We start from the raw sequence: 57,671 nt of genomic DNA, 5'->3' as shown, positions 1-57,671 counted from the left end.
AACCGCCACTGGACCGACGCCCGAGTCCGCACCGACCTCCCCGACGGCATCCGCGCCCGCCTCGATCCGCGCCGCTTCGACCTCGTGGTCGCCAACCTCGTGGGCAACGCCCTGCGCCACGGCAGCGCGCCGGTCACGGTACGCCTGCGCACCGAGGCGAGCTCCGCGGGCGAGCCGGTGCTGATCACCGAGGTCATGGACAGCGGCCCCGGCATCCGCCCCGAAGCCCTCCCGCACATCTTCGACCGCTTCTACAAGGCCGACGCGGCCCGCACCCGCACGGCGGGCAGCGGCCTGGGCCTGGCGATCACCCTGGAGAACGTCAGACTGCACGACGGAACGATCCGTGCGGGGAACCTGCCGGGGGGCGGTGCTGTCTTCACCGTCGAGATACCGCTTCACGCGGAGGAGGCCGGGGGATGAGGCGTGCGCGCAAGCGCCGGAGAACGGCGGCCGTCGCCCTCGCCCTCGCCGTTGCTGCGACCGCGGTGCTGCTCGGCGGCTGCGGGATCCAGGAGACCGACGTCATCGAGGCGGGCGGCCCCGCCAGCTTCCAGGCCTTCCTCGACCGCGACCACGACATGCTGCTCTTCTTCCGCTCTCCCGACGGAGGACTGAGCACCGTGATCCGGTCGACGCAGCCCCCGGCCGAGTTCGCCACCGGAGGCATCGACTCCGGCTCCGGCTCCGGAGACCAGAACCTCGACGACACGGCCGGCCCGGTGCCGACGGAGAAGGTCGTCCTGGCGTTGCTCGCCGGTCCCCGGGAGGAGGACCGGGCCGCCGGCCTGACCACCGCCCTCCCCAGTCCCCGCCCCGGCGGAACCGTCAAGGTCGAACCCTCCTCGAACGGCCGGGTCACGACCCACCTGCCCCTCGCCCTGAAGGCCCTGGACAACACCGCTCTGCGCCAGCTGACCTGCACGGTCGCCTACAGCCAGGACGCCGACGGCCAGGTCGTCGTGGAACTGAGGGGACAGGACGGGACATCGAGATCCGGCACCTGCCAACTCGCCCCCGGCAGCACCTCACTGCCCGAAACGGGCGCCTGAGAACGGGGTCCCGCGCGGGTCTCTACTGATTCGGCGGTGTCTCGATCCACTCGCCGCCGCCCAGGGGATAGTCGTAGGCCTTGCCGCCGACCTTGGCGCTGGTGTGGAACGGGGTGCCGCCGTTGTCGATGCGGACAGTGCCGCTGCGGCTGCCGCTGGACCAGTCCAGAGCGAGGTCCCAGCGGACGTCGTACGCCGTCGTATGGACGGTGACGTAGTAGACCTCGGGGTCGGACTCGCTGACCGAGTACGGAAAGTCGCGCTGGCCGTTCGCGACGGTGAGGCTGGGGCTGCCCTTGTCCAGGTCGGCGTCGAACGACCTGGTCTGGACGTCACCGCCGCATCCGGAGCCCATCGCGTACTCGTTCCAGCCGGGCGGCGCGCCCTTCGAGATCACGCGTATGTGCAACGCCTTCAGGACGACGGTCTCCTCGCCGGTGCCCTGGACGGTGAGGGCGACCCGCTGCTCGTTCGAGGAGATCGCCCCGTACGCCTTGGACCAGCGCTGGGCGTCCTGCTCGCCGGCCGGCGGACCGACGTGTTCGGGTTCGCTGTCGACGAGGAAGTGCTGACTGCACGGGCTGTCGTAGACGTAGGGACGGACGTCGACCGTCAGCGGGACGGCGTCGCTGTCGCCGGTGGGCCCGGCCGAGTTCTGTCCGCCGCCGGCCGAGGTGCCGGACCCGGCGCTCGCGGACCCGGTGGGGGAGGCGGAGGCCGATGAGGACGGCGACGGCTTCCTCGTCTTTCCGCTCGGGGACGGAACAGGGGAGGACTTCCCGGTGCCGGCCGTGCCGACCGTCTCCTCCGTCGCGGTGGCCCCCTGCCCCACCGGCCGGTCGCCCCCGCCGTCGCCGAACGGTAGTCGCACGGCGAGCACCACGGCTCCCAGCACGGCGGCGGCCGCGACGGAGGCGATCAGTGCGGTACGGCGACGAAGGGGGCGGCGGGGCTGCGTGACCGCGCCCGAAGGCCCGAAGACGACCGGACCGCCGTTGTCGTCCTCGTCCTCGCCCTTGTCCTTGCCCTTGTCCTCGTTCTCGCCCTCGTCCCCGTCCCTGTCTGCGTCCTCGCTCGGTCCGTGGGGTACGGCCGACGCGGCGGGGGCCGCCGCTTGCGGCACGTCGGCTGAGGCGACCGCACCTTGAGCCGGGCCCGCCGCTGCCTGATCCGTCCCGCGTCCGCGTGCCGCGTCCGCCAGGATCCAGCGCCGGTGCAGCTCCACCAGCTCCTCCGGCGTCGCCCGGCAGACCCTCGCGAGGCGCTCGACCGGTGCGTAGGCGGTCGGCACGGCGGTGCCGTTGCAGTAGCGGTGCAGTGTCGACGTACTCATGTGCAGACGCTTGGCGAGCGCCCCGTAGCTGAGTCCCGAGCGGTCCTTGAGGTCACGCAACAGCCGTGCGAACGCCTCCGTCTCCCCCGCCCCCATTGCCCCTGACACCCGGTCCCCTTGTCCCCGCATCCCATTCACGCGTTCCAGAGCCCTTGCATTCTCCCTGGTCAGAGCGCGTTTCGGCGTTCCATCGTCCCTAACTCCCCGCCATCAGTGGCGGTTGGGACGGATCACCTCACAAGCTTCGGTCATCCAATCACCACCGCAACCCGAACACCGAAGGGGCGCAGCAAACATGTCCGATATCCGTACCTCCCGTACTCGCCGCAAGCGTGTCCTCGCCGCCGCCGCGACCGTCGCCATCGCCACGCTCTCGCTGACCGCGTGCAACGACGGAACGGGCGTCCGGAGCGAGGCAACCGCCACGGGCGCCGCTACGAACTCCTCCTCCGTGGCCCCTTCCACGAGTGCGAGTGCGAGTGCGGGTGCGAGCGGCGGCACCGACGCCGACTCGTCCTCGTCCTCGTCCACCTCCGGTGGCGATGCCGCCGCCGACGCGGGTTCCGGCGCCAAGACCCCCGCGGCGAACGCGCCCGCCTCCTCCAGCAAGGACGTCACGTGCGAGGGGTCCAACACCAAGACGGTCGCGGCCCCGCTGAACCGCCCCGTGAACCACATGCTGCTCACCGTGACCAACACCGGCAGCAAGACCTGCTTCCTCTACGGCTACCCCGCTGTCCGCTTCGGTGAGGCCCAGTCCGTGCCTCCGGTCATCGAGGAGTCGCAGCCGCAGGCGGTGGTCACCCTCGCACCGGGCGAGTCCGGGTACGCGTCCGTGAGCCTGTCCGCCACCGACGGCAGCGCCTCGGGCGGCCGGACCGAGAAGTCCCTGGCCGTCTCCTTCTTCGGCCGCTCCATGAGCGGGAGCGTCGGCACGTCCGCCCACCCGTCGCTGCCCGCGAAGGGCCTCTACGTCGACGACTCCCTCAAGGTCACCTACTGGCAGCAGGAGATGGACGCCGCCACCAACTGGTGACAGCAAGAGAGATGCGTGCTGTCCTGGAACCAGCCGCAGGAGTGCACCCCCATGTGCCACAGCCGGACCTCCGCCTTCGCGTCCGCCCGGTCGCCCGCGCCGACCGGAGCGGGTGGCGGCTTGCTGCCGGCTCGGGATCTCGCGGCCGCCTGGTTCCTGGTCGTACTGATCGCGGTGCCCGCCTGGGCACTGACGATCGGGCAGGCCCGGGACATGGGGGTCGAGCCGGGCACGATGGGGATGGCGCTGCCGCTGTTCCTGCTGCTGTGGGTGACGATGATGGCGGCCATGATGCTGCCGTCCATGGCGCCGGTGGCGATCACGTGGGTGCGGGGGATCGGCCGGCAGTCCTCCGGCTGGGCGCGGACCGTGCGTACCGGAGAGTTCGTGGGCGGGTATCTGCTGACGTGGACCGCCTTCGGGCTGCTCGCCTACGCGGCCCTGGCCCTCACCGGCGGTCTGATGGACGACCACCAGACCGCCGGACGCTGGATCGGCGCGGCGTCGTTCCTGCTCGCGGGCCTGTATCAGGTCGGCCCCCTCAAGTACGTCTGTCTGCGGCACTGCCGCGACCCCATGAGCCACCTGGTGCGCTACGCCGGGTTCCGGCAGCCGGCCCGCGACCTTCGGGTGGGCGTCCATCACGGCGCCTACTGTGTCGGCTGCTGCGCGGGACTGATGGTCGTCCTCATTCCGCTCGGAGTGATGAACGTGGCCGCGATGGCGGGACTGGCCGTGGTGATCTTCGTGGAGAAGCTGTGGTCCCGTGGCCCGTTGCTCGCCCGGGGCGTGGGCGTCGCGTTTGTCGTGCTCGCCGTACTCGCGCCGTTCCAGGACTGGCTGCTGCCGGGGTTGCAGGGGTCGATGCCGTCGATGGGCGGCATGTGACTCACCTGACCGGCACCGGGGGGGCACGCCCTTCGGGGCAACGGGGTCCTCTCTAGTCGGGACCGCTCCAGTCGAACGGGAAGTATTTGCTCGACTTCCCCGAGCGTTCCCAGGAGAAGCCGAACGCCTCGGCGCGGTCGGCGGTTGCCCGCCCCCAGGTGGCGACCTGGCCGGGGCCGACCTCGGCGCCCGGGGCGTTGTGGACCTGGACGCGTGCGCCGTCCGGCGTCGTCGGGCCGGTGAGCGCCTCGGCGGTGGCCGTGACCTTGCCGGGAATCTCGGCCCGCCAGGTGGCGAGGTCCTCGTCGATCTCGACGTGGACGGGGGCGAAGTCCATGCCGCGCATCTCGGGGTGGAACATCTCCCCGAACTGCGCCGGCCATCCGCCCGCCTCACCGCCGAAGATGGCCCCGAGTGCACGGCGCTGCCGCTCGTCGGCGCGCTCGTCCAGGAACACCGCGGCGTACGCGTCGGTGTGCTCGCCGGCCCAGACGTTGCCGACGAAGGAGCCGAGCATCAGGACGTTGAGATCGTCGAGCCGCACGTCGCCGTAGCCGCCTTCCCGGATGTGCCAGACGAGCACGCCTTCGCAGTCGCCGTAGGTCGGGGGCTGGGCGAACGTGCAGGGGCACGGTATGGCGCACTTGCACACGTCGAACCAGTCACCGGCCAGGTGCCAGCGTGTACTGGTGCTGACTTGATCTGTCATCTCGCTTCCCTCCTGCCGAGCCCGAGGGAGCTCACTCGGAGTGGCGAGACCGCGTGCGTGTCCCGAGCGCGCGCCGGGGATGACCAGGCGGTCTCCCTTCCAGCTTGCACCCAACGATGAGATGACTCACAGAAGAAGTGCGGCCTCCGCAGGCAACTGTCCCCGTACATGCCATTTATTCGTACGCCGTGGAGACCTTTCCGGCAGGGGTGCGAGAAACCCCCTGTGGCCTTGAGCAGGCAGGTCATACGATCGCCGGGGCGTCGCACCGCGTGAGCACTCCGCGAGCGCGACGCCCATCGCGCTTTCCCGCCACTCGACCAGGGGTCCTTTGTGAAGATTCGCTGTGTTCTCGCAACTGCCGTCGCCGCCGCCGTGACCGCCCCGGTCGTCCTCCTCTCGGCCGCGCCGGCCTTCGCCGACGAGAAGCCGGCCGCGCAGACGCAGCAGGCCAAGCCGACGATCGAAGAGCTCGAGCGGGCCGTCGACCTCGCGCAGAAGGAATACGACGCCGCTGTCATCGCGGTGGACGACGCCATCAAGTTCTTCAAGGAGGGCTTGGAGGCGGAGACCTACCCGACCAAGGCCGCGGTCATCGAGACCAAGAAGGCCGCCGAGGCCGCCGCGAAGACCAAGACCGAGGCCGACCAGGCCGTCGTGGACGCCCGGGCCGAGCTGGACGCCGCCACCACCGACGAGGAGAAGGCCGCGGCGCAGACGGCGCTGGACGAGGCCGAGAAGGCCGCTCAGGAGGCCGCGGAGGCCAAGACCGCCGCCGACACCAAGGCCACCGAGGCGAGGACCGCCCACGACGACGCCCGTGTCGCCCAGGCCCGGAAGATCGACCTTCTCCAGAAGACGCGGGACGCGGCCAAGAAGAAGCTGGACGACGCGAAGAAGGCCCTGGCGGATGCCGAGGCCGAAGAGGGGGAGGAGCCGGGTGGCGAGTGCGTCCCCGAGCCCAGGCTCACCGCTGTCGTCAGCGGGCTGCCGGACAAGGTCGTCGGCGGCACCACGGCGAACTTCACGCTGCGCGTCACCAACGGCACCGACAAGACGATGGACGAGGTGTACCCGTACGCCGCCGTCCACGCCTTCGACGACAAGGGCCTCGAGGAGCTCGACTCCTACCTCGACCTGGAGTTCTCCACGGCCGCGAACCCGACCTGGCGCGACATGGACCTGCTGGGCGGATGGTCCGTCGGCTCCCTCGAGGCGAAGACCTCGGTCGACGTCAAGCTGCGGCTGAAGGTCGACGCAGACATCCCGGCCGGACAGGGCGCCGCCTTCGCCACGGCCGAATACGTCAACGAGGACGAGTCCTGCGGCGGTTACCCGGACCTCGACCACTACGAGTTCCAGATCCTGGCCAAGGGCAGCGACCCGGGCAAGGTCGAGGACGCCGAGGGCAAGCCCGGCAAGACCGACAACACCACCGGGCAGGGCGGCACCTCCACCACCCCGGTGAACGGAACCGGCGGTAGCGGCAACGGCTCGCTCGCCGAGACCGGTTCGAGCGATGTTCTGCCGAAGGTCGCCCTGGCGGGCGGCGCGGCACTCGTGCTCGGTGCCGGCGCGGTGGTCGTCGCCCGTCGCCGCAAGGCGGGCGCCGACGCCTGACCGCCACGGTGAGACGCGACCGGGCCCGTTCCCCCGTGGGGAGGCGGGCCCGGCCCGTCTGTCAGGGCCGGTCAGGCACGGGCGAGTTCGGCAGCGCCGAAGGAGACGTCGAACCGGTCGCACCAGATGCTGAGGCTGCTGAACCGGGCCGGATCGACGTCTTCGGGCACGACGTAGTTCTGGCTGCCCTTGTTGCCCTTCAACTTGCCCAGGCTGACGTACTCGCCGTCGTCGAAGACCCCCCAGCCGGCCCGGCCGGCCTTCACCGGCGCGTCCGTCAGCCACACGCGCAGATCCGGCCCATTGCTGGTGTCGAGGTCCTCCAGCCGCACGACATGGGAGCCGTCGGCCAGCCGCACGAGCCTGACCGTGCCCGTCGTCGCATGCTCATGACTGATGAGCTCACCGCTCGCCAGCGTCACGGGCCCGGCCGGGGCCGGTGCGGAAGGCTCGTCGGAAGGCGCCTGAGCAGGTTCCTTCGAGGCGTTCACGGTTTCGGGCAGTGCCTCCTGGACCGTTTCGTCCTGCCACAGCTTCCAGGGCTGGAACCAGTACAGCCCGAAGCCGGCCCCCGCGACAGCCAGCACCAGCACCCCGATCACCCACGGCTTGACCAGCACCGTCCGCACCCGCCCCATCCTGTCCCTCCTCCTGAGAGCCATCCGTCGTCACCCATTGAACGGAACGAACGGCCCTCCCGACGCCGGCAGCCGATTACAGAACACTTACGTCCCCGCGGGCCGTGGCGCCCCCTCCGTATTTCCGTGTGACGGGGATCACGCCGAGGGGAAAACCTGGCGTCCGGGCCCGCCGTCTAGAGGGTGTGAGATCAGCGAGGAAGGCACCGGGCGAGCTGGACGAGGAGCGTCTCGTCCGGCTGGTGGCCAAGGGCGACCGTGCCGCGTTCGAGGAGCTGTACCGGCGTACGTCGCCGTGGCTGGCGGTGCGGTTGCGCCGGCGCTGTGCGGACGAGCAGATCGTCGCCGAGGTGATGCAGGAGACGTATCTGGCGGTGTGGCGTGCGGCGGGTGCGTTCGCCGGGACCGCGGCCGGAGGGACCGCCGTCGGCTGGCTGTGGACGATCGCGGCGCGCCGCCTCGTCGACGCCTTCCGGCGCAGGGCCCACCACGCGGAGCCGCCGCCCGCGGCAGCCCCGCGGGCCGTGGCGCCCCCCGCGGAGGAGGAGGCGCTCGCGGCCACCGTCGGCGGTGACGTCGGGGACGCGCTGCGGCGCCTCGCGCCGGAGCTCAGACAGGTACTACAGGCCATGGTGCTCGACGGGATGTCCGTCCGGGAGACCGCCGTCCTGCTCAAGCTGCCCGAGGGCACGGTGAAGACCCGGGCCCGCCGGGCCAGGATCGCGATGCGGAAGGCGCTGGCATGAGCGTGGAACACGCGTCGATGCGGATCATCGACGGTTACGCGCGCGGCGACACGGACATCGCCGCCGACGAGGTGTGGGCGCTGGAGGCCCACCTGGAGGCGTGCGGGGTCTGCCGTGACCGGCTGTCGGCCGCCGTCGGGGCCGAGGTCCCCGCCGTGGCGGCGTTGGTCGACACCGTGTGGTCCGGCCTCGAACCCCAGTTGGCCATGGCCGTCCCCATGCCGCGCCGACGGCGCTGGTCGCCGCGGCTGTCGGGGTGGATGACGCCGGCGATGGTGCCGTGGCTGGCCATGACCGTGGGCGTGACGCTGCTCGCGCTCCTGCTGGACCTGGTCGGCCCCGGCCCCGGAGAGGTGTCGCTGGTGCTCCTGCTCGCCCCGGTGCTGCCCGTGCTCGGCGTCGCGGCATCGTGGTCGCGCGGACTTGATCCGGCGTACGAGCTGACGGCCTCTGTGCCGAGGGCCGGGCTGCATCTGGTGCTGCGGCGCACCACGTCCGTGCTCGCCGTGGTCGTCCCCGCGCTGCTGGTGGGCGGATGGGTGACGGGAGTGATGGTGGCTCAGTGGCTGCTGCCCTGTCTGGCCTTCACCTCCGCGACCCTGGCGCTCGGCGGTGTCGTCGGCGTGACCCGCGCCGCCGCTTCGCTGGTGGCCGTGTGGGCTGCCGTGGTCGTGGCACCGACCCTGGCCACGAGCCGTACGACCTTCGTTTTGCAGACCGGCGGCCTGCCCGCGTGGGGGCTGGTCCTCGCGCTCGGCATCGGTGTCGTGATCGCCCGCAGGGGCGCGTACGCCGTGCTGGGAGCCCGTCAATGACCATCGGACCATCGCGAAAGGAACACCACATGATGCCCGCGGTGAGCGCGGCCGATATCGCGCCGACGCCCTACGCCTGGGAGATCAGGGCCACCGGGCTGAAGGTCAGGGTCGGCAGGAACCACATGGCGGTCGACGGGCTCGACCTGTCGCTCGGCCGTGGCGTCCACGGCCTGCTGGGCCCCAACGGGGCGGGCAAGACCACCCTCATCCGGGCGCTGGCCACCGTGCTGCGCCCCGCCGAGGGCACCCTGGAGCTGCTCGGCGAGTCCGCGGGCGGCAGGGGCGAGCACCGTGCGCTGCGCCGCCGGATCGGCTATCTGCCGCAGGAGTTCGGCTACTACAAGCGCTTCACGGTGCGCGAGTTCGTCGAGTACATGGCGTGGCTGAAGGAGGTGCCCAAGGCGGACATCCCCGCGGCGGTGCAACGCGCCGTGGAGCGGGTGGGCCTCGCCGACCGCGCCGACCAGCGGATGAAGACCCTGTCCGGCGGCATGGTGCGGCGGGTGGGCATCGCCCAGGCCATCGTCAACGACCCCTCGATCCTCCTGCTGGACGAGCCGACGGTGGGCCTGGACCCGGCGCAGCGACTGCGCTTCCGCGAGCTGCTTCAGCAACTCGGCACGGACACCTGCGTGGTGGTCTCCACCCATCTGGTCGAGGACGTCGCCGCCGCCTGCACCGACGTGGTCCTCTTCGCCGAGGGCCGGCTGGTCTTCCAGGGCCCTCCGGACGAGCTGGCCTCGGTGGGCGGCCCTGAACACGAGGGTGACAGCCCGCTGGAGCGTGGCTATTCGGCCATGCTGCTCAACCCCGGGCAGGGAAGGGGGACCTGGTGAACGTGCGTGTCCTGCGCATCGAGTTGAAGCGCTCCGTCGCCCCGTGGGCCGGCGCCGTGGTCCTGACGAGCGCGCTGGCGTTCCTGTACCTGCTGAACGGCGCGTGGTGGAGCGGCCCCACCGCGTGGACGGCCCAGTGGACACCCCTGGCCCTGTGGACCCGAGGCCTGCTGTTCTACCTGTGGCCGCTCGCCGTGGGGCTCGGGGCGCTGCATGGCCTGCGCGACCACCGCTCGAGGATGTCCGAGCTGCTGACGAGCACGCCGCGGCCCGTCTGGCACCGCGCGGCCATGTCGGCGGGCACGACGGCGATCACGCTGGCCTCGGCGTATGCGCTCCTCGTCCTCGTGGGCGCGGTCCAGGTGCTCGCCAAAACCGAGTACACGCACCTCGGGTGGCTGCCGATCTCGCTGGTCGGAGCACTCTTCCTCGTCGCGGGCGCCGTGCTGGGCATGGGGGCCGGGCGGGCCGTGCCGTCCGCGCTCACCCCGCCCGCGCTGGCCATGGTCGCCTTCGTGTTCACGGCCCTCATGCACATGTCGTTGGGCCGGACGGAGACGCCCACGGCGGACGGGTTCCCGATTTCGGAGCCGAACCGGGTCTCGCTGCTGTCACCCGCGGTGGAAGAGGTGCGCGACGTGCTCGTCACGCTCTCCGCCTCCGTGCACCTCGGGCAGACGGTCTGGGTGCTCGGCATGGCCGCGACCGGCTTCACGCTGCTGGTCGCCGCGACCCCGCGTGCCCGGCTGATCGCCCTGACGCCCGTCGTGGCGGGCGCGGCGCTCGCCCTGCTCGTCCTCCCCTCCGACCCGCGCCGGATGTACGTCCTCGACGAGGCCGCCGCGGAGCTGGTGTGCGACGGCCCGGTGTGCGTGACCAGGACGCACCAGGCGCGACTCGCCGACCTGGCGGGTCCCGGTAAGGAGGCGCTGCGCCTGCTGCACGGCGCCCTGGGGAGCCGGGCGCCGGTCTCGGTCCGGGAGAACACCGCCGTACTGCCGGACGGCTCCACGCCGCAGTGGTCCCGCGAGACCGTGCTCTTCGACTTCGACGACGAGTTCGTCGCCGCCGCGAAGGGCGAGGAGCTGACCCGGGCCCTGATCGTCAAAGGCATGGTGCCAGGGTGCACCCCCGTCGGCTGGAGTGGCTCGGGGAATGAGGACATCGCGCAGACCGTCGCGGTGAGCTGGGTCCTCGGGGACCTCAGGCCGCTCGCCGGCACCTCCCACCCTTCGGGTGACCCGATCGCCGACGCCCGCCCGGTGTGGAAGGAACTCAAGGCGCTTCCGCGGGCCGAGCAGCTCTCGCGGATCAACGCGATGCGCGCGGCCGCGTTCTCCTGCGAGGGCCACGCGTTCGACGCGCTGTCCGGCGGTGCGTCCCGGTGAGGTGGCTGACGCTGTACGCGCGCTCGCGTCAGGTGCCCGCCTCGTTCGCCGCGGTGGTGATCAGCGCGGTGACGGTGTGGGCCCTTGCTCGGGACGGGGGCGAGGGGCCCGGTGACATGCGGCTGCCCGCGCTCGTCCTCGCCGCAGGGGCGATGGCGGCCTCGGTCGGGCTCGGCGGGCAGGACCTCGACCTGGACCGGACGGCCGCGGTCCGCTGGGTGCCCCGCAGAGCGGCGCACGTGCTGCTCGCCGGTGCGGTCGTCGCCGCGGTGCCGCTGGCAGTGCAGACCATGGGCGAGTCCATGGCCACCACCGCGTTCGTCGTCCGGGACAGCATGGGCCTGATGGGACTGGTCGCCCTGGGCGCGGCGCTCTCGGGCGGCCAGTACGGGTGGACGCTGCCGTTCGCCTGGCTCGCGTTCTCGTTCTTCGCCCCGCCACCGACGAGTGCGCCGATGCGGGTGGCGACCTGGATGCTGCTGCCACCCGGCACGACGGCGGGCACCTGGACGGCCCTCGTCCTCGCCGTCGCCGGCACCGCGGCTTACGCCGTCGCGGGACCACGACGGTAGCGGGCCCACGCGGCTGCGCGTACCGCACCTCGACGAGGACCTTCCGCCGTGGCCTCGCCGGCACTGACCGGGGCGCCGGCCGTCACGTCGGCCGGCGGTGAACACCGCTGCTGTCCGGGGATCGAGGCAAGCAGGGCGGACAGCGTGTAAGCCGCCCCCGACCGGATCGCCTCCGCGTTCGGGCAACCGGCAGGAAGCCCGTGCAGACCGGCCCCGCGGCCGATTCGTTCGGTCGGCCGATGCGACGGTGCGGTCCCATGGCGGCGACCGTCAGGACCGGCAGCCCGTCCTGACGGCCGACGCCATGCCGGCTCCCCGCGAGCGCGGAGCGAGGTGGCTTCCAGCGCGCACCGCGCGGCCAACAACGCGGTCCGCCCTGGATGTTGAACATCCGGCGAGGGCGTCACACACCACTGCCTGCCCTCTCCTGACCCGCGCGCAACTTCCGTGCGCGGTTTGGTCTCTTGCTCCACGCAGAGACACAAAACCACCTGGGTCCGGGTCACTTGACCCGGACTCATGAACGACAAGGACAAAGCAGGTTGCGTAGAACTCTTGCGATACGGACCGTTCTGGCTATCACCCTGGCGGGCGCGACGCTGGTTCCCGCCGTCCCCGCCTTCGCGGCGGAACCGACCACCCCGGCGGACCTGCGCGCGGATGTCAACCGCGACGGCCGAGTGGACGTCACCGGCGGCACGGACGACGCCGGTGAGAACGGCTGGACCACGGGGCGGGGAGCGGTCTTCCTCCCCAACATCGACGACGACACCAAGCGGTGCAAGTCCACCGGCCCCGACGGCAGGCCGCTGTCCGACGCCAAGCTGGCCAAGTGCAACGACGCCGCCGACACCAAGGTCAACGGCACGGCGGACGCGGCCGACCTGGCCCGGCTGCGCACCGTACCGATGACCGGGCTGCGCGCCGGTGCCGTCGGCACGGTCAAGGTGACCGGCACCGGCGCGAAGTACACCCGGCTCTTCGTCAAGCGCTCCACCGGCTGGACCGTCGTCAAGCCGACGACCGAGCTGTCCGCCGCCGAGCTGCGCGCCGGGCTGGAGCTGGGCATCGAGGGCACTGACGTCATACGCGACCGGGCGGTGTGGGACGGCACCGCTGTCGTCGAACTGAAGGTCAGCCCCGGTCGCGGAGCCGAGGCCACCACCGACCGCGTCACGCTGCACGCCGCCCCGCTGCTCACGCACCACCACCTCCAGCAGGCGCAGCAGGTCATGGTCACCGAGCTGCGCGGCGACTATGCGTACGAACGGGCTCAGAAGAAGTTCGTCAAGGCGTTGGAGACGCAGGTCAAGCGGGCGGGCATCAACGCACCGCTGGTGAAATTCGGCATGAAGTCCGAGGAAGAGGACATCTGGGCGCAGGACTTCCTGGAGCCGGGATACGTGACCATGGCCGGCCCCGGCGGCAAGCCGCAGGGCATGCGGGTCATGATCCGCTCGGCGCAGCCGTGGCGTAAGGCGGGCCGCCTGGCGTTCGAGAAGCTGCGCGGACGCGACGTCGGCGCGGTGCAGGTCTCGCTCGGACGGGGCGTCGAGGACTCGACCCTCGACTCCATGGGCAACCTGGAGACCATCCCCGCCTACGAGCACGGCGGCCGGTCCTACCCCGCCGGGCGCATCATCATGGGCGAGTACAAGGACACCGGCGTCAAGCCGGTCAAGGCGATGCGGACGCTCCTGGCGTCGCAGGGCATGCAGGACCCGCTGCTGCTGGACACCTCGTGGCTGGACGTCGGCCACGTGGACGAGTTCGTGCAGTTCCTGCCCGCCGACACCCCGCGCGGCTGGCGGATCGCCATCGCCGACCCCGAGGCGGGCATGAAGCTGCTCAAGGACGCGAAGGCCGCGGGCCACGGGGCGACCAGGATGTTCTCGTTCAAGGACACCGAGTACGCCTCCGCCCCGAAGGAGACCGTCGCCCAGGTGCTCGCCTCCGGCAAGATCCGTGAGGACAACGCCCTCGCAGCGCGCCGCATCGCCGCCAACCTGGAGATCCTCAAGCGGGAGACCGGCATCACCGACGCCGAGGTGGTCCGGGTGCCCGCGCTGTACTCGCGACCCGACGACGAGGGGCGGGGCGACGTCGCGGGGACGGGGCGACTGACCCGGCTCGGCGCCTCGGCCGATGTACCGGACGCGGCAGGGGAGTACGGCACGCGCGACCTGAAGGCGGCCGTCGACGACACCCGGATGGTCAGCGCGTACATACCGGGCGCGGTCAACGGCGTGGTCCTCGGCAAGGACCGCTACCTCGCGCCGAAGCAGTGGGGCCCGGTGATCGGCGGCAAGGACATCTTCACCGAGGCGGTCAACGCCGCCTACCGCAAGGCGGGTACGCGGGTGTCCTACATCGACGACTACGAGACCTACCACCTGATGATGGGCGAGGTGCACTGCGGCACGAACACGCTGCGGGACATCTCGGCGCCCTGGTGGAAGCGCTAGCGACGACTGACGCTGTTGCTGGCGCCTGACGCTGTTGCTCTCGTGTGGCGGAGGCCACAGGAACCCCGCCAGGCCCGCGGAGAGTAACGGGTGTGAGGCAAACAGAACCATCGGAGCCGATGCGTGCGCGCATCCGGACAGGGGACCCTGCGGCGTTCGCCGACCGTGGAGGCAACGTCGTCCTTCTCGCCGCCCGGGCCGACGCGGATCATCAGCGCGGTCTCGGTCTGGGCGAAAGAGACGAACCCCAGCCGATGTGCGGCTGGGGTTCCTCAAGGCGGTATCGGTCAGCAGGCGGGGTCGCCTACGCCGTGGACAGCTCGGCCACGCGTCGGCGGACCGCCCCGCATCGCGATCACCCTGGATCAGGCGGGTCAGCGTTGCAGGGTGAGCAGGGCCGGCCGGTACGGCAGCAACAGGTAGTCGGTCCCGTCCGACGCGGGGTTCCTGCCCTGGTACAGGAATTGCAGGTTGCAGGGGTCGATGGTCTTGGTCTGGTCGGGGTTGTTGCGGACCAGGTCACCGTGGCTGATGTCGTTGGTCCACGTCGCGTTGGCGTTGGCCTTGCCCGCGAAGGGGTTGCTCTCGGTGCCGGCCTGCTCGGTCCAGGTCCCGTTCAGGCTGGTGGCGGTGAACGAGCGGAAGTAGCGCCCGTTCGCGCCCTTCGCCTCAACGATCATGAGGTACTGGTTCTGGCCCTGGACCTTGTAGACCTCCGGGGCCTCGAACAGGCGGTCCTCGGTGTCGCTCATGACCGTCGTGTACGACGAGCCGAAGCTGCTCGGGAAGTTCCCGAGCGGCATGGTCGACTTGAAGATGCCGCCCTTGTCATTGGCGAAGAACAGGTACATGTTCTGGTCGTCGGCGATCAAGGTCGGGTCGATCGGGCCGCCTACGGGGAGGCTGCCGGTGAACAGCGCCTGCGGCGCGGACCAGCTGTTGGGGTTGGTCGGGTCGGTGGACGTGCGGTAGGTGAAGGCCGCGCCGGTGTCCCACCCGTTCGCGGCCAGCACCCAGATGTTCTTGGTCCTCAAGTAGAACAGCGTGGGCGCAATGGGGGCCCCGCTCATTGCGGTCTGGGGGGCCGTCGCCATGTCCGACCAGTTGGTGAAGGGACGGAGCCCCGTCGCGCGCCACCCGGATGCGCTCGCGGTGGTCGCGTAGACCAGGTTCTGGCCGTTGTGCTTCACGACGGTGAAGTCCTTCAACGAGGCCGCCCCGTTCGCCGGCTCCGCCAGCGGACCCGTCGAGGTCCACCGGTACGTCGACGGAAGAGCACACGCGTTGGACGGTGTACCGGACAGGCCGGTCCACTTCTGGTTGTCGCCGCCGTTGCAGTTCCACAGCTGCACCGCCGTGCCGTTGGCCGTGGCGCCGCCGCTGACGTCCAGGCACAGCCCGGACTCCACGGCGACGATCGTGCCGTCGGCGTTCGCCCGCCACTGCTGGTTCGTGCCGCCGTTGCAGGACCAGAGCACCGGCCGGGTGCCGGCCGTGGTGGCGTGGCCCGGAACATCCAGGCACTTGTTGCCGAACACGGTCAGCTGGTTGTTGTCCGTCAGCGTCCACCGCTGGTTGGTCCCGCCGTTGCAGTCCCATATCTGCACGTTTGTGCCGTCGGCCTGGTTGGCGCCCGGCACATCGAGGCACCGGCCGGAAGCAACTCCGCGCACGGCGCTGGTGGTGGCCGCCTGAGCGGGGTTGGCGACGAGCGTCGCCGCCAAGGTGGCCAGGGCGGCAACGGTGACGGAGAGCACCGCAGACGGGTGTTTGCGGCTGGAACTACGTCCGTGCATGGGAACCTCGTCATCCTTTGAGCTAGCGGCTCCGGTTGGCCCCGTCAGAGGCTGTCCGGAATCCGGCGGGGTGCGGCCCTTGTGTGTTCGTCATGCCGAACGCGGGTCGAAGTGTCGATCAGCTGGATCATAGGGTTCCGGTGAACCGAGTCAATATTTCTCACGCAATTCGCGAGCCGAAATCGCAGATTGAACCAGGCGGCTTCAAGTTCCGTGGTTATACGGATCTTTTGGCGTGAGGGGCAGGTAGCAGGGCGGGCCCTGGCTTGGTGATCATTACGGGTCTCCTGCGCCTGCCTGCTTCGATCACCGGGCCGTGTCCGTGAGCGGCGGGCCGACCGGCTGTGGACCACGGGGGCGAAGTGGGCGGAAGGCGCTGCCTGCGTCTTCTGCTGCCCCTCTTGTGTTCGATTCATTCGACTCCTAAGGTCGTCGTCGCTCCCAAGACCGCTCCTGATCTGCTGCGTTATGCACGGAAGCGCTTCGACAATCGGGTGTCGACAGTGCCCACCCACTACCCCGCACGTCCTCGCCGCGCCCTCCCTGATGGTCCACCGAAGCCTGGAGATCTCATGCAAATGTCCCGTCGTGGCGTCCTGATCCTCGGTGCCACCGGCGCCGCCGGCGCGGCCGTCGCCGGAGGACTTCCCGCGGGCTCGGCCCGGGCCGTCGAGTCGGCCGGCGCGACGGAGGCCTCCCCGCGCACCGAGCGCCTGTATCTGTCCGGTGAGGACGCCGACCACCCGGTCGACTGGGACTTCCTGTGCACCAGCGGGCGGAACAGCGGCAGTTGGGGCAGCATCCCGGTTCCCTCGAACTGGGAGTTCCACGGATACGGCACGTACAACTACGGGTGGAATCTGCGCCCGGAGGAGAAGGGCCGCTACCGGCACACCTTCACGCCGCCCGCCCACTGGCGTGACAGACGCGTCTTCCTCGTCTTCGAAGGGTCGATGACCGACACCGAGGCGTGGATCAACGGCGAGCCGGCCGGGCCCGTCCACCGCGGCGGCTTCTACCGGTTCCGTCACGAGGTGACCGGAAAGCTGCGTCCGGGCCAGGACAACCTCCTGGAGGTGACGGTCAGCAAGGAGTCCACCGACGACTCCGTCAACCGGGCCGAACGCCTGGGCGACTACTGGAACTTCGGCGGCATCTACCGCCCCGTCCACCTCGAGGCGTTCCCGCTCCAGCACATCGAGCGCATCGCCGTCGACGCCCGCGCCGACGGCACGCTGCGGATCGACGCCCACCTGTCGGGTACCGGCTCCGCCGACCGTCTCGTCGCCCGGGTCACCGACCTCTCCGGGCGCCCGGTCGGCGCCCCGTTCACCGCGACCGTCGCTCCCGGCGACACGACGGTGACCCTCAGGACCGCTGTCGACTCCCCCCGCCAGTGGACGGCGGAGACCCCGCACCTCTACCGCGTCGAGGTCGCGCTCCGCGCCGGCGAGGGCCGCACCGTCCACCGCGTCGACGAGAGATTCGGCTTCCGCACCGTCGAGGTGCGCCCCGGGGACGGCGTGTACGTCAACGGCGTCAAGATCCTCCTCAAGGGAGCCAACCGGCACACCATCTGGCCCACGTCCGGCCGGGCGACCAGCGCGCGCATCAGCCGCAAGGACATCCTCCTGATGCAGGAGATGAACATGAACGCGGTCCGGATGTCCCACTACCCGCCGGACACGCACTTCCTCGACCTCGCCGACGAACTCGGGCTGTACGTGCTCGACGAACTGGCCGGCTGGCAGAAGTCCTACGACGAGGCGGCAGGCAGACCCCTCGTCGCCTCGACGGTCACCCGTGACGTCAACCACCCGTCGATCCTGTTCTGGTGCAACGGCAACGAAGGCGGCTGGAACACCGCCCTCGACGGCGACTACGCCCGCCACGACCCTCAGCAGCGCGCCGTTCTCCACCCCTGGGCGAACTTCGGCGGCATCAACACCGACCACTACGAGACGTACGACAGCACGCGCCGCATCCTCCAGGAACGGGGCGATGTCTTCATGCCCACCGAGTTCCTCCACGGCCTCTACGACGGCGGCGCCGGCGCGGGGCTCGACGACTACTGGAAGCTGATGGGCCGTGAACGGCTCTCCGCCGGAGGCTTCCTGTGGTCACTGATCGACGAGGGCATCGTGCGGGACGACCTCGGCGGCGCCGTCGATGTGGCGGGCAATGCCGCACCCGACGGGATCCTCGGCCCCTTCCGCGAGAAGGAGGCCAGCTTCTACACGATCAAGGACATCTGGTCTCCCGTTCAACTCGCGGAGCCGCAGCGGTTCACGTCCGCCCTGCCGGACGACTTCGACGGCCGGATCGCCCTCACCAACCACTACGCCTTCACCAACACCCGTGCCTGTCACTTCACTTGGCGACTCCTGGACTTCCGCACCCCGTCGCAGCGGCGGGACGGCCACACGGTGCGCGCCCAGGGCACCGCGTCCGCTCCGGACATCGAGCCCGGCGCGCAAGGAGTGCTGCGCCTGCCCCTGCCGTACGGCTGGCGACGCGCCGACGCCATCGCGCTCACCGTCACCGACGCCGACGGCCGCGAGATCCGCAGCTGGACCTGGACCATCACATCCGCCGCCGACCAGGTCCGACGGCTGGTACGGACGGGCCCGGGACCAGCCGTACGCGGCCGGCTCGCGGACGACAGGCTCACCCTCACGTCCCGCCACACCACGGTCACCCTCGACGCCACGACAGGCATGCTGGCCGGCGTCACCCACCGAGGGAGGGACTTCGCGCTGTCCCACGGCCCGCTGCCCACCACCGGAACGGCCGACCTCACCCGCCTGACGCACGGGCCCGACGGCAACGGCTACACGGTGGAGGCCGAGTACTCCGGCGTCCTGCGCCACGTCCGGTGGCGGCTGCACCCCAGCGGCTGGCTTCAGCTGGACTACCGCTACCACCTCACCGGCGAGCACGACCTCTTCGGCGTCGGCTTCGACCATCCCGAATCGCAGGTGACCGGCGTGACCTGGCTCGGCCACGGACCCCACAGGGTGTGGAAAAACCGGCTGCGCGGCGTCGCGACGGACGTCTGGACGAAGCAGTACAACGACACCGCGACCGGTGCCGACGGCTGGGTGTACCCGGAGTTCAAGGGCTACCACGCGGGCGTCCGCTGGGCGTCCCTGCACACCACCGCCGGACGTCTCACCATGGTCTCCGAGGACGAGAACCTCTACCTCCGCCTCTTCACCCCCCGCTTCGGACCCGACCCCCGCCACACCGCGCCGCCCTTCCCGAAGGGAGACCTGTCGTTCCTCGACGCCATCCCGGCGATCGGCACCAAGTTCGACCCGCCGGCCGCGACCGGCCCCAGCGGCGGCCCCACCACGGCGACGGGCGACTACGGCAGAACCCTGTACTTCTCCTTCTCCGACTAGTGCGTCCACCCAATCGCCGACGCCGCACCATGCGTTCGGCCCCCTGCCGAGCGGCACTTCCCGCAGGTGCACGACCTCACCTCCCGAGGCGTGCGCCTGCCCCCCACGGCCATGACAGCCGGCGCCGATGTGGTGGAAGCCGGTGATCTCCCCGCCGGCAGCGGCCACAGGAAGGTGACGCCGCACTGCGCCTGGTCCGCCGGGGAGGAGTCCGGCTGACTGGTCTTCCTCCGCGGGTGGGGGCCTCGGCAGGGCGCAGGGCGACGACCGTCTGGTGGCCCTGGCCCGGAAGGTCACCCCCCGGCTCCCCGGCTGACCCCGCCGTCGATCACTCCGCACCCGGCGTCCGAACAGGGCCAGGCCCTTTGAGCACCGGCACGAGTCGTCGCACCGATCAATCCCAGGTCGCTCAATCAATTGATTTGTGTCATCTCAGAGGTCGGCTCGGGGCGTCAATCAAAGGCCGACGTGCCACAGGATGGGATCGCCGTGGGACTCCTGGGGCGACCGACGTGCCACCGCGATGAATACGGCCGACCACGTACAGCTGTAGAACACGGCGAAAACTCCGGCGCCGAGCACGGTGCGGGGAGACGGGGAAAACATGACCAAGGTGATCGCGGAATGCGGGAATCTGCCCGCCTCCTTCACGAGTTTTGTGGGCAGGCGGCAGGAGGCCGCCGAGATCCGCTGCCTTCTGGGCGTGCGGCGGTTGGTGACGCTCACGGGCATGGGCGGTGTGGGCAAGACGCGGCTGGCGCTGGAGGTGGCCGCCGCGTCCCGGGAGGCGTTCGCGGACGGGGTGTGGCTGGTGGACCTCGCCCCGGTGTCCGACCCGTCGGCGGTGGCGGCCACGACGGCGGGCGCGCTGCGGGTGCCCGACCTCGGGGCTCTGCCCTTCACGGACCAGCTTGCGGGTTATCTGGCCGGGCGGCGCGTGCTGCTGGTGCTGGACAACTGCGAGCACATGATCGACGCGTGCGCCGAGCTGGCCGGCACGCTCCTGTCGGCCGCTCCGGAGCTGCGCATCCTCGCCACGAGCCGCCACACCCTGGGCGTCACGGGTGAGCATGTCTTCGCCGTCGCGCCGCTTGCGCAGGACGAGGCGGTGGAGCTGCTGCGGGACCGGGCCGCCGCTGTCATGCCGGGGTTTCACATCGACGAGGCCGACCACGCCCAGATCGCGCGCCTGTGCGCCGGTCTGGACGGGCTGCCGCTGGCGATCGAGCTGGCCGCGTCCCGGTTGCGCACGCTGAGTGTCGGACAGATGACGGACCGGCTGGAGGACCGTTTCGCGTTGCTCACCGGCGGCAGCCGGACGGCACCGGCCCGTCAGCGCACCTTGCGCGGGGTGATCGACTGGAGCTACGAGCTGTGTGCCCCGGCCGAGCGGCTGCTGTGGAACCGCCTGGCCGTCTTCGCCGGCGGGTTCAGCCTGGAGGCCGCCGAGGGTGTCTGCTCCGGGGAGGGGATCGCCGAGGCCGAGGTGCTGGACCTCCTGGACCGGCTCATCGCCCAGTCCGTCGTGCTGACCTGCGAGATCGATGGTCAGCCGCGTTACCGGTTGCTGGGGATCATCCGGGAGTACGGCCAGGAGCAGCTGGCGGACTCCGGCGAACAGGACGAACTGCGCCGACGCCACCGCGACTTCTTCCTCGCCTTGGCCCGCCGCATCGACCGGAACTGGTATGGACCCGGTCAGGTGGAGAATGTGGCCCTGCTGCGCGCGGAACACGCCAATCTGCTGGCCGCTCTGGAGTACGAGGGTGAGCCCCGGTCCCGGCTGGCGCTGGTCGCGGCCCTGTGCTGGCACTGGTGCGTCGGCGGCTTCCTCAGTGAGGGGCGCCGCCAGTTCGAGCGGGCGCTGGCCGCCGCGCCCGCGCCCGGTCCGGAGCGTGCCCGTGCGCTCCTGGCCGCCGTCTGGGTGGCGCAGACGCAGGGTGACCTGGCGACGGCAGAGCGCTGGCTGGAGGAGGCCGGTGCGCTGGGCGAGCGGCTGGGTGATGCGTGGGTGCGGAGCCAGACGGAGGGCCTGCGCGGGGTGTCGGCGCACTACCGGGGGCGGCCGGATGAGGGCATCCGCCGGTACGAGGAGGCCCTGGCCGCCATGACCGCGCTGGGCGACGAGCGTGAGGCGGCCTCCTGGCGGCTCGCGCTGGCCGGCGGCCTGGCGTACGCCGGGGACCCTCGGGCGGCACAGACCGGCAGGCAGTACGCGGCCGCCGCCGAGGCGAGCGGGGAACGGTGGGGCCGCGCTCAGGTGCTGATGGCCCTGGGCCATGACGCCTGGGCCCGCGGGGACCGGGACACGACCGAGACTCTGGTCGGATCCGCGCTGGACAGCATGCGTGGCTTCGCCGACCACGCGATGGTCGGGAGGATGGTGGAACTGCTCGCCTGGGCCACCGCCGACGGCGGCGCGCACGCGCGGGCCGCCCGGCTGCTCGGCGTGGCGGATGCCCTGTGGCGCGACGCCGGCAGCTCGATCTACGCGTTCGGGCCGCAGATGGCCGAACAGCACGCGCGGTGCGAGCAAGCCGCGATCGGTGCGCTGGGCGAGGCGTCGTACAGAAAGGCGTTCGCCGAGGGCGGTCAGCACCACGCTCCCGGCCGGGCCGTCGACTTCGCCCTGTCCGGCGATTCCGACGCCGGCACCGGTTCCGACGGCGCCGGTTCCGACCCCGAGCCCCCACACGGCGGTGGCACCGAATACGACGGTGGCAACGATGTCGGCGATGGCATCGATGTCAGGCAGCCCGCACCGGACGCGATACGGCGACGGCACGCGCCTGCCACGGCACACCCCGAGCCGGTGTCGCCCGACGAAGGCCGCCGCGCATACGACGTGCTGCTGGTCGACGACGACCCGACGGCCAGGGAGAGCACCCGGCTCGTCCTCGAGGAGCGCGGCTACCGGGTGCGTACCGCCGCCGACGGCGTGACCGGGCTCACCCTGTTCCGTCGGCAGACCCCGGACGTGGCCGTGCTCGCGGGCCGGCTGCCCGGCCTGGACGGGATGAGCCTGGCCGGGCGGATCCGCGAGGAGTCCGGGGTGCCCGTTCTGCTCATGTCGGACCACGACGACCCGGCGCAGGTGGTGACGTGCCTGGAGGCGGGAGCCGACGACTGCCTGGCCAGGCCGGTCGACACATCGGAACTGGCCGCCCGCGTCCGTGCCCTGCTGCGTCGGACCGTCCCTGCGGACCAGCGGCCCGACACACACACGGTCCGGTTCGGCGACCTCATGTACTGCCCCGTCTCACTGGAGGTGTACAAGGACGGGGAGCCCGTCCACCTGACCACGACCGAGCTGAAACTGCTGCGGGAGTTCACCGCGGCGGCCGGCACCGTCCTCACCCGGGACCTGCTCCTGGAGCGGGTGTGGGACCACGCCTGGCACGGCGACAACCGGGTGGTGGACGTCAATGTGCAGCGGCTGCGCGCCAAGATCGGCCGGGACCGGATCGAGACGGTCCGTGGCTTCGGCTACAAGCTGCGCTCATAGACCTTCGCGCCTGTCCACGCGCATCGGCGCGAAGGTCTGCCCCGCCGTGGCCGCCGCGACCGTCACGGTGGCGGCGACGGCCGGGATCCCGGTCCACCGCCTCACCGCCGCCGACCCGTTCTCCACCGCCCGGGCTGAGCTGGACGGGCAGCTGGTCAGTGCCGCGTACGACTACGCGTCTGCCGCGGTCCTACGCCCGGGGCCCGGTCGTCGGCCCGGCCGACCCGAACCCTGGGTGCCGTGGGCGCCACCACCGCGTCGGTGTCCTCGGGACGAGATCACCCGACTCGCCGCCTCCATGAACACCACGGCGGACGCGCTCGGCGCCCGTCCTGAGGACGAGCGCCGGGTGAGCGCCGACATCGCGCACGAGCTGCGCACGCCGTCGGCCGGGCTGGGGAAGACGGAGGTGCGGATCGTTCGGGACACGGTGGTGACGACCGACCGCCGCAGCGCTACCGTACGGCCGCCCCGGGTACCGGAACCGGCCTGGGCCCGGCCATCGTGGTGGGCCAGGCCCAGGCTGCCGGGCGCCGAGTCGGTCTTCCGAAACCGTCCGCAGGGTGGTGCGGAGGCGGTGCTCAGCCTTCCGGCATCGGTGGCGGGGTGAAGCCTGCCGCCGTCATGCGCCGGGCCGGCTGACCCAGGTCGTCGGCGGAGTCGTCCAGGAGCAGCAGGCCGAAGTCGTTGCTGCTCAGGATGTCCAGGAGGATGCCGAGCTGCCTCGGGTCCTCGTCCTCCAGGAGCAGGGCGGCGTTGCGGAGCACGAGCGTCACAGGGCCGGACTCGTCGGGTCCGGTCACGGTGCGCAGGCACTCCTCGAACCCGTCCCAGTTGTGGCCGAACCAGTCCGGGAAGCCGAGCGCGCCGGCCCACTCGGCGAACAGGCCGATGCTGGTACGGCAGCGGGTGCCGAGGATCTCCTTCGCCGACGCGGGGGCCGTTTCCGATGCGGGCAGGGGGCGGATGCAGTGCGCGGTGGTGTTCATGTCGTTCTTCCGGGCTGGGGGGTGGGAGGGAGCGGAGGCGCGCGCCCTTCACGGGGGGCCGGCTGCGGCGGATCCACCGGCTGACAGTCGACGGGCTGCGGCCCCGCTCGGCCGCGATGGCCCGGACCGTGGCCTTCTCCCGCAGCCGGTCGACGATGTGTATCCGCTCGTCCTCGCCGAGATGACGGGAGTCGCCACGGACCTCGATGAACCGCGTCGTCGCAGACCGGACTGCGACCGCCGGCGCGTCCTGCGCCCGCGGTCGCGGTCTCTTCACCCGGCCTTGGTGCTGTCCGTGACGCCACTCCCGGCCGGTCCGGGGATGCACCCCCACGATCGGGCGCCTGCGACCTCTTGAACCGAAGTCCGGTCCCGGGGCTCCTACCGGCCCTGTGACTTACTAGAACTTGCCGAGGTAGATGAAGCTCTTGTAGTGGTCCCACGTGATCCACGTGTCACCGGTGTTGATCGCACGCACGAACCGGTCCTTGCCCGTCCTCTCGCCCTCCCCGCTGGGGTCGTGGTCGAAGGTGTGCGCAATGTACTCCTGGAACGTTCCCCGGTAGTTCGACGACGACGCGCCCGCATGGCCCTCGTTCATGAAGTCCCGGAGAGAGCCGCCGTTGTCCCAGTATCGACCGCCCGTCTCGACCCACTCACTGTGCGGGATGCCGAGATGGTCGACATGACTGCTGACCTGCCAGGATTCGTCACGGTCGCCGATGTTGCGCCAGTTCGGCCAGCCGATGCCCTGCCAGGCCTTCAGGGTCTTGTCCTGCATCTTTCCCGGAGTCAGCTTTCCTTTGTGCTGTTCATCGCCCGTGACCGGCGCCTTGCCCTTGTTGGCCGCCCCGCAGGTCGGGGGCGCCGTAGGGGGGCACTGGGGGGAATCGGCGGCGTGCGCGGTGGTGGACAGGCCGAGCCCGCCGACGGTGACGCTGAGCACCAGGGCCGGGATCGCGGCCTTGCGGGCGTGGGCGCGCAGCCGGGAGGACAGGGAGCGCTTGTCGCGCGGGGTCTCCAAGGCCTCGGTCGAGGACATGGTGGCCTCCTTGGGATGGTGTCGGATTCCGGCCGGGGCGGGTGTGCCCCGGCCGGACCCAAGAAGACCGGCCGTATGTCTCGGTGGTCCGGCAACGGTTCGGCGACCGCATCACAGTGGCCGCCGCCGGAAATGACGTACGGCTGTTACAGAACCGTCAGGGGTCGGACTCCGACGCCGCCCCGAGAGCGAGACGCTCTTCGCCGTCGCGGGGAGGGCGTGGCGTGACAGGACCGGGGTGGCGCTGCGGTTCGACGTGCTGCCGAAGCGGGCGACCGTGCCGCTCACGCTCGGCCTGCCCGTGCTGCTGGTGGGGGCGGCGCTCGCGTTCCGTGTCACGGGACGGCCGGTGTGGCTGATCGCGGCCTCGCTGATCGGTGCCGCCGTGTCCGTCGGCTTCCATCTTGCCTTCGTCCGCCTGCACCGGAAGACCCCGTGAGCGCCGAGATGACCGACCGGCTGGAGGGTTTCGACGCCACCATCCACGCCCCGAACCGGCTGCGTATCTGCGCTCTGCTGGACGCGGCGGGCGAGGCGGAGTTCGGCCTGGTCCAAAAGCAGCTCGACCTCTCCGCCTCCGTGCTGAGCAAGCACGTCACCGTGCTGATGGGCGCCGGCTACGTCGAGCAGCGCAAGGCCGTCCGCGACACCCGGCAGCGGGTGTGGCTCCGGCTGACCCGGCGAGGCGGGGAGGCATATCAGGGGCACCTTGCGGCACTGCGGGCGATCGTGGGGCCCCCTCCAGCATCATGATCATCGAGTAGGAGAGTGACCGCGCCCGGTTCCGGTCGGACACCCGGCGGTCGTCTCCTCGGCCGGCTGCTGCTTGCCACCGGGAAAGAAGTGGTACCGCCGTCGTCGCGGCCGTGCCCACGCACGCTGATCTCACTTTTCCGCGCGAAGTTCCCCCTGGGCTGGAGTGCCCGGGTGGCAATGACCGAAGCGACGGTAGGGACGCGGATGCACAGCTGTTCGTCGCTTGTGCGGCGGCGACGTATCGATGTCGATGACGGATCGCCGGACAGTTGTTACATGGGCAGGTCAGGATGCTGTTCCCGGACAACGGTGGGGAACGGGACCTCTCGCCGAGCCGGAGGTCGGCCGTACGAAGTCGACGTCACTGCCTCCCCGGAAGGACCGGGGCCGACCGGCCGTAGCATGGCTTCCGGCTTGTGGAGGAGCGAACTCCACATGACCCGGCGGCCCGACGGAAGGAACAGGTGATGCGGCTTCGTCGATGCGTCCTGTTCGCCGTGCTGGCCGTCTGCCTGACCGGGTGCGGCGGCGTGGACGGCGGCGTCCGCGTCGAGGGTCCGGCAGTGACGAAGGTCCCCTGGACGGGGCCGGTGTTCGTGACGAACTGGAACGGCCGGCCCTGGCAGCGCCCCAAGCAGATCGAGGGGCAGTTTGTCCTCCTGAGCAAGCTGACATGGCGGGACTGGGGCTCGCCCCGGGCGCGGGCCACCGGCGTCGCCATGGACTCGACCTGCCTGTCCGGCTGCCCCGACGGCTTCGACAAGCCGCCGCCGAGCTACCGGGTCAACGTCGTCCTGAGCGATCCGGTCAGGCGCGGGAACGTGGCGTTCTACCGCCACATGACCCTTACCCCCGTACATCCCCCGGCGCCGTCCTGGGCGAAAGCCAGCGCTGATACGGACCTGGACGTACCGGATGCCTGAGTACGGCACGGGAGAGGACCGTCGGAGAGGGAACGCGATGCACGCTGCTCAGGATGTGCTGCTGGTCGAGGACGACGAGCTGATCCGGGAGGCCACGCGGCTCACGCTTCACGAGCGCGGCTACCGCGGCCGCACCGCGGCCGACGGCCTGACCGGGCTCGCGCTCTGCCGGGAACGCCATCCGGACGTGGCCGTCCTCGACATCATGCTGCCGGAGCCGGTGGACGTGGTGATGGGCCTGGAGGCGGGTGCCGACGACTACGTCACCAAGCCCTTCGGCGGACCGGCCCTCGTCGCCCGCATCCGCTCCCTGCTGCGCCGGGCGGCAACCGTCGAGCAGCCGGCACCGGAGGGCCCGCGCCTGCGCTTCGGCGACCTGGAGTTCTGCCCGGTGTCCCTGACTGCGCGCCGGGCCGGAAAGCCGCTCGCGCTGACCACGACCGAGCTGAAGCTGCTGAGTGAGTTCGCCGCCGCGCCGGGGACGGTGCTCTCCCGGGACCTGCTCCTGGAGCGGGTCTGGGACTACGCCTGGTCCGGCGACACCCGGGTGGTGGACGTCCATGTGCAGCGCCTGCGCTCCAAGATCGGCCGGGAGCGGATCGAGACGGTGCGCGGCTTCGGCTACAGGCTGCGCCCATGAGACGGCCCGCCGACAAGAACCTGAGGCCGCCCGCCTTGAACGTGGGGGCGAAGGTCGCCCTGGCCGTCGCCGCCGCGGCCATGTGCGTGGCGGCGGCGATCGGGGTGCTGGTGCACCGGACCACCGCCGCCGGCCAGTTGGAAACCGCCCGCGCCGGAATGGACCAGAAGCTGCTGAGCGCCGCCAAGGACCACGCCGAGGGACGCCGGTCGGACGCCAGGGTCGACCCCCCTGATCTGCCCGGCCCAATGGCACGTGCCGTGCCCGACGGCCTCCGGGTGACCTACCTTCAGGAGGGCGGCAAGGAGCCGGTGCTGTGGGCGGCGACCCGGATCTCGGACGGGAAGGTGCTCGCGATCCGCCGTTCGTACGTCCCCGAGGAGGAGGCCCTGGCCGCACTCGACCGGACGCTGGCGGCCACGGGCGCGGCCGTCACCGTCCTGGTGTCCCTGGCAGGACTGGTGCTGGGGGTGCGCATGGGACGGCGGGCCACCGTCGCCGCGCGTACGGCGGAACGCATCGCCGACGGCGACCTCGACGCCCGGGTCCGCCCCCGCGGCCATGACGAGATCGCCCGGCTCGCTGCCTCCGTCAACATCATGGCGGACGCGCTCGGCGCCCGTCTGGAGGCCGAGCGCCGGGTGACCGCCGACATCGCCCACGAACTGCGCACGCCGGTCGCGGGCATGTCGGCAGCGGTCGGCCTGCTGCCGCCCGGCCGGGCGTCCGAGCTGGTGGCGGGCAGTGTGCAGAAGCTGGGCGGGCTGGTGGAGGACGTGCTGGAAGTGGCCCGGCTGGACTCACAGGCGGCGGTGGTGGACACCGAGGAGCGCGAGGTGAGCGCGATGGCACGGCGTGCGGCCGCCGGCCCGGACGCCGTGGAGGTGAAGGTCGTGGCGGACGCGGTCGTGGCCACCGATCCGCGCCGCGTCGAACGCATCCTGACCAACCTGGCCACCAACGCCCTGCGGCACGGCGCCGCACCCGTCGAGGTCGAGGTCGACGGCCCCGTGGTCCGGATCCGCGACCACGGCCCCGGTTTCCCGCCCGACCTGCTCGCCGTGCTTCAGACCTCCGGCCCCCAGCGCTTCAGCAAGGGCTCACGAACCGGAGGCACCGGCCTCGGCCTGACCATCGCAATGGGCCAGGCCCGCCTGCTCGGCGCCCGCCTGACCTTCCGCAACCGCCCGGAAGGGGGCGCGGAGACGGAGCTGCGGCTGCCGACGGCCTGATCCGCCGGAGGCGGGTTGAGCGGCCGGGCGAGGAGACCGGCGATGACGTAGACCGATAAGGACAGCACGCCGGACGTCGATGCCGGTCAGGCGGGCGGCCCGGCGGCGGCCGGAACCCGCTTCAGCGCGGTGTCACGTGCCGCGCGGACGCGTCAGGCCGGTGTCGTACGCGAAGATCGTGGCCTGCACCCGGTCGCGTAGGCCCAGCTTGCGAAGCAGGGCGTTGACATGCGACTTCACGGTTCCCGTCGTCACACCGAGGGCGCCCGCGATCTCGGCGTTGGCGAGTCCCGCCGCCACCAGCGTCAGGATCTCCCGCTCACGTGGGGTGAGCGTGCCGAGGCGTGCGGGGTCCGGTGCCGGTGCCAGGTGCGCGAAGGCTTCGATCAGCATCCGGATGTCCATCAGGACGACATCGGGCGTGAGGTGCCCCGCCAGTTCCACGGCGTGGGCGCCGTCGGAGGCCTCGGCGACTACGGCGAGGTCGGGCTCCGCGTCGATGATGGCGGCGAACCCGGCACGGACCACGGCCTGGTCGTCGACCACCATCACCCGGACAGCCGGATCGTTTCGGGCTGCGATGAGGGCACCTCCTCGATCTCCTCGATCTCCCGATCTCGGTCTTCGTGCGGTTCATGGCTTCGACAGGTGCTTGGCCGCCGCTTCCGTATTCTCGGCATTCTCCTTTTCCGCATTCTCCGCCGTGCCGGTGGCGGCACCTGCCCCTTGTCTCAGCACGGCCAGCAGTTCGCGCATGGCGGCAAGGCCCGCTCGGGCCCGCTCCGCGGCGCCGTCGAGGTCGCCGCGTTCGGCCCGTACCACCACCTCGTCGGCGTGGCGGAGCACCTCCTGGCGCAGCTCCGCGGCGATGCGCTGCCGCTCCTCGTGCGCCTCGACGACGGCGGACCACACCGCCGCCGTCAACGCGCTGTCCTCGCGCCGAGTGACGCTCTCGCGGCGCCTTCGGACGAACACGCCCAGGCCCCAGACCCCGCCCATCGGCAGGGCCGTGAACGCCGTGAGGAAGACGGTGAGGAAGACGAGGAACGGGACACCCGCGTCCCCTGTCCCGGCCTCGGGCCGGCCGCCGCCGAACGCGTCCAGCGCGACCGCCGTCGACGCGAGACCGCCCGCCGTCACCAGGACCGCCGGCCAGGTGCGGCCGGCGGGTCCCGCGAAGGCCGCCACCGCGTGCAGGGCGACGCATACCGCGCAGGCCCCGGCCACCGTCAGGGCCCAGGCCACGTCCGACGGCAGCAGCCCGAGGGCCACTGCGACCGGTGGGATCCAGGCACTGGCCAACACCAGGAACAGGACGGTCCAGGGAGTGCGCCGCCGCCACAGCAGCGGCAGAGCGTGCAGGACAGCGGGCAGACAGGCCGTGGCGGTGGCGGCGGGCCGCTCGATGAGGACGGCGATGACCGGGAGCGCCGATACGGCGAGCACGGTCGCCGTATCGGCCGAACTCACGCTCGTCAGGGCCGGGTTGCGGCTCACCGCCGACGAGGGGTGCGGCAGCCGTGCGCGCACGGACCACCCCGGAACGTCCGGCCGAGGACCGGCTTCGAGCGTGCCGCCGAGCCCGGCCGCCCTGTCCCGCATGCCCGCGGTACCACGACCGGAGCCGAGCCCCTGCCGCGCACCGGGTGCGCGGGCCGTCGTGCCGGAAGCCGCTTCGGCCGCTCCGTCGTCCTCCACGAGGAGGTCCAGCGCACCGGCACCGTCCCGGACCACGATGCGTACGGCGGCACCGGGGGCGTAGCGCAGCGTGTTGGTGAGGGCCTCGCGCACGACGCCGAAGGCCGCCTCGGCCACCGGACCCGTCAGGGCGGCCGGGCCGGACGCCGTGTCCAGGCTCACGCGCTGTCCCAGGCGCTCGAATCCGGCGGCGAGTTCGGCGATGCGCTCTTCGAGCGGACTCTCCTCGTCGGCCGCCGGACTCCGCATCACCGCCACCAGCCGGTGCAGCGCCCGCACGGTCTCGCGCCCGCCTTCCGCCGCCAACCGCAGGGCATCGGCGGTCAGTTCCGGTCTGCTCTCGCCGAGGCGGCGTGCGGCGTCCGCGGTGACCACTACGGAGGTGAGGTGGTGCGCGCTGACGTCGTGCAGTTCACGGGCGAGGCGCTGCCGTTCCGTGCCGGCCGCGGTGCGCCGTACGGCCTCGGCGCGCGCCAGTTCCCGTTCGGCGGCCCGGCGTCCGGCGAGCCAGCGGCGGCGGCTGAGGCCGACGCCGACGGTGCCCGCGTAGACCGCGACGCTTGCCAGGGCCTCACCGCCGACATCGACCGGGGAGTCGTACACCGCCAGGGACCTGAGCACCGCCGATCCGGTCAGCACGGCCGCGACGAGGACGGCCGTCCCGGCCGGACGCCGCACCGCGACCGAGTACAGCGCGGCCACGCCCGCCGCCATGGCGGCCAACAGCGCTTCTTCCGGCACGACGACCTCGGCGACCAGTGTGGCCTCGATGGCGAGCGTCGCGGCGACCGGGAAGCGCCGGCGCAGCCCGAGTACGGCAACGGCCGACGCGGTCGCGGCGAGGCCCACGGCGAGCTGCGGCGCCTGAACCGACTCGCCGCGCAGCAGCGTGAGCCCCGGCCAGACGGACAACTGCGCCACCGCCAGCAGCGCGGGCAGCAGCCAGTTCCGTACACGCTCCATGATGGCGACGATCATACTTTCGGCCCGCTGTCCGGGTCGGCCCTATCTCAGGTTGGAGAGGCCGATCGTGCCCACGGTCGACGCCACGGCCGTCCACCGTCGGGATGCTGATGCACATGACGACGCACACCATGGACGAGCCGCACCAGCCCCCCGCCCCACCGTGGGACCGGACCGCCACCGCACCGGCGCAGCCGCTCCCGTACCACCGGCTGGCCCTGACGAACGGGAACCACCGGTGGTGGCGGCCGCTGGCGGGAACCGTCGTCGTGTTCGTCGGCGCGGTTGTCGTCATGCTGGCGGTGCTCATCGGCAGCGAGATCGCCGGTGCGGTCCTCGACCGCCCCCGCGATGCCGACGGCGACCTCATATGGGGCGGCATCGGTGACACCGCCCTCGCGCTGCTGGGCCTCGCCCTCGTCACCCCGGTGGTCCTGCTGGCAGCGCGTTGGGTGCAGCGCCGCCCGGCGGGCACCCTCTCGTCGGTGGCGGGTGCGCTGCGATGGCGCCTGCTGGGACTGTGCCTCGCGGTTGCCCTGCCCATCTCCGCGGCGTCTGTGGGCATCTCCATGCTGCTGCCCGAACCCGAGGGCAGCGGACCGGATTTGACGTGGGCCGGACTGTCGCCGTTCCTGCTCGGCCTCGCGTCCGTCTGCCTGCTCGTGCCGTTCCAGGCCGCGGCCGAGGAGTACGTGTTCCGTGGCTGGCTGTTGCAGGCGGTCGGAGCCTGGTGCCGCTCACCGTGGGTCGCGGTGACACCGCAGGCGGTGCTGTTCGCCGCCGCGCACGGCTGGGGGACCGCATGGGGATTCGCCGACCTGGTGGTGTTCGGCCTCATCACGGGCCTGCTGACCATACGTACGGGCGGACTCGAAGCGGCGATCGGGCTGCACGTCCTCAACAACCTCCTCGCCATGGGCGTCCTGTCGGCGATAGCCGGAGGGCTCGACACCGAGGAGACGGCTGCCGACATGAACTGGATGATGCTGGCCGTCGACGTCCCGATGGTCACCCTCTACGCGGCAGCCGTCCTGTGGATCGTCCACCGCCGGGACAACTCCCGTAGCCCGTCGGATGGTTGACGGACCGCTTCAACCACGGCGGGGCCGCAGGCAGTCGCGCCTGCGGCCCCGCTCAGGTGCCTGTGGGTCAGGACGGGTCGCCGTACTGAAGACCGCGTCCGTTGGTGCCGACGTAGACGCGGCCGTAGGTGTCCGGGTCGCCGGTGATGACGCCGGTGCCGCCGATGGCGCCCCACTGGTGGGCGTCGTCGTTGACGCGGACCCAGGTGGCGCCCTTGTCGGTGGAGCGGAAGACTCCGGTGACGTCCTTGACGGTGCCGATCAGGTACAGGGCCTGGTAGTCGGTGCCCGGCTTGGCCTTGCCGAAGCCGAGGGCGGAGGCGGACTGCACCGACTTGAGCGTGGTGAAGGTGCGGCCGCCGTCGGTGGAGTGCAGCAGCCCCTTGCCGTAGCCGGAGATCCACAGGTCCCCGGCGATACCCGGGACGGCCGTGAGCTTGCCGGAGGGCAGGTTGCCGGCGCGGGCGGTGAAGGTCGCGCCGCCGTCGGTGCTGGCGTAGAGCGTGCCGCCGGACAGTGAGTAGAAGGTCCTGGCCGAGGAGCGGTCGGCGACGACCACGGCGTCGTTGCCCAGGCCGCCGACCCGCGACCAGCTCGCCCCGTTGTCGGTCGAGCGGTACGGGGCCTGACCGGCCTCGGTCCAGACGATGCTGGAGCCGTCCGCCGAGAGCGCGATGTGGCCGTCCTGGGCACTGGCCACCGGCTCCGCCTTGAAGCCGTTCCAGCTGCTGCCGCCGTCGGTGGAGTAGGCGCCGTCCTGCGCGCCGCCCCGGCCGACACGGACCATCATCGAGGGCTTGGACTGGGCGAAGTCGATGTCGGTGCTGTTGGTCATCATCGGGTTCTTCAGCCGACCGGACGGCACCTTGGTCAGGTCGTCGTGCCGGAAGCCGCCCTGGTCGCCCATGGAGGTGATGACGGTGGCGCCACCGGGAGGGGCGATCGCGTCGATCAGCGCGGTCTCCTCCAGCCCTCGGGCACCCGAGCTCCAGTGGCTGGTGCCGCCGCTGTCGGAGGCGTTGGCGTTCTTGCTGCGCAGGATGCCGTTGCCGGTGCCGTACAGCACGTGCCCGGAGTCGAAGGGATCGATGGCCAGGGCGGTCATCCAGTGCCCGGTGTGGGTGCCTACGTAAGGAGCGGCGGTGGCGCTCCGCTTCGACTTGTCGGCCTGCGTCTTCCAGGTCGCGCCGCCGTCGGTGGACCGGTAGAACTCGTCCTCGGGGTACCAGCGGCCGATGGTGGTGACCATCACCGTGGACGGCTTGCGCGGGTCGACGGCCAGACCGGAGAAGCCGTAGCTGCCCTGGGACGGGGAGACGTTCTTCCACGCCCCGGAGGCCGGCGTGTACTTCCACACCGAGCCCCCCGTCACGCCGTTGGGCCCGAGGTTGTTGGTGTACGTCAGGTACAGCGAGCCGTCACCGGAGAGCACGCCGTGCTGCGGCATCTGGCCGGTGGGCTGCCCGGAGACGGCCTGCCAGCTGTTGCCGCCGTCGGTGGAGCGGTACAGGGAGGTGGACCTGTCGCCGACGCCGACGTAGATCGTCTTGCTGCCGGCCGGGCCGTACGTCACGAAGGAGATGCCCGCGCCGCTGCTCGCCCCGTCCTTGACCGGGAACGAGGAGACCTGACGCCATGTCACGCCGTAGTCGGTGCTGCGCCACAGGCCGTTCTTGCGGCTGCCCAGCAGCAGGTTGCGGTTGTCCGCGGGGTCGATCACGAGGCGTTCGCCCGCGCCGCGGCCGTCCTCGTTGCCGCCCACCTTGAACGGCAGATTGGTGCGCTTGAAGGTGCGGCCCTTGTCGGTGGAGCGCAGGATCGCGCCGTTGCCCGCCCAGTCGTTGGTGTAGGTGCCCGCCATGAGGTAGAGCCGCTTGGGGTCGACGGGGTCGGTGGCCACCGAGTCGATGCCCAGCAGGTTCCAGTCCTTCTCGCCGATCCAGTCGGTCAGCGGGATCCACTGCTCGGCCGCGGTGTCCCAGCGGTAGGCGCCGCCCATGTCGGTGCGCGCGTACAGCAGGCCCTTCTCCTTCTGGTTGAACACCAGGCCGGTGACGTAACCGCCGCCGACCACCTGGGCGTTCTTCCACCGGTACGGTCCGGCCGCGGCGGCGTTCTCCGCCTGAGTGGTTCCGGCCGCCGGGGCCTGGGCCATCTTCACCAGCTTCCACTGCTGGTTGCTGCCGCCGTGGCCGGGCCACTGGATGACGGCCGCGCCCTGGGCCGTGGTACTTCCGGAGACGTCCAGGACCTGGCCGCTCTTGCGGGAGGTGAAGGTGACGGCGTCTCCACCGTTCACCTTGTCGATCCGCCACTCCTGGGCGGCGGAGGAGCTGTCGGTCTGCTGCTCGGCGGCTGCGGCCCGGGCGGTCGAACCGCCCGCTATGCCCAGCACCTTGCCGCTGTTGCGGTTCACCAGCTCGTAGTAGCCGTCCCCAACGGACTTCAGCTTCCACTGCTGGTTGGCGGTGCTCTGGTCGGTCCACTGCTGGATACGGGTGCCGTCGGCGGTGGAGAAGCCGTTGACGTCCAGCACCTTGCCACTGCGCACGGAAACCAGCCGGTAGTAGGCATCGCCGTCGACCGTCGCGGCCTGCGAGTCGTCCTGCGCGAACAGGAGATACGGCACGACGGCGGCGGGTACGCCGAGCAGCACAGCGGTGGCGGTCCAGCGACGGCGGTGACGCCCGCGGCGCCGGCCGTTCGTGGGGTTGTTCATGGGGAGGTGATCTCCTTGCATGCCGTTCACCAGAGAGGGGAGCGATCCAGACACCGGACGGGCCCGGATCCGACTCCTTGTGGTCACAGGCCCCGCAAAGGGTTGCCGCGAGCCGGGAAACTTTTTCGGTTCATCTCTTGGTGCCGTAAGCGTTGTTCGGCTTGCGCGAGGTATTGACACCCGCACGGGCGGCTCCTACTTTTCCTTCACGCGAACCGGTTCGACACCGGATTCGAGCGTCACTCCCAACTCTGCCCCGACCGGTCTCCTTCCTCCTCGGAGAATGTCGAACCGGTTCGATGAAGAAGGAGTCCCGTGAACATCGGTGAGATTGCCAGGCGGGCCGGTGTCTCGCGGAGCACCGTGTCGTATGCGCTGAGCGGCAAGCGTCCGGTGTCGGATGACACCCGCGAGAAGATCCAGCGGGTCATCGACGATCTGGGCTACCGGCCCAACGCGAGTGCGCGCGCCCTGGCCAACGGCCGGACCAGCACCATCGCTCTCGTCTTCCCGCCGGCAGGGGACCACTACACCGGGATGCAGCTCGACTTCATCGGCAGCGTGGTGGAGGCCGCTGCCGCCTATGACTACGACGTGCTGCTCTCCCCGAGCGGTGTGGACAGCGACCGTTCGTTCCAGCGGTTGCTGGGGGAGCGGCGGGTCGACGGCGCGATCCTGATGGAGATCAGGCTCCAGGACGACCGGGTCGACCACCTCCTCGCCGAGGACTTCCCCGCTGTCTGTATCGGCCGCACCGCACGGCCGGAGAGCGACTGGTGGGTCGGCCTGGACCATACGGCGCTGGCGGCGGCCTGTGTCCATCACCTCGCGGACCTGGGCCACCACAGGATCGCCCTCGTCAACCGGCCCGAACGGCTGCTGCGCGCCGGGTACGAGTCCGCGCACCGGGGGCTGGACGGCTTCACCAAGGCCGCCGCGGAGCGTGGGCTCACCGTGCGGACGTACAGCTGCGAGGACGACGCCCCCTCGGGGCAGGCGTGTCTGGAGCGGATCCTGTACGAAGACCCCGCCACCACGGCCCTCGTCACGCTGAACGAGGCCGCGCTCGGAGGCCTCTACCGGGGCCTCGCCCACGCGGGCCGCCATGTGCCGCGCGACTTCTCCGTCACCGGTGTCGTGGCCGCCCGGTGGGCGGAGACCGTGACCCCGCGGCTCACGGCGGCCGACGTGCCGGCGGCGCAGATGGGGCACCTGGCCGTGGAACTGCTCGTCGAGCGGCTCGGCCATCCTGACGCGCCGCCTCGCCACCACCTGCTCGTCCCGCCGATCTCACTGCGCGCCAGTACCGGGCCCGCCGGGACGGGTACCGCTCCCTGACCGCACCCGCACAGCGCCGTTCGCCATGCCCTGCCCCCTCGCCGCCCTGTGTCCTCGGCACCCGCATGCCCACAACATAAGGAACCCTCGCGATGAACAGCTTCTCGAGACAGCGCCGTCTGACCGCCGCGGCCCTGACCGCCCTGGCCGTCGCCACCACCGCCACCGCCTGCGGCTCCGGCTCGGGCGGCACCACCTCCCCGAAGGCGGCGGACAGCGGCACGTACACCATCTGGGACCCCTACCCGCAGTTCGCCAAGGACTCGGACTGGGCGAAGCTGCTGGACGGCTGCGGCAGCAAGGCCGGCGTCAAGATCAAGCGCACGGCCTTCGACACCAGCGACCTGACGAACAAGGCGCTGCTGGCAGCCCAGCAGGACAACTCCCCGGACGTGCTGATCCTCGACAACCCGGTGGTGTCGACGCTCGCCGAGGCGGGCGTGCTCACCACGACCGACGAGAACAAGGTGGACACCTCGAAGGTGGACCCGAACCTGCTCGCGGCCGGTCAGTCGGGCGACAAGACCTACGGCACGCCCATCGGCGCGAACACCCTGGCCCTGTACTACAACAAGGACGTCCTCAAAGCGGCGGGCGTGGACATCGCCTCGGTCAAGGACTGGAAGTCGCTGACCGCGGCCCTGGAGAAGGTCAAGAAGGCGGGCAAGAAGGGCATCACCTTCTCGGCCATCGGCACGGAGGAGGGCAGCTTCCAGTTCCTGCCGTGGCTGTGGGGCTCCGGCGCGAAGCTCACCGAACTCGACTCCCCCCAGGCCGTGTCGGCCCTGTCCCTGTGGAGCGACTGGATGAAGAAGGGGTACGCCCCGAACTCCGTCATCAACAACACCCAGACGACCAGCTGGCAGGAGTTCGCCGGCGGCGACTACGCCTTCGCCGAGAACGGCACCTGGCAGCTCGCCAACGCGAAGAAGGCCGGCTTCGACTACGGCGTTCTGCCCATCCCCGGCGCCTCGGGCGGGAACGCCGCGGCTCCGACGGGCGGGGAGTTCGTCACCGTCCCGGTCCAGGGCGACACGGGCCGCTACGCCACCACCCAGAAGCTGGTCTCCTGCCTGACCAGTACCGAGAACCTGTATGCCACCGACACCACCCTGTCCTACGTGGCCCCCACCGGCGAGGTGCAGGAGAAGCAGGTGGCGGCGAACGCCGAGCTGAAGCCCTGGGTGGAGGCGGTCAAGGCGGCCAAGGGGCGCACCAGTGACGACCTCGGCACCGAGTACCCGAAGATCTCCGAGCAGATGTGGAAGGCGGTCCAGTCCGCCCTCAGCGGCTCCAAGTCGCCCAAGGACGCGCTGAGCGCAGCTCAGGACGCCGTCAAGTAACCGTCAGGCAACCGTGACCCGGGGCTCCTTGATGAAGCAAACGACACATCTGCCGGACCGCCGGCCGGTGCGTGACCGGAACGGGGCGGCGGCCATCGCCGCCCCGCCGCCGGCCCGCACCGCGCACCGCCGCCGTCGTCCCACTTCCCAGCAGTGGGCTGCCTGGGCCTTCCTCGCCCCGGTGACCCTCTACCTCGTCCTCTTCTACGCCTATCCGCTCTACCGCAACCTCGACCTGAGCCTGCGCAACTACACCGTCCGCTCCTTCGTCCAGGGCAACGCGCCGTTCACCGGAGCGGACAACTACCAGAAGGTCTTCGACGACCCGACCTTCGGTCCGGCACTCACCCACACGGTGGTGTTCACCGTGGTGTGCCTGTTCTTCCAGTACGCCATCGGCCTGGCCCTCGCGGTCTTCTTCAACCAGCACTTCAAGCTCTCCGCGACCCTGCGGGCGCTGTTCCTGGTGCCGTGGCTGCTGCCGCTGATCGTGTCGGCCTCCACCTGGTCGTGGATGCTCAACAGCGACTCCGGTGTCGTCAACGCCGCCCTGCACGCCGTCGGCATCGACCCGGTGAACTGGCTGACGTCACCCGAGTGGTCGCTGACGTCGGTGATCATCGCGAACATCTGGATCGGCGTCCCGTTCAACCTGGTCGTGCTCTACAGCGGCCTCCAGTCGATCCCTGGCTCGCTGTACGAGGCGGCGGCCCTCGACGGCGCGAGCGCCTGGCGCCGCTTCTGGAGCATCACCTTCCCGCTGCTGCGCCCGGTGTCCGCGATCACTCTGCTGCTGGGGCTGGTCTACACGCTCAAGGTCTTCGACATCATCTGGATCATGACCAAGGGCGGCCCGGCCGACTCGTCCACCACCTTCGCCACCTGGTCCTACCAGCTCGGCTTCGGCAACCTGCTGCCCGCCTTCGGCCCCGGCGCGGCCGTCGGCAACCTGCTCGTCGCCGCCGCCCTGGTCTTCGGCCTGGTGTACCTGAAGGTCCAGCGAAAGCAGTACGCCTCATGACCGGCCTCATGACCAGCCTCAAGACCGCCCCGGCCACACGCCGCCCGCACCGCGGACGGACCACCTGGTGGAAGACGGCAACGGGCGTCCTGCTCACCGCCGTCATGCTCTTCCCGGTCTACTGGATGCTCAACGTGTCCTTCACCCGCGACCAGGACATGCGCAAGTCGCCGCCGGACCTGTTCCCCGTGCACGGCACGCTGTCCGGCTACCGTGCCGTGTTCGACCAGCAGTTGCCCTACCTGGGCACTAGCCTGGTCGTCGGCCTCGGCACGGTGGTGCTGACCGTGGCGCTGGCGGCGCCCGCCGGATACGCGCTGGCGAAACTCCGGCCCCGCGGCGGGGGAGTCCTCAGTTTCCTGTTCCTGGTGGCCCAGATGATCCCCGGCATCATCATGGCGATGGGCTTCTACGCCATCTACCTCCAGCTCGGCCTGCTCCAGTCCGTGCCCGGTCTGATCGTCGCCGACTCCACTCTCGCCGTCCCGTTCGCGGTTCTGATCTTCACCGCGTTCATGTCCGGCATCCCCGGTGAACTGCTCCAGGCCGCGCAGATGGACGGGGCCGGGCCCTGGCGCACCTTCCGGTCCGTGGTGCTGCCGATGAGCCGCAACTCGGTCGTCACCGTCTCCCTGTTCGCGTTCCTGTGGTCGTGGTCCGACTTCGTCTTCGCCAGCACCCTCGCGAACGGCGGCGCCCACGAGCCGATCACGCTCGGCATCTACCAGTACATCGGCAACAACAACCAGGAGTGGAACGCCATCATGGCCACCGCTGTCGTGGCCTCGCTGCCGGCGACGGTGATCCTCGTCCTCGCCCAGCGCTACGTGGCCGCCGGCGTGACGGCCGGAGCCGTCAAGGACTGACCACCACACGACCCCCGTCGGTCACCCCTGCTGAAGAAACGAGTCACACCACATGACCGCCGCCCGTTCCGGCCCGGCCTTCTCCCTCCACGACATCCCGTTCAGCACGCACGGATCCTGGTTCGGCATCTCTCCCGTGCTCGCGGAGAAGACCCGGGCCGAGGACCTCCACCTCGTCTCGCACCAGAACGGCATGCACGCGGTCCTGCGCTTCACGCCCCTGGAGGCGACGACGGGCGAGCGCGCGGGGACCCGCGTCGAGGCGACCGCGGGCCTGCTCAGCTGGACCGGTGAGCAAGGGCACATAGCCCTCGCCTACGCCTCACCGGACACCGTCCGCCTGCGCGGCGAAGGACTCGGCCTGCGCATCACCGCGGCAGCGGACACCCTGACCCCCTTCACGGGCACCTACTTCTACCGCGACCCGGTGGACGGGGCGTACGTGTTCACCTCGTACGAGACCGGGCGCCGTTACCGGCTCACCGTGCTGTCCGGTTCCGTCGAGGTGTCCGGCGGTCAGGCCCTCGGCACCAGTGCACGAGGCGTCACCGTCACCGCGGATGGCAGCGGGAGCTGGGAAGCGGCGATCGAGGAACTGGACTGCGCACGCCTGCCCTACACGACCTCGGAGACGTTCGACTCCGTCGTGGCGAGGGCGGAGCAGGCCTTCGCCGCCTTCGTCGACGCGGTCGCCCCCTGGCGCTCGTCCGCCACCCCGGCCGCCGAACTCGCCGCCTACGTCCTGTGGTCGGCCACGGTCCGTCCGGCGGGCCTGGTCACCCGGCCCGCGGTGCTGATGTCCAAGCACTGGATGGACAAGGTCTGGAGCTGGGACCACTGCTTCAACGCCCTTGCCCTGGCGCCCGGTGCCCCCGCCCTGGCCCGGGACCAGTTCTCCCTGCCCTTCGACCACCAGGACGAGACCGGCGCCCTGCCCGACTCGGTGACCCACTCCGAGGTCCTCTACAACTTCGTCAAACCCCCCATCCACGGCTGGACCCTGTCCCACCTGCGCCGAAGACTCCCCGAACCCCTCAGCCGGGCCGAACTCACCGAGATCTACGGCAGGTTGACACGGTGGACGGACTTCTGGCTCACCGCCCGCCGCGCCCCCGGCGCCGCCCTGCCCCACTACCAGCACGGCAACGACAGCGGCTGGGACAACGCCACCACCTTCGACCCCGAGCGCGTGGTCGTCACCGCCGACCTGGCCGCCTTCCTCACCCTCCAGCTGCGCGAACTGTCCGGGCTGGCCCACGAGTTGGGCCTTGCCGACGAGGCCCGACGCTGGGGCCGTACCGCCGAGGCCACCCAGGCCGCGATGCTCGACGAGCTGTGGACGGGGGAGCGGTTCGTGGCCCGCGGCGTCGACACCGCGCAGACCTGGAGTACCTCCAGCCTGCTGGACCTGATGCCGATGGCGCTGGGCGAGCACCTGCCCGAGGACATCGGCAAAACCCTGGCCGCCCGCATCGAGACCCACCTGACCCCGTACGGCCTGGCCACCGAACTGCCCACCTCACCCCATTACCTGTCCGACGGCTACTGGCGCGGCCCGATCTGGGCACCCGCCACCGTCCTCATCGAGGACGGCCTGCGCCGCGCAGGCCACCACCGCCTTGCGGACGAGATCGGCGCCCGCTTCCGCGCGCTGTGCGAAACCCACGGCTTCGCCGAGAACTTCGACGCCCTCACCGGCACCGGCCTGCGCGACCGCGCCTACACCTGGACCGCCGCCGCCTACCTCCTCCTCGCCGAAGCCCACACACACCGGCACACCACACCCGCCCCTGCCGCGCACACCGGCGGCTGAGAGACCCCCATCCACCAGTGGACCTGCGACCCGGCGAGCGCGCTGGACAACAAGAGGAACCAGATCCGGCGCATGCAGGGCAGGGACTGACCTGCGTTCCTGCCCTGAGGGCTCCCGGCCACAGCAGGAGCCCTCACCGGCCACCACCGCCGAAGCCCACGCACACCGAGACAGCCCCTCACCGGCCGCCTCCCTCAAGCCCCGGGACCGATCGAGCCCCGGTTCTTCACCCCCCTCCACCCCAGGAGCCGCAGAATGAAGCCGCTCATCACACCCTCAGGACCCGCAACCCGCACCAGACGCCGAGCAGTCGCGTCCGGAGCCGTCCTCTTCGCCACCCTGGCCGCGACCCTGGTACCCGCCGCCCCCTCACAGGCCGCCGACACCACCGTCGCCGTCGACTTCGCCACCGCCGGGGGCGCCCCCACGTACCGTGCCTCGGGAACCATCTACGGGATGACCGAGAACGGTTCGCTGCCCCAGGACCACTTCTACAAGGACATCAAGTGGAAGTTCATGCGGGCCGGCGGCGCCCAGCTGGACAGCCCCGGCGGCTGGGTCGCAGGCAAGTACGACCGCCGGTGGAACTCCACCCTGGCCCAGTACAAGCGCACCAAGGCGCTCGGCGGGACGTTCGTCATCCTGCCGCACGACCTGTGGGGCGCCGACGGCACCACCAAGCCCACCTTCCCCGGTGACAACGGCGACTGGTCCAGCTTCGACGCCTTCTACGACCGCCTCCTCCGCGACGTGAAGGCCGCGGGCATGACCGATGTCCAGTGGGACATCTGGAACGAGCCCGACTGCCCCGGGTTCTGGGGTTCCGGCATGCCCCAGTACCTGGAGATGTGGAAGCGCGCCTACCAGAAGATCCGGGCCGCCATCCCCGGCGCCGTGGTCGTCGGCGCCAGCACCTGCGGCCACCCCAACTTGGACAACGGCTGGTGGACCACGTACCTCGACTACGTGAAGGCGAACAGGGTCGAGCCGGACATCTACAGCTGGCACGACCTCCCCGGAGACCCGGTCGCCCACAGCAACTCCCTCAAGTCCCTGCTGTCGGCGCGGTCGATGACGACCAGCCGCGCCTTCCAGATCAACGAGTACGGCGCCACCAACGAGCAGAACCCCGGCCGCGGCGGCTGGTACATCTCCCGTCTGGAGCGCGCCGGAGCGGACGGCCTGCGCGCCAACTGGGCGTGGGGCGCCAACCTGCACGACTTCGCGGCGAACCTGCTCACCAAGAACAGCGCCGGCCAGTACCTGCCGCTGGGCGAGTGGTTCCTCTACCGCTACTACGGCTCCCAGACCGGGAACATCGTGAACTTCACGCCCGGTACGAATACCGACGGCCTGGCGACGAAGGACAACTCCGCGCGCAACGCGAAGATCCTGCTGGGCAGCAACGGCAACACCGGCAACGTCACCGTCAACCTCAACCGCCTCGATACCGCGTCGGTGGTGGAGAACGGCCGGGTGCGGGCGATAGTCCAGCGCATACCGAACAACGGCGGCGGCGCGGTGACGGGTCCGGTGACGGTCGCCGACCAGACCCTGACGGTGAGCAACAACTCGGCCTCGGTGAGCGTGCCGTGGACGGATGCCGCCGACGGCTACACGGTTACGCTGCTGCCGCCGTCGAACACCACCGTCTCCACGGTCGCGGTGGCCCAGCACAGTGGTCAGTGCCTGGACGACACCAACCTCTCCACCGCCGACGGCACGCAGTACCAGCAGTACCACTGCGAGGGCGGCTACCAGCAGATGCTCGATCTCAAGCCGGTCGCCGGACGGGCGAACACCTACACCATCGTGAACGAGCACAGTGGTAAGTGCCTGGACGTCTCGGGCGCTTCCACGGCCGACGGTGCCGCCGTCATCCAGTGGACCTGCAACGGCGCCACGAACCAGATGTTCACCCTGAAGCCCGTCACCGCGCTCGGCAACAGCAAGGACTACCAGCTGGCCGCCGTCCACAGTGGCAAGTGCGTCGACGTCAGCGAGATCTCCGCTACGGCCGGCGCGAAGATCCACCAGTGGACCTGCGACGGCGCCGGCGCACTGAGCACCAAGAAGAACCAGATCTGGCGCCTCCAGGGCATGCGCTGACCTCCGTTCCCCCCCCGTGAGGGCTCCCAGCCACAGCAGGGAGCCCTCACGGTCTGCCTTCCGCTGCGCGCTCTTGCCGTACCGGAAACTCTTCTCTTTCCATGTCGGAAACAAGCAGCTACTCTTTCCGGTATGGAAACTCACGGGGTACGACTGACGCCGGAACAGGCCCATGCCGCCCTGGCCGACACCGCGCACATCCGGGCCTCCGCCGCGGCACTGTCGGCCACACCGTGGCCGAACTGGTTCTTCGTCACGCTCACGCTCTACATCGGCGCGCTCCCGATCATCTACGGAGGCGTCGTGGCCGGCTCGGACTGGCTGCTGCCGCGCCCCGCCTGGATGGTCATCCTGGTGACGAGTACCGCGGTGTTCATGGCGCTCTTCGCCGTCGCGGGGAGGGCGTGGCGTGACAGGACCGGGGTGGCGCTGCGGTTCGACGTGCTGCCGAAGCGGGCGACCGTGCCGCTCACGCTCGGCCTGCCCGTGCTGCTGGTGGGGGCGGCGCTCGCGTTCCGTGTCACGGGACGGCCGGTGTGGCTGATCGCGGCCTCGCTGATCGGTGCCGCCGTGTCCGTTGGCTTCCATCTTGCCTTCGTCCGCCTGCACCGGAAGACCCCGTGAGCGCCGAGATGACCGACCGGCTGGAGGGTTTCGACGCCACCATCCATGCCCCGAACCGGCTGCGTATCTGCGCTCTGCTGGACGCGGCGGGCGAGGCGGAGTTCGGCCTGGTCCAAAAGCAGCTCGACCTCTCCGCCTCCGTGCTGAGCAAGCACGTCACCGTGCTGATGGGCGCCGGCTACGTCGAGCAGCGCAAGGCCGTCCGCGAGACCCGGCAGCGGGTGTGGCTCCGGCTGACCCGGCGAGGCCGGGAGGCATATCAGGGGCACCTCGCGGCACTGCGGGCGATCGTGGGGCCGTCGGATCCGGCTCTCTGATCACCAAACGTTGAGGAACCCCAGCCGACGTGCGGCTGGGGTTCCTCGTGGTGGTGCGTGTCGGTCAGCGCCGCAGGGTGAGCAGGCCCGGCCGGTAGGGCAGCTTCACGTAGTCGGTGCCCGGCGGCTGGTTGGGGGCCAGGCCCTGGTAGAGGAGCTGGAGGTTGCAGGGGTCGACGGTCATGGTCTGGTCGGGGTTGTCGCGGACCAGGTCACCGTGGCTGACGTCGTTGGTCCAGGTGGCGCCGCTGTTGGCCTTGCCCGCGAAGGGGTTGGACTCGGTGGCGGCCTGCGGGGTCCACGGACCGTTCAGGCTGGAGGCCGTGAACGAGCGGAAGAAGCGCTGCTCAGTCGCCCCCCGAGCCTCAACGATCATGAGGTACTGGTTCTGGCCCTTGACCTTGTAGACCTCCGGCGCCTCGAACAGGTTCTTCACCGTGTCGCTCATGATCGTCGTGTACGACGAGCCGAAGCTGGCCGGGAAGTTCCCGATCGGCATGGTCGACTTGTAGATCTTGCCGTTGTCACCGGCGAAGAACAGGTACATGTTCTGGTCGTCGGCGATCAGGGTCGGGTCGATCGCGCTGCCGTCAGGGAGCTTGCCGGTGAACAGCGGCTGCGGCGCGGACCAGCCGTTGGGGTTGGTGGGGTCGCTCGACGTGCGGTAGACGAAGGGCCACTGGGTACCCCACCCATTGGAGGCCAGCACCCAGATGTTCTTGGGCGCGAAGTAGAAGAGTTTGGGCGCCACCGCGGACTGGCTCATCTGGGTCTGTCGGGCCGACGCCATGTCCGACCAGTTCGAGAAGGAACCGAATCCCATCGACTTCCACGACGAACCGTCAGAGGCGGTCGCGTAGACCAGGTGCTTGCCGTTGTACGTCACGGTGGTGAAGTCCTTCAGCGAGGCCCACCCGTTCGCCGGCTGCGCCAGCGGGCCGGTCGAGCTCCACCGGTACGTCGACGGAAGAGCACACGTGTCGGCCTTCGTCACCGCGGCCGGCCTGAAGTTCCAGCGCTGGTTGGCGCCGCCCTTGGAGTCCCAGATCTGGACAGGGGTGCCGTCGGCGGTCCGACCGCCGGGGATCTCCAGCGCCCGGCCGCTCGCGACGTTGGTCAGCGTGTAGGTGCCGTCGCTGTTCCGGTGGGCCCGCCAGCGCTGGTTGGCGCCGCCGTTGGAGTCCCAGATCTGCATCCTCGTCCCGTTGGCGGTCTGGTTGCCCGGCTCGTCCAGTACCCGGCCGCTGGCGACGTTGGTCAGCGTGTAGGTGCCGTCGCTGTTCCGCCCGGCCCGCCACTGCTGGTTGGAGGAACCGCTGGCGTTCCACACCTGGAGCGGGATGCCCTTGCCGTTGTGTCCCGCGGGCTGGTCGAGAACGCGGCCGGCGGCGGCGTTGGAGAGCGTGTAGACGGCGCCGGGGGTGATGCCCCCGCCCGTCGTGCCGCCGCTGCTGCTGTTGCCGCCGCCGCTGCTGCCGCCGAGGGCGGTGAGCACCGCGTCGTAGGCGGGCTTCTTCTTGCCGCTGCTGTCGAACAGCAGCGGGTTCTCACCGGTGCGCCACGAGTCGCTGTCGCGGATGCCCCACACCGTGATGCCCGTGCAGCGAGCGACGTTCAGGCAGGCCTTGACGGCGTTGGTGTACGCGGTGGCGGACGCCTGGGCGATGTCGAGCTCGGTGACCTGGACGTCCACGCCGAGCTCGGCGAACTTGGACAGGGTGGTCTGGAAGCTGGCGGGCGGGCCGCCCGCGCTGAAGTGGCTCTGGAGGCCGACGCAGTCGATGGGGACGCCGCGGGACTTGAAGTCCTTGACCATCTTGTAGACGCCCTGGGTCTTGGCGTCGGACCAGTTCTCGATGTTGTAGTCGTTGTAGCAGAGCTTGGCCGCGGGGTCGGCCTTACGGGCGGTGCGGAAGGCCTCCTCGATGAAGCCGTTGCCCAGCACGTCCCGGAAGACCGAGCTGCGGAGCTGGCCGCTGGGGCCGTCGGCGAAGGCCTCGTTGACCACGTCCCAGGAGTGGATCTTGCCCTTGTAGTGGGCCATCTGCTGGGTGATGTGGTTGTTCATCACACCGCGCAGGGTGCCCGCGTCCTTGATGGCGCTGACCCAACCGGGCAGCTGGGAGTGCCAGACCAGGGTGTGGCCGCGCAGGCGCTGGCCGTGCGCGGAGGCGTGGCTGACGATCGAGTCGGCAGGGCCGAAGTTGAACTTCCCTCGGGAGGGTTCGATGGTGTCCCACTTCATCTCGTTCTCCGGGGTGATCATGTTGAATTCCCGGTCGAGAATGGTGGAGTACGTAGAGTCGCCGAGCCTGCCCGCGGCCACTGCCGTGCCGAAGTAGCGGCCGCTGTCGGACGCTGCGGCGGCCACCGTCGTGGGGGCGTCCGGCGTGAGTGCGGCCTGGGCGACCAGCGGTACGGCGGTACCCGCGGCGGCGAGAATCACGACGGCGGCGATTACGCGGCCGGTCGCCGGTCGGCGGCGATGAGAGCGGTTCTGATCTGGCAACTGCATGCCCCTTCTGGTGCAACGGGCCTTGCTCTGGGACCCGGGTACCTGCCAGTCGGCGCCATGCCCAAGAAAGGTTGCCGTCCTCGGGAAGGAATCTTGTCGAGCCGGAGATCGGCGCGCCCCTCATCCGTAGATGTCGGGGTCGCCGGTGATGACACCGGTGACGTCCTTGACGGTGCCGATCAGCGTGCCGTCGGACAGTCGTGCCGGAAGCCGCCCTTGTTCCCCGCCGTCGCTGTGGGGCCTGTGCATCCGGCAAGAGGGGCGTAGGCGGGCGAAGGATCCGTCTGTTACCGACCACGGAGAATTCCGCAAGATTCGGCGACAGGCCCCTGACACAAAGAACCTGCCCCGCCTTCCCGCCATCTCAAAGAGGGGCGCATGGCCTGAAGGAACCGTGCGATGCGACCGGAACCACAAGGGAGAAAGCGTGTCGGCCATCAGCCAGCGGATGCACCTGGTGCTGCTCGCGGCCTGGACAATCCTGTGGTTCGCCGTGGTCCAGCCGCACGGGGGCTTCTCCTGGCACTACCTGCGTACGGGCGGGGAGTTGCTCTACGCGGGGTCGGGCAGGGCGGACGGCGGTCTGAATCTGTACGCCCACCACCCGGAATTGCAGATGGGCCCCGTCAGTTTCCTGGCGGCGGGCCTGTTCAACCCCTTCTCCGAGTCCGTCGGGCAGTTCCTGGCCGCCGCCGTGATGTCCCTGCTCGGTCTGATCATCCTGGTGGTGGCCGGACGCAGCGCCGCCTGGCACTTCCTGGGCACCGGCACCAATCACCAGCGGCTGCGGCAGCGGGTGCTGATCGCGGGCCTGGCCTTCATCCCGATGTGGATCGAGGTCGCCGTCCGTTTCGGCCACCTCGACGACGTTCTGGCGCTCTTCTTCACGGCCCTGGCCGTACGCGCCCTCACCCGCGGCAACGCCGCCGCGACGGGCATCTTCCTGGCCCTGGCCATGGACTCCAAACCGACCGCGCTGGCCTTCCTGCCGTTGCTGCTCGCACTGCCGAGAAGGCAGTGGCTGCGCGCGGGGCTGTGGTGCGCGGGTCTGGTCGCGCTCGTCTGGCTGCCGTTCCTCCTCAGTGCCCCGCAGTCGTTCGCCGCGGCCGAGTTCACCATCCCCAATCAGCCTGCGTCCGCCCTGCGCTGGCTCGGCGTCGACGATCCGCAAACCCCTCCCTGGGACCGGCCCGCACAGGCCGCGGTGGGGCTGGCGCTGGGTTGCGTCGCGGTCCGGCGAGGGCGCTGGCCCGCCGTCGTCCTGCTCGGCGCCAATGCCCGCATAGCCCTGGACCCCAGCGTCTACACGTACTACACCGCCTCGGTCCTGCTGGGCACCCTGCTGTGGGACGTGATCGGGCAGCGGCGCCTGGTGCCGTGGTGGAGCTGGATCGCACTGATCACCCTGTACGGCACGGTCTTCGTCGTTCCCCATGACCCGACCCGCGGCCTGATCCGCCTGGGCTTCGTCGCCGTATCCACCGCATATGTCCTTTTCTGCCCGGTGCGGGACCGGCGCCGCCGGCACTCTCTGTCCCGCAGTAAGCGGATGAGAACCGATCAGGCCCCCGGTACGGCGAAGTGCACCGCACTCGGCACCCCGGAAGGATCGCGTCCCTGACATGCCAGGGCTGTGCCGCGCACCGTCAGGCGGACGAGGCGCCGGCTTCTTCGTTGTCGGTGGCCCAGCGACGGAGTGCGACTTTCGGATGGCCGGAGTCCTGCCTCTCGGCGGAGGTGGTCCCGCTGGTCGACGGAGTCAATGCCTCGGGGAGCCGCGATGGGATGGACGTGCCGGTGCCGCCATGTCGGTGTCGAAGACATCGAGCACTGGGACGTCGTCGCCGACGGGCAGTAGCCCGGCCGGAAGGACTGACCGCCGGACCCCGCCGGGGTCCGGCACATTTCAGCGAACGCGGCGATGACGCCCCGGCTGCGGTGCCGGCCGTTTCACCTCTGCTTCAGTGCTTGGGCCACCGTCTTCGCGTAGAGCTTCGCGGCCGTGGGACCGGGGTGGATGCCGTCGCTCGCGAGGAGGTTGTCCTTGCCCTGGATGGCGCGGTCCCAGTCCGCGACCGCCACGTTCGAGTGCGCCTCGGCGGTCTGCCGGATGGCGGTGTTGACCCGGTCCTTCCAGGCGACGGGTCCGTGCACGGTGACCAGGACCACGGTGCGCCGGCCGGCTGCCTCGACGACCTGTTCGAGGTTCTGCCGACCGCCGACCCCGTTCGTGCCCAGGCCGATGAGCAGGATCTGGTTCAGCTGCCCGGCTTCGCCGAGGGATCGCACCTCGTCGGGGGCGACGGCCAGCTGGCGGCTGACCTTGGCGTCGATGACGATGCCGGGGAAACGCTCCTGGAGCGCCGGGGCCGAGGCGAGCATGACGGAGTCGCCCAAGGCCGTGATCTTTTTGGCGCGGGGAGGTGTGGACGGGTGCGCGGACGGGGGCACAGACGGGTCCGGGGACGGCGTTCCGGCGTGGTGGAGGGCGCGTTCGCCCGCGGCTATCTGGTCGGCGGCGCTGTTGCCGCCATGGGCAGTGGTCAGACCCCAGGCGGCGACGAGCACGGCGGGCACCGCCGGCACCACCACCGCGCGCGGGAGCCGCGCAGACCGGTGTCCGTGGCGCGGGCCCGCGCCCGGGCGGCGCAACGGTTCCTCCACCCAGCGGTAGGAGGCGGCCGCCACAGGAAGGGAGAGCAATGCCGCTGCCAGAGCCGTCCGCGTGGCCTGGCCCGCGCTGTGGCCGTCCGGCAGGGCCAGGGCGATCAACGGCAGGTGCCAGAGATAGATCCCGTAGGACCGGCGGCCGATCCAGCGCAGCCACGAGATGCCCAGCAGCGTGGCGAAGACCGAGTCGGTCCGGGAGGCGGCCACGACCACGGCTCCCGCGGCACACGCGGCGGCGGCGAAGCCCCACGGGTACAGGTACCCGGAGTCGGAGTGGACCCGTGCGGCCAGCAGTCCGAGGACGACCCACCCCAGAACACCGGCTGCCCCGCACACGAATCGGGCCCAGCGGTGCTTCCAGGCATGGGCCGAAGGAACGGCGAGCGCGAGCGCGGCTCCGAGCAGGAGACCGAAGGCGTGGGTGTCGGTGCCGAAGTAGACCCGCGAGGCGTCCTCGCCGGGCTGGTGCAGCAGTGCCATCGCGGTGAGGGACGCGATCGCCCCCGCCAGGACCAGGGCCACCCGCGCCCGGCTGCGGGCACGGTACCGGGCCGTCCACAGCAGGCTCAGGATCACCAGGGGCCAGGCGAGATAGAACTGCTCCTCCACACCGAGCGTCCACAGGTGCTGGAAGAGGGGCGGAGGGCCGAAGGAGGCGAAGTAGGAGGCGTCCGTGCTGATCTGCCACCAGTTGTTGGTGAAGGTGAGCGCCGACAGCACGTCGTGCCCTGATGCGTCGATCCGTTCCGGACGCCACAGCGCCGCCACGGCGGTCACGGTGACCAGGAGGGTGACCAGCGCGGGGAGCAGCCGCCGGGCCCGCCGTATCCAGAACTGGCCGAGACGGATGCGACCGGTACGGTGCAGCTCGGTGCGCAGCAGGTCGGTGATCAGATAGCCGCTGAGGACGAAGAACACGTCGACCCCGAGAAATCCCCCGGGCAGCCAGGAGGGATCGACGTGGTACACGACGACGAACCCGACGGCGATCGCCCGGACGCCGTCGAGCCCGCGCAGGTAGGACGAAGGGCGGGCGGGGGCCGGCTCGTGGTCGGCTGGGCGCCTCATCACGAGGGTCTGGCCGTCCCGCACGCGGGACCTGGTGTTCAGCACGATGGTCTCGGTGTCGTTCACGACTGTCCGCCTCCTCCTTCGGTCCGGGCGGGCAGCGGCCGGTCCGCGCTCAGCGCCTGCCACACGGCCTTCGCCTGCGGTTGCCGGGGGACCACCCGGTCGGGGTCCTGCGGGGCGGGGGCGACCGGCAGGGTCCGGAAGTCGACCCGGTCGGTGTCCAGGCCGTCGAGGGAGCGGGCGAAGGAGGTCAGCGACGACAGCGAGCCGAGGCCCTTGTCCGTGGTGATGGCGCTGGTGAGGTCGTCGAGCAGGCGGTAGAGCCGCACGGGATCCGTCAGCAGGTCGGCGGAACGTATCTGCGTGATCAGGGCTTTCATGAAGGTCTGCTGGAGCTTGATACGGCCGAGGTCGCTGCCGTCGCCGATGCCGTGCCGGGTCCGTACCAGGCCCAGGGCCTGCTCACCGTTCAGGCGCTGCGTTCCCTTGGACAGACGGGCGTGGCTGTAGGGATCGCGGATGTCCTGCGGGACGTTCACCCGCACGCCCCCGAGCCTGTCGACCAGCTTCTTGAAACCGGTGAAGTCGATCTCCACGACGTGGTCCATCCGCAGCCCCGACAGATGCTCGACCGTGGCAACGGCGCAGGTCATGCCGCCGGTCTCGTAGGCGGAGTTGAACATGACCGCCCGCGCGGCCGGAGCGACTGAGGACTTGGTGGGGCAGGCCGGCCGGTCGACCAGGGTGTCCCGGGGGATGCTGATCACCGAGGCGTCCCTGCGGCCGTTGGCCATGTGGACGACCATGGCCGTGTCGGAGCGGGCGCTGCCTTCGTCGCGGCCGTACTCACGGTTGGCTCCCGACCGTGAATCCGACCCGAGCAGCAGCACGTTCACCGCTCCCGGTACCTTCCGTGCCGGTCGCGCGTCGGCGTTCAGCTGCCCGTCGATGTCCTGCGAAGCGAGGTTGTCGCTCAGATCCCGGTAGGCGAGGGCGGCGCCACTTGCCAGGAGCGCCAGAAAGACGGTCGCCGGCACGATGAGCCGGCGCGCCGGACGGCGGGAGACCGGCGGATTCGTCCCCGCGTCCGAGCCCTGTGGCGGGCGGCCGAAGGAGCCCCTGGAGCGCCGGCGTGGCTCACGGACTGGGCGTGGGTCGGTCATGCGCTACTCCGTCGGACAGCCCGCGACGTGCTTCGCGGTCGTGCCGCCGATGGTCGACCGCGCACGTGTACGGCCCGCCTCTGTTGGTTCTCGGCCGGTGCGCGAAACCTGCTCGGTTGTGTGTCGGTTTTGTATCGACGACGAGACAGCGCCCAGGCCCCTTGCGAGATTCGCCACCGGGCAGACTCGACCGCGGTGCCCGTCCAGGAGGCCGGGCACCGCGATCATCGTCTGTTCGGGGAGCAATCGGTGCTGCGGGGCATTTCGCGCCCGACTGACGATCGGTCACTCCAGTGTGAGCATCTCGGCATCGCAGACCAGGAGTGGCGAGCCTGCTGTGTCCACCAGGAACTCCTGCCCTCCGAACGCCCGCTCCTCGTGCATCTGGCAGGCCGGATCCGACGCAAAATCTCCACGAATAAGCAAACCTCAGGACGCCGAGCTGACGCATCATCTTTCGGCTGATCCGGAGAGCCCGTTGCGGCGCCTCTGCTCTTGCCGGCATTCCGGCCAGCTATCCGTTCTTCATGCTGACCTGATGTCGCCGCTGCACATGTACGGCCCGTGGGAGGCTCCCGCGACCCGTCCCGAACTCCCCGGCGACGTTCCTGCGTCTGCATTCTGCGATCGGTCCCATTCGGCCCGCCGAACGCGAGGCCCGATGTCATTCGACCTGTCGAACAATTGGCCAGCCACTGCGCTCAAACACAGCCACAATCGGCAGTTGGACGCCAGCCCGTACAGGTGGGCGGCCTGCTGCGAGGGGTATTCACCACCCGGTTGATCACTCAACGAATGGCTACCAACGGGTTCGGTCACCAATTCCGGACCGATCGAGCCTTTCTGATGGTTACACGTGTCGTCATCCCCGTCGTTTTGTCGGCTCCCCATATTCAAGTCGGTTTTCGGCCTGCTAGATTGACGCCCGCGTCTCCGCGGCGAAGTCGGGCAGACCCGGCAAGTCTCGCGGAGGCGGGAACCCCCTACGCCTTCACAAAGGCCTTCTTCGGGTGCCCGGAAACCGCTGCGGATGAGATTCGCTGCTTCCCACCACGTCTCACGCCCACGCTTTTCGGCATCCAAACCCCCCAACAACTGGAAAGCGCACGCAAGTTATGAGACCCCTTCAGCGTTTCGGCCCCCCGCTGGCCATCTCTGCCATGACGATCGTGCTGAGCACGCCCGGGCTGGCCGCCGCCGACGATGCGGCCGGCGGCAAGGACACGACGTACTACATCTCGCTCGGCGACTCCCTGGCTTCCGGCTACCAGCCGGACGTCGACAAGGACACCGACGTCGCCTACCCCGACCAGCTCTACGCACAGCTCAAGCAGCGCACCCCCGGACTGAAGCACATACGCCTGGGCTGCACCGCTGAGACCACCGAGTCTCTGATCAACGGCGGAAAGTGCGACTACCCGAACGCCAAGTCCCAGCTGGACGCCGCCCTGAAGGCCATGGCCCAGCACCAGGGCAAGGTCGCCTACGTGACCCTCAGCGTGGGCGCGAACGACATCCTCCTGAACTGTGTCAGCCGCCCGGCCGGCACTCTCGACGGGGCGTGCCTGAACAGCAAGAGCCAGGCCATGGCGAAGAACCTCGCCCAGATCGCGGGCACGCTCCGCCAGGCCGGTACGAAGGACACCCAGTTCGTGGGCTCGACGTACCACAACCCGTTCCTGGGGGCCTGGTTGCAGGGGCCCGCGGGGCAGCAGGCCGTCAAGGAGTCGGCGCCCCTGGTCCAGGCCGCCAACGCCGGGATCACCCAGGTGTACAAGTCCACCGGTTTCAAGGTGGCGGACGTGGCAGGGGCCTTCTCCTCGGACGACTTCACCACCCAGGTGAACGTGCCCGGCGCGGGCGAGGTGCCGGCCAACGTGGCCAAGATCTGCCAGCTGACCTGGGCGTGCACGAAGCAGGACCCGCACCCCAACGCCGACGGTCACAAGGTGATCGCAGGCGCCTTCGCGGCGGTGCTCGCCAAGAACGACGCGCCCGGTGCGGGCGAGTCCCCGGCCCCCAGCGAGCCGGCCACGCCTGGTGCGAGTGAGTCCCCGGCCCCCAGCGAATCGGCCACGCCCGGTGCGGGCGAGTCCCCGGCCCCCAGCGAGTCCGCCACGCCCGAGCCCGGCACGGACACGGGGGCGAACACCCCGGCCCCGAACGGTGACCTCGCCGAGACCGGCGCGTCGAGCAGCACTCCCGTCCTCGCGGGTGCCGGTCTCGCCATCGCGGCGGTCGGCGCCGCCGCGGTCTACTTCGCCCGCAAGCGCCGTACCAGCGAAGAGAACTGACAGGCAGTCAGTAGAGGCGACTCACTCCAGCAGGCCGCTCGCGGTGTCGCGGGCGGCCTGCGCGCCCGGTCATCCCGGGCGGAGCGGCGTGCCGTGAGCACCTCGCGGCGAAGTGCCGTTGCGGCCGCACACGCAGCCACGCGGAGGAGGCCCGGGAGGCGGTCAGACGGTGGGGCTGGCGTGCCCCCTTGCCGCCAGTACGACGCACACCACCGCCAATGGCAGCTCCGCGCCGACCGCCATCGCCACCGCCGAGAGCTGATCCGCGCCCGGTGCCGCCGTCATCGTGTCGAACCAGGCGTCGACCACCAGCAGCGTGGCGGCGGCGGTGGCCGTGAGCGAGTGCAGGCGGTGCCCTCGTACGGCCAGCAGTCCCGTGGCGATCAGGGCCACCGCCTCCGCAGCGTCCAGGCCGATCCAGACCGTGCGCCAGTTCGAGGCAACGGCCGCTGCGGGCAGGCTGTCGGCCAACACGACCAGCCAGGGCAGCAGGGACAGCCCGCAGGCGACCAGGACGTACTCCATCCGGTACCAGCGGTGTGCCCGCCGCAGAGCAGACCCGCCCTCGACACCCTGCGGTTGACGGGTGATCAGCGCATCCATCGGCCCGGACTCCTCGCGTTCGCGGTTCTCCTTCATGGCCTCCAGCCTCGACCGCGCGGCGATCACAGTCAGTAACGCAGATGTCCGTTCCGGGGTGGCACCAACTACACCCCCAAGACGGACCCCTACGTCATGGACCACCCCTGACCTCGGCACTTACCGTTCCCTCATGCACATAACCGCCCGCCTGCGGCGCGTGATCCAGTGGCCGTTCCAGGGCGCCGGACGCCCGGCCGCGTTCATCGTCACCGGGGTCCTGATCCAGCTCGCCGTCCTGGTCGTCATGGCTCTGCCATGGATCTTCTTCGTCCCGGAAACACCCGCGGCGACCCTCCTCGCGGTTCTCGTCCCGCTCGCCGCCGTCGTGTCGGCCGGGCCCTTGCTGACCGAGGTCCAGCGAGCCCGCTTCCGCACCCGTCTCGGTGTGGACATTGCCTCGCCCTATGGGGGACCGCGTCCCCGGCTGCCCGAGTGGCTGCGTTCCCCGGCGGGCCGGCGGCAGCTCGGTTACCACCTGCTGTTCGGGCCGCTCCTGGCACTCGCAGCGGTCTTCGCCCTGCTGATGTGGGCCACGTCCGCCGTGGCCGCCTCGATCTATGTGTGGATCTGGCTCGTTCCGCCGGAGCGGCGCCTCGGGCAAGCCGGCTACACCCCCTCGGGTGCATACGTCACCGCCGCCGGAATCGCCTTGCTCTGCGCGGCATCCTGGCTGTCCGGAGCCCTCGCCCGGCTCGACACCCGCACCGCCACGGTCCGTCTCGGGCCCAGCCGAGAGGAGCAGTTGGCGCGCAGGGTGGAGGACCTGGCCGAGAGCCGGGCGGGCCTGGTTGACGCGGTCGACGCCGAACGGCGGCGTATCGAACGCGATCTGCACGACGGTGCCCAGCAGCGGCTGGTCTCCCTGGCGGTCAACCTCGGGCTGGCCAAGGCGACGCTCGGTGACCTGAGCGAGGACGCCCGCCGCGTGATCGACGAGGCGCACCGGGAGGCGAAGGAGGCGATAGAGGAGCTGAACGATCTGGTGCGCGGACTGCACCCGGCCGTTCTGGAGGATCGCGGCCTCGACGCCGCGCTCTCGGGTATCGCGGCCCGGGCGCCCATTGCGGTGGGAGTGACGGTGAACCTGCCGTCGAGGCCGTCGCCCGCGGTCGAGGCCGTCGCGTACTTCATCGTCTCCGAAGCGCTGACGAACGTGGTGAAGCACGCGGAGGCGTCCCGGGCCGAGGTCACGGTGGAGTGCTTCGGCGAGACCCTGGTGCTCGTCGTCAGCGACGACGGCGTGGGCGGCGCCGAACCCGCCGGCGGTACCGGGCTGGCCGGGCTGGCCAAACGGGTCGCGTCGGTCGATGGCAGGCTGTCGGTCGACAGTCCCGTTGGGGGACCGACCGTCATGACCGTGGAGTTGCCGTGCGTGCCGTGATCGCCGAGGATTCCGTCCTGCTCCGGATCGGCGTGGTCAAGGTCCTGGAGATGGCCGGGTTCGAGGTGGTTGCCGAAGTGGGCGACGCCGAGGCGCTGTTGGCGGCGGTGGAGGAACAGCGGCCGGACATCGCGGTGGTGGACGTCCGGATGCCTCCCGGCTACACCGACGAGGGGGTGCGAGCCGCACTGGTCATCAGACAGCAGTGGCCCGGTACGGCCGTACTGTTGCTCTCCCAGTACGTGGAGGAGCGGTACGCGGCCGATCTGCTGTCCGCCCACACGTCGGGGATCGGCTACCTGCTCAAGCAACGGGTCGCGGACGTCGAGGAGTTCGCCGACGCACTACGGCGGGTGGCCGAAGGCGGCACCGCGCTCGACCCGCAGGTGGTCTCCCAGCTGCTGGTACGCCGCCACAGCGACCCGCTGGACCGGCTCACCCCACGAGAACGCGAGGTCCTGGAGCTGATGGCGGGCGGCCGGTCCAACGCCGGAATAGCCGCGCAACTCGTGGTCAGCGAGAGCGCGGTGGCCAAACACATCAACAGCATCCTCGCCAAACTGGACCTGCCGAAGGCCGACGCGGACCACCGCCGGGTGCTCGCCGTTCTGCGCTTTCTCGGCGTGGCCTGAGGACCTCCGCCTGACGCGGCGGAGGTCCGCGCGAACCCTTCCGGGGCCGCGCGGACCTCCTGTCATCCGTGGTCACCTGTCCGTCGGCAGCGCCACCGCACGCGGTGAGCAGTTGTACATGGTGATCAAGAAGTGGTCCTTGGGCCGGGGTAGCGGCGGCCGCCGGAGCGCCTCTCTCAGCCGGCAGGCCGGTCGCAGGTGACGTCCGTGGCCGGCGGGCGGCCAGTGGCCAGGTAGGTGTTGACCGTCGCGTCGGCACAGGAGCTGCCGAAGACGCCGTACACGGCGTGCTGGTCCGCGCCGCGGAGGGTGACCAGGCGGGAGGAGGGCCACATGCGGCGCACCGACTGCGCGCTCCGGTAGGTGGTGCGCGGGTCACCGGTCGCGTTGACGAGCAGGGCCGGAAGGTCGCCGCGGATCGTGGTCGGGCGTTCGCGCGGCGGGTCCCAGAACGCGCATGGACCGATGTTGTTGGTGACCGGACCGAACAACGGGTCCTGCGCGCGGGCCCGTTGGACATCGCGCCAGTACACCTCGGGGGAGCGCGGCGCGGACGCGTCCCCGCACAGGATCGCTGTCTGGGCACTGCCGTACGAGGATTCGGATCCGGTCAGCAGGAAGCCGAGCGTTTCGGCCAGCCACGGCGAGGGGGTGACCGTGTGACCGCCGGCGGCGCGACGCATGTCCCGTACGGCCTGCGCGAGATCGGCGTAGGCGGCGTCGTTGTCCTGCGAGAGGCCGCTGAAGACGACGACGGGCACCACAAGTTCGTCCACCCGATGGTCGCCGATCACCAGGGGCGTACGTCCGGCCGCCGCCTGGACGCTGTCGACGGCCGCCAGCACCTCGCCCCGGGTGCGGCCCAGACCGTAGGCGGTGTCGCGGGCGGCTGCCCAGGCGGCCCAGCCCTTTAGCGCCCGCCGGTTCTCGGGTTCCGTGCCGCGCAGCAGCCGGGGGTTGTAGCGGTCGGGAGCGACGACGCCGTCCAGCACGACCCGGTCGGTGCGGCCGGGAAACATCGA

General features: G+C 70.6%; 47 protein-coding genes and 1 pseudogene (2 of these 48 running past the window's edge). 32 read left to right on the top strand and 16 right to left on the bottom strand.

Translation table 11 applies throughout. The annotated features are described in order from the left end of the window. Together KUM44_RS23865 and KUM44_RS23860 are read left to right on the top strand one after the other, a co-directional pair. Positions 1 to 423, top strand: partial view of a HAMP domain-containing sensor histidine kinase gene (locus KUM44_RS23865; protein ID WP_217210818.1) — the 3' portion only. It extends 1,056 nt beyond the left edge of the window; only the last 423 of its 1,479 coding nucleotides appear in the window; the start codon falls outside the window, past its left edge; it ends in the stop codon at positions 421 to 423. Next, complete coding sequence (locus tag KUM44_RS23860) at positions 420 to 1,052, top strand: hypothetical protein (RefSeq protein WP_217210816.1); 633 nt, start codon at positions 420 to 422, stop codon at positions 1,050 to 1,052. Before KUM44_RS23865 ends, KUM44_RS23860 begins: the two co-directional genes overlap by 4 nt. 22 nt (positions 1,053 to 1,074) lie before the next feature. Here the strand turns inward: KUM44_RS23860 and KUM44_RS23855 are convergent, their stop codons facing one another. Further along, on the bottom strand, positions 1,075 to 2,493 hold the full coding sequence (locus KUM44_RS23855; protein ID WP_308402705.1) for a helix-turn-helix transcriptional regulator: 1,419 nt from the start codon (positions 2,491 to 2,493) through the stop codon (positions 1,075 to 1,077). A gap of 187 nt (positions 2,494 to 2,680) precedes the next feature. Here KUM44_RS23855 and KUM44_RS23850 point away from each other — a divergent pair, with 187 nt between their 5' ends. Next, positions 2,681 to 3,421, top strand: coding sequence for a DUF4232 domain-containing protein (locus KUM44_RS23850; protein ID WP_217210814.1), 741 nt, complete (start codon positions 2,681 to 2,683; stop codon positions 3,419 to 3,421). Positions 3,422 to 3,472: 51 nt separating this feature from the next. Then, on the top strand, positions 3,473 to 4,309 hold the full coding sequence (locus KUM44_RS23845; protein ID WP_217210812.1) for a DUF2182 domain-containing protein: 837 nt from the start codon (positions 3,473 to 3,475) through the stop codon (positions 4,307 to 4,309). A 52-nt stretch (positions 4,310 to 4,361) separates the two neighbouring features. On the opposite strand, the gene KUM44_RS23840 is transcribed toward KUM44_RS23845, so the two are convergent. Then, the gene (locus tag KUM44_RS23840; RefSeq protein ID WP_217210811.1) at positions 4,362 to 5,018 is read right to left on the bottom strand and encodes a DUF1326 domain-containing protein; all 657 of its coding nucleotides are present in this window, start codon (positions 5,016 to 5,018) and stop codon (positions 4,362 to 4,364) included. Between the two features lie 333 nt (positions 5,019 to 5,351). Between KUM44_RS23840 and KUM44_RS23835 the strand changes: the two genes are divergently transcribed. Next, positions 5,352 to 6,638, top strand: a complete 1,287-nt coding sequence (locus tag KUM44_RS23835) for a peptidase (protein ID WP_217210810.1) — start codon at positions 5,352 to 5,354, stop codon at positions 6,636 to 6,638. A gap of 71 nt (positions 6,639 to 6,709) precedes the next feature. Here KUM44_RS23835 and KUM44_RS23830 read toward each other — a convergent pair whose 3' ends face one another. Next, positions 6,710 to 7,276, bottom strand: coding sequence for a DM13 domain-containing protein (locus tag KUM44_RS23830; RefSeq protein WP_217210809.1), 567 nt, complete (start codon positions 7,274 to 7,276; stop codon positions 6,710 to 6,712). 185 nt (positions 7,277 to 7,461) lie between these two features. Between KUM44_RS23830 and KUM44_RS23825 the strand changes: the two genes are divergently transcribed. The 6 genes from KUM44_RS23825 (at position 7,462) to KUM44_RS23800 (ending at position 14,101) form a co-directional block, all read left to right on the top strand. After that, positions 7,462 to 8,022, top strand: a complete 561-nt coding sequence (locus KUM44_RS23825; protein ID WP_217210808.1) for an RNA polymerase sigma factor — start codon at positions 7,462 to 7,464, stop codon at positions 8,020 to 8,022. Continuing rightward, positions 8,019 to 8,837: a zf-HC2 domain-containing protein gene (locus tag KUM44_RS23820; RefSeq protein ID WP_217210807.1), complete on the top strand. Its 819-nt coding sequence runs from the start codon at positions 8,019 to 8,021 to the stop codon at positions 8,835 to 8,837. Before KUM44_RS23825 ends, KUM44_RS23820 begins: the two co-directional genes overlap by 4 nt. Positions 8,838 to 8,866: 29 nt before the next feature. Beyond that, complete coding sequence (locus KUM44_RS23815) at positions 8,867 to 9,676, top strand: ABC transporter ATP-binding protein (RefSeq protein WP_374202068.1); 810 nt, start codon at positions 8,867 to 8,869, stop codon at positions 9,674 to 9,676. After that, positions 9,673 to 11,064, top strand: a complete 1,392-nt coding sequence (locus KUM44_RS23810; RefSeq protein ID WP_217210804.1) for a hypothetical protein — start codon at positions 9,673 to 9,675, stop codon at positions 11,062 to 11,064. The genes KUM44_RS23815 and KUM44_RS23810 overlap by 4 nt, the downstream gene beginning before the upstream one ends. Beyond that, on the top strand, positions 11,061 to 11,636 hold the full coding sequence (locus KUM44_RS23805) for a hypothetical protein (protein WP_217210800.1): 576 nt from the start codon (positions 11,061 to 11,063) through the stop codon (positions 11,634 to 11,636). Before KUM44_RS23810 ends, KUM44_RS23805 begins: the two co-directional genes overlap by 4 nt. Before the next feature lie 542 nt (positions 11,637 to 12,178). After that, positions 12,179 to 14,101, top strand: coding sequence for a protein-arginine deiminase domain-containing protein (locus tag KUM44_RS23800; RefSeq protein ID WP_254389971.1), 1,923 nt, complete (start codon positions 12,179 to 12,181; stop codon positions 14,099 to 14,101). A gap of 374 nt (positions 14,102 to 14,475) precedes the next feature. Here KUM44_RS23800 and KUM44_RS23795 read toward each other — a convergent pair whose 3' ends face one another. Beyond that, complete coding sequence (locus tag KUM44_RS23795; RefSeq protein ID WP_217210799.1) at positions 14,476 to 15,897, bottom strand: non-reducing end alpha-L-arabinofuranosidase family hydrolase; 1,422 nt, start codon at positions 15,895 to 15,897, stop codon at positions 14,476 to 14,478. A 578-nt stretch (positions 15,898 to 16,475) separates the two neighbouring features. Between KUM44_RS23795 and KUM44_RS23790 the strand changes: the two genes are divergently transcribed. The 3 genes from KUM44_RS23790 to KUM44_RS23775 all read left to right on the top strand — a co-directional run bounded on the left by KUM44_RS23790 (position 16,476) and on the right by KUM44_RS23775 (position 23,416). Then, positions 16,476 to 19,301, top strand: a complete 2,826-nt coding sequence (locus KUM44_RS23790; RefSeq protein WP_217210798.1) for a glycoside hydrolase family 2 TIM barrel-domain containing protein — start codon at positions 16,476 to 16,478, stop codon at positions 19,299 to 19,301. Between the two features lie 604 nt (positions 19,302 to 19,905). Next, the gene (locus KUM44_RS23785) at positions 19,906 to 22,806 is read left to right on the top strand and encodes a response regulator (RefSeq protein WP_254389970.1); all 2,901 of its coding nucleotides are present in this window, start codon (positions 19,906 to 19,908) and stop codon (positions 22,804 to 22,806) included. A gap of 46 nt (positions 22,807 to 22,852) precedes the next feature. Then, on the top strand, positions 22,853 to 23,416 hold the full coding sequence (locus KUM44_RS23775; RefSeq protein ID WP_217210797.1) for a hypothetical protein: 564 nt from the start codon (positions 22,853 to 22,855) through the stop codon (positions 23,414 to 23,416). Here KUM44_RS23775 and KUM44_RS23770 read toward each other — a convergent pair. The 3 genes and pseudogenes from KUM44_RS23770 to KUM44_RS23760 all read right to left on the bottom strand — a co-directional run bounded on the left by KUM44_RS23770 (position 23,388) and on the right by KUM44_RS23760 (position 24,837). Beyond that, the gene (locus tag KUM44_RS23770; protein ID WP_217210796.1) at positions 23,388 to 23,795 is read right to left on the bottom strand and encodes a barstar family protein; all 408 of its coding nucleotides are present in this window, start codon (positions 23,793 to 23,795) and stop codon (positions 23,388 to 23,390) included. The two genes, KUM44_RS23775 and KUM44_RS23770, sit on opposite strands and share 29 nt — an antisense overlap. A 115-nt stretch (positions 23,796 to 23,910) precedes the next feature. Further along, positions 23,911 to 24,072: pseudogene (locus KUM44_RS47250) on the bottom strand (hypothetical protein); the annotation flags it as partial. A gap of 123 nt (positions 24,073 to 24,195) precedes the next feature. Further along, positions 24,196 to 24,837 (bottom strand): hypothetical protein, encoded by a 642-nt coding sequence (locus KUM44_RS23760; protein WP_217210795.1) that lies wholly within the window; start codon positions 24,835 to 24,837, stop codon positions 24,196 to 24,198. A 238-nt stretch (positions 24,838 to 25,075) separates the two neighbouring features. Between KUM44_RS23760 and KUM44_RS23755 the strand changes: the two genes are divergently transcribed. The 5 genes from KUM44_RS23755 (at position 25,076) to KUM44_RS23735 (ending at position 28,388) form a co-directional block, all read left to right on the top strand. Continuing rightward, a complete protein-coding gene (locus KUM44_RS23755; RefSeq protein ID WP_254389969.1) occupies positions 25,076 to 25,276 on the top strand; it encodes a cytochrome ubiquinol oxidase subunit I in 201 nt (66 codons plus the stop codon). Further along, positions 25,273 to 25,590, top strand: a complete 318-nt coding sequence (locus tag KUM44_RS23750; RefSeq protein ID WP_217210794.1) for a transcriptional regulator — start codon at positions 25,273 to 25,275, stop codon at positions 25,588 to 25,590. The genes KUM44_RS23755 and KUM44_RS23750 overlap by 4 nt, the downstream gene beginning before the upstream one ends. Before the next feature lie 470 nt (positions 25,591 to 26,060). Continuing rightward, positions 26,061 to 26,516: a hypothetical protein gene (locus tag KUM44_RS23745; protein ID WP_217210792.1), complete on the top strand. Its 456-nt coding sequence runs from the start codon at positions 26,061 to 26,063 to the stop codon at positions 26,514 to 26,516. 37 nt (positions 26,517 to 26,553) lie between these two features. Further along, entirely contained in the window at positions 26,554 to 27,156 is a 603-nt protein-coding gene (locus KUM44_RS23740; protein WP_217210790.1) for a response regulator transcription factor, read from the top strand. Next, positions 27,153 to 28,388: a HAMP domain-containing sensor histidine kinase gene (locus KUM44_RS23735; protein WP_217210788.1), complete on the top strand. Its 1,236-nt coding sequence runs from the start codon at positions 27,153 to 27,155 to the stop codon at positions 28,386 to 28,388. Before KUM44_RS23740 ends, KUM44_RS23735 begins: the two co-directional genes overlap by 4 nt. Positions 28,389 to 28,520: 132 nt before the next feature. On the opposite strand, the gene KUM44_RS23730 is transcribed toward KUM44_RS23735, so the two are convergent. Together KUM44_RS23730 and KUM44_RS23725 are read right to left on the bottom strand one after the other, a co-directional pair. After that, positions 28,521 to 28,937: a response regulator transcription factor gene (locus KUM44_RS23730; protein ID WP_217210786.1), complete on the bottom strand. Its 417-nt coding sequence runs from the start codon at positions 28,935 to 28,937 to the stop codon at positions 28,521 to 28,523. 84 nt (positions 28,938 to 29,021) lie between these two features. After that, positions 29,022 to 31,049, bottom strand: coding sequence for a histidine kinase (locus KUM44_RS23725; RefSeq protein WP_217210784.1), 2,028 nt, complete (start codon positions 31,047 to 31,049; stop codon positions 29,022 to 29,024). Positions 31,050 to 31,165: 116 nt separating this feature from the next. Here KUM44_RS23725 and KUM44_RS23720 point away from each other — a divergent pair, with 116 nt between their 5' ends. Next, positions 31,166 to 32,131 carry a CPBP family intramembrane glutamic endopeptidase gene (locus tag KUM44_RS23720; protein ID WP_254389968.1) on the top strand — a complete coding sequence of 322 codons (966 nt, stop codon included), beginning with the start codon at positions 31,166 to 31,168 and terminating at the stop codon, positions 32,129 to 32,131. 67 nt (positions 32,132 to 32,198) lie between these two features. Here the strand turns inward: KUM44_RS23720 and KUM44_RS23715 are convergent, their stop codons facing one another. Next, positions 32,199 to 34,850, bottom strand: a complete 2,652-nt coding sequence (locus tag KUM44_RS23715) for an RICIN domain-containing protein (protein ID WP_217210783.1) — start codon at positions 34,848 to 34,850, stop codon at positions 32,199 to 32,201. Positions 34,851 to 35,165: 315 nt separating this feature from the next. On the opposite strand from KUM44_RS23715, the gene KUM44_RS23710 reads away from it, so the two are divergent. The 8 genes from KUM44_RS23710 (at position 35,166) to KUM44_RS23675 (ending at position 44,281) form a co-directional block, all read left to right on the top strand. After that, positions 35,166 to 36,188, top strand: a complete 1,023-nt coding sequence (locus tag KUM44_RS23710; protein WP_217210781.1) for a LacI family DNA-binding transcriptional regulator — start codon at positions 35,166 to 35,168, stop codon at positions 36,186 to 36,188. Positions 36,189 to 36,280: 92 nt separating this feature from the next. Further along, a complete protein-coding gene (locus KUM44_RS23705) occupies positions 36,281 to 37,531 on the top strand; it encodes a sugar ABC transporter substrate-binding protein (RefSeq protein WP_217210779.1) in 1,251 nt (416 codons plus the stop codon). Positions 37,532 to 37,562: 31 nt separating this feature from the next. Beyond that, complete coding sequence (locus KUM44_RS23700; protein WP_217210777.1) at positions 37,563 to 38,552, top strand: carbohydrate ABC transporter permease; 990 nt, start codon at positions 37,563 to 37,565, stop codon at positions 38,550 to 38,552. Next, positions 38,549 to 39,418, top strand: a complete 870-nt coding sequence (locus KUM44_RS23695; RefSeq protein WP_374202067.1) for a carbohydrate ABC transporter permease — start codon at positions 38,549 to 38,551, stop codon at positions 39,416 to 39,418. Before KUM44_RS23700 ends, KUM44_RS23695 begins: the two co-directional genes overlap by 4 nt. A gap of 52 nt (positions 39,419 to 39,470) precedes the next feature. Next, on the top strand, positions 39,471 to 41,231 hold the full coding sequence (locus KUM44_RS23690; RefSeq protein ID WP_217210775.1) for an amylo-alpha-1,6-glucosidase: 1,761 nt from the start codon (positions 39,471 to 39,473) through the stop codon (positions 41,229 to 41,231). A gap of 255 nt (positions 41,232 to 41,486) precedes the next feature. Next, positions 41,487 to 43,340, top strand: a complete 1,854-nt coding sequence (locus KUM44_RS46840; protein ID WP_217210773.1) for an RICIN domain-containing protein — start codon at positions 41,487 to 41,489, stop codon at positions 43,338 to 43,340. A 132-nt stretch (positions 43,341 to 43,472) separates the two neighbouring features. Continuing rightward, on the top strand, positions 43,473 to 43,964 hold the full coding sequence (locus tag KUM44_RS23680) for a hypothetical protein (RefSeq protein WP_217210771.1): 492 nt from the start codon (positions 43,473 to 43,475) through the stop codon (positions 43,962 to 43,964). After that, on the top strand, positions 43,961 to 44,281 hold the full coding sequence (locus tag KUM44_RS23675; RefSeq protein ID WP_217210769.1) for a transcriptional regulator: 321 nt from the start codon (positions 43,961 to 43,963) through the stop codon (positions 44,279 to 44,281). The genes KUM44_RS23680 and KUM44_RS23675 overlap by 4 nt, the downstream gene beginning before the upstream one ends. 64 nt (positions 44,282 to 44,345) lie before the next feature. On the opposite strand, the gene KUM44_RS23670 is transcribed toward KUM44_RS23675, so the two are convergent. Both KUM44_RS23670 and KUM44_RS46835 read right to left on the bottom strand, forming a co-directional pair. Next, entirely contained in the window at positions 44,346 to 46,796 is a 2,451-nt protein-coding gene (locus KUM44_RS23670) for a non-reducing end alpha-L-arabinofuranosidase family hydrolase (RefSeq protein WP_217210767.1), read from the bottom strand. Positions 46,797 to 46,916: 120 nt separating this feature from the next. Then, positions 46,917 to 47,045, bottom strand: a complete 129-nt coding sequence (locus KUM44_RS46835) for a hypothetical protein (protein ID WP_302186036.1) — start codon at positions 47,043 to 47,045, stop codon at positions 46,917 to 46,919. 199 nt (positions 47,046 to 47,244) lie between these two features. Between KUM44_RS46835 and KUM44_RS23665 the strand changes: the two genes are divergently transcribed. Next, the gene (locus KUM44_RS23665) at positions 47,245 to 48,417 is read left to right on the top strand and encodes a hypothetical protein (protein WP_254390007.1); all 1,173 of its coding nucleotides are present in this window, start codon (positions 47,245 to 47,247) and stop codon (positions 48,415 to 48,417) included. Between the two features lie 329 nt (positions 48,418 to 48,746). Here the strand turns inward: KUM44_RS23665 and KUM44_RS23660 are convergent, their stop codons facing one another. Next, a complete protein-coding gene (locus KUM44_RS23660; protein WP_217210765.1) occupies positions 48,747 to 50,600 on the bottom strand; it encodes an acyltransferase family protein in 1,854 nt (617 codons plus the stop codon). After that, complete coding sequence (locus KUM44_RS23655; RefSeq protein ID WP_217210763.1) at positions 50,597 to 51,700, bottom strand: LCP family protein; 1,104 nt, start codon at positions 51,698 to 51,700, stop codon at positions 50,597 to 50,599. Before KUM44_RS23655 ends, KUM44_RS23660 begins: the two co-directional genes overlap by 4 nt. 1,160 nt (positions 51,701 to 52,860) lie before the next feature. On the opposite strand from KUM44_RS23655, the gene KUM44_RS23650 reads away from it, so the two are divergent. Beyond that, the gene (locus KUM44_RS23650; protein ID WP_217210762.1) at positions 52,861 to 53,994 is read left to right on the top strand and encodes an SGNH/GDSL hydrolase family protein; all 1,134 of its coding nucleotides are present in this window, start codon (positions 52,861 to 52,863) and stop codon (positions 53,992 to 53,994) included. A 162-nt stretch (positions 53,995 to 54,156) separates the two neighbouring features. Here the strand turns inward: KUM44_RS23650 and KUM44_RS23645 are convergent, their stop codons facing one another. Further along, positions 54,157 to 54,633: a hypothetical protein gene (locus KUM44_RS23645; RefSeq protein WP_254389967.1), complete on the bottom strand. Its 477-nt coding sequence runs from the start codon at positions 54,631 to 54,633 to the stop codon at positions 54,157 to 54,159. A gap of 133 nt (positions 54,634 to 54,766) precedes the next feature. Here KUM44_RS23645 and KUM44_RS23640 point away from each other — a divergent pair, with 133 nt between their 5' ends. Then, positions 54,767 to 56,017, top strand: coding sequence for a sensor histidine kinase (locus KUM44_RS23640; RefSeq protein ID WP_217210760.1), 1,251 nt, complete (start codon positions 54,767 to 54,769; stop codon positions 56,015 to 56,017). After that, entirely contained in the window at positions 56,005 to 56,649 is a 645-nt protein-coding gene (locus KUM44_RS23635; protein ID WP_308402704.1) for a response regulator transcription factor, read from the top strand. The genes KUM44_RS23640 and KUM44_RS23635 overlap by 13 nt, the downstream gene beginning before the upstream one ends. A 176-nt stretch (positions 56,650 to 56,825) precedes the next feature. Here the strand turns inward: KUM44_RS23635 and KUM44_RS23630 are convergent, their stop codons facing one another. Next, positions 56,826 to 57,671, bottom strand: partial view of an alpha/beta hydrolase gene (locus tag KUM44_RS23630; protein WP_308402703.1) — the 3' portion only. Its footprint extends 693 nt past the window's final position; 846 of the gene's 1,539 nt are visible here — the last part of the coding sequence; its start codon lies off the right edge, out of view; its stop codon occupies positions 56,826 to 56,828.

It is taken from the genome of Streptomyces sp. AC550_RSS872, from assembly GCF_019049285.1.
In the GTDB taxonomy this organism is placed as follows: domain Bacteria; phylum Actinomycetota; class Actinomycetes; order Streptomycetales; family Streptomycetaceae; genus Streptomyces.
This window is presented reverse-complemented; position numbering and strand designations above follow the sequence as displayed.

Bases quoted from the DNA above. Each gene is read 5' to 3' on its own strand.
- KUM44_RS23860 (WP_217210816.1), top strand. From the start codon at position 420: ATGAGGCGTGCGCGCAAGCGCCGGAGAACGGCGGCCGTCGCCCTCGCC.
- KUM44_RS23850 (WP_217210814.1), top strand. From the start codon at position 2,681: ATGTCCGATATCCGTACCTCCCGTACTCGCCGCAAGCGTGTCCTCGCC.
- KUM44_RS23845 (WP_217210812.1), top strand. From the start codon at position 3,473: ATGTGCCACAGCCGGACCTCCGCCTTCGCGTCCGCCCGGTCGCCCGCG.
- KUM44_RS23840 (WP_217210811.1), bottom strand. From the start codon at position 5,018: ATGACAGATCAAGTCAGCACCAGTACACGCTGGCACCTGGCCGGTGAC.
- KUM44_RS23830 (WP_217210809.1), bottom strand. From the start codon at position 7,276: ATGGGGCGGGTGCGGACGGTGCTGGTCAAGCCGTGGGTGATCGGGGTG.
- KUM44_RS23820 (WP_217210807.1), top strand. From the start codon at position 8,019: ATGAGCGTGGAACACGCGTCGATGCGGATCATCGACGGTTACGCGCGC.
- KUM44_RS23815 (WP_374202068.1), top strand. From the start codon at position 8,867: ATGATGCCCGCGGTGAGCGCGGCCGATATCGCGCCGACGCCCTACGCC.
- KUM44_RS23795 (WP_217210799.1), bottom strand. From the start codon at position 15,897: ATGCACGGACGTAGTTCCAGCCGCAAACACCCGTCTGCGGTGCTCTCC.
- KUM44_RS23790 (WP_217210798.1), top strand. From the start codon at position 16,476: ATGTCCCGTCGTGGCGTCCTGATCCTCGGTGCCACCGGCGCCGCCGGC.
- KUM44_RS23785 (WP_254389970.1), top strand. From the start codon at position 19,906: ATGACCAAGGTGATCGCGGAATGCGGGAATCTGCCCGCCTCCTTCACG.
- KUM44_RS23770 (WP_217210796.1), bottom strand. From the start codon at position 23,795: ATGAACACCACCGCGCACTGCATCCGCCCCCTGCCCGCATCGGAAACG.
- KUM44_RS23760 (WP_217210795.1), bottom strand. From the start codon at position 24,837: ATGTCCTCGACCGAGGCCTTGGAGACCCCGCGCGACAAGCGCTCCCTG.
- KUM44_RS23745 (WP_217210792.1), top strand. From the start codon at position 26,061: ATGCGGCTTCGTCGATGCGTCCTGTTCGCCGTGCTGGCCGTCTGCCTG.
- KUM44_RS23740 (WP_217210790.1), top strand. From the start codon at position 26,554: ATGCACGCTGCTCAGGATGTGCTGCTGGTCGAGGACGACGAGCTGATC.
- KUM44_RS23735 (WP_217210788.1), top strand. From the start codon at position 27,153: ATGAGACGGCCCGCCGACAAGAACCTGAGGCCGCCCGCCTTGAACGTG.
- KUM44_RS23730 (WP_217210786.1), bottom strand. From the start codon at position 28,937: ATGGTGGTCGACGACCAGGCCGTGGTCCGTGCCGGGTTCGCCGCCATC.
- KUM44_RS23725 (WP_217210784.1), bottom strand. From the start codon at position 31,049: ATGGAGCGTGTACGGAACTGGCTGCTGCCCGCGCTGCTGGCGGTGGCG.
- KUM44_RS23720 (WP_254389968.1), top strand. From the start codon at position 31,166: ATGACGACGCACACCATGGACGAGCCGCACCAGCCCCCCGCCCCACCG.
- KUM44_RS23715 (WP_217210783.1), bottom strand. From the start codon at position 34,850: ATGAACAACCCCACGAACGGCCGGCGCCGCGGGCGTCACCGCCGTCGC.
- KUM44_RS23705 (WP_217210779.1), top strand. From the start codon at position 36,281: ATGAACAGCTTCTCGAGACAGCGCCGTCTGACCGCCGCGGCCCTGACC.
- KUM44_RS23700 (WP_217210777.1), top strand. From the start codon at position 37,563: ATGAAGCAAACGACACATCTGCCGGACCGCCGGCCGGTGCGTGACCGG.
- KUM44_RS23695 (WP_374202067.1), top strand. From the start codon at position 38,549: ATGACCGGCCTCATGACCAGCCTCAAGACCGCCCCGGCCACACGCCGC.
- KUM44_RS23690 (WP_217210775.1), top strand. From the start codon at position 39,471: ATGACCGCCGCCCGTTCCGGCCCGGCCTTCTCCCTCCACGACATCCCG.
- KUM44_RS46840 (WP_217210773.1), top strand. From the start codon at position 41,487: ATGAAGCCGCTCATCACACCCTCAGGACCCGCAACCCGCACCAGACGC.
- KUM44_RS23680 (WP_217210771.1), top strand. From the start codon at position 43,473: ATGGAAACTCACGGGGTACGACTGACGCCGGAACAGGCCCATGCCGCC.
- KUM44_RS23670 (WP_217210767.1), bottom strand. From the start codon at position 46,796: ATGCAGTTGCCAGATCAGAACCGCTCTCATCGCCGCCGACCGGCGACC.
- KUM44_RS46835 (WP_302186036.1), bottom strand. From the start codon at position 47,045: ATGCACAGGCCCCACAGCGACGGCGGGGAACAAGGGCGGCTTCCGGCA.
- KUM44_RS23665 (WP_254390007.1), top strand. From the start codon at position 47,245: ATGCACCTGGTGCTGCTCGCGGCCTGGACAATCCTGTGGTTCGCCGTG.
- KUM44_RS23655 (WP_217210763.1), bottom strand. From the start codon at position 51,700: ATGACCGACCCACGCCCAGTCCGTGAGCCACGCCGGCGCTCCAGGGGC.
- KUM44_RS23650 (WP_217210762.1), top strand. From the start codon at position 52,861: ATGACGATCGTGCTGAGCACGCCCGGGCTGGCCGCCGCCGACGATGCG.
- KUM44_RS23645 (WP_254389967.1), bottom strand. From the start codon at position 54,633: ATGAAGGAGAACCGCGAACGCGAGGAGTCCGGGCCGATGGATGCGCTG.
- KUM44_RS23640 (WP_217210760.1), top strand. From the start codon at position 54,767: ATGCACATAACCGCCCGCCTGCGGCGCGTGATCCAGTGGCCGTTCCAG.